Annotated in this window: 49 protein-coding genes and 1 tRNA gene (1 of these 50 running past the window's edge); 25 read left to right on the top strand and 25 right to left on the bottom strand. The window is 70.9% G+C overall.

The genetic code is table 11. From position 1 onward, the window contains the following. From AC08OJ_RS00685 to AC08OJ_RS00660, 6 genes are all read right to left on the bottom strand, one after another. Positions 1-366: the 5' portion of a VOC family protein gene (locus AC08OJ_RS00685; protein WP_476594834.1), read on the bottom strand. 39 nt of this gene lie to the left of the window's left edge; only the first 366 of its 405 coding nucleotides appear in the window; the start codon lies at positions 364-366; its stop codon lies off the left edge, out of view. Positions 367-496: 130 nt separating this feature from the next. Continuing rightward, positions 497-1,432, bottom strand: a complete 936-nt coding sequence (locus AC08OJ_RS00680; protein ID WP_476594833.1) for a family 43 glycosylhydrolase — start codon at positions 1,430-1,432, stop codon at positions 497-499. Between the two features lie 287 nt (positions 1,433-1,719). Continuing rightward, entirely contained in the window at positions 1,720-3,300 is a 1,581-nt protein-coding gene (locus tag AC08OJ_RS00675; RefSeq protein WP_476591946.1) for a SulP family inorganic anion transporter, read from the bottom strand. 110 nt (positions 3,301-3,410) lie between these two features. After that, entirely contained in the window at positions 3,411-4,226 is an 816-nt protein-coding gene (locus AC08OJ_RS00670) for a DUF305 domain-containing protein (RefSeq protein ID WP_476594832.1), read from the bottom strand. Between the two features lie 40 nt (positions 4,227-4,266). Next, positions 4,267-5,766 carry an FHA domain-containing protein gene (locus AC08OJ_RS00665; RefSeq protein ID WP_476591944.1) on the bottom strand — a complete coding sequence of 500 codons (1,500 nt, stop codon included), beginning with the start codon at positions 5,764-5,766 and terminating at the stop codon, positions 4,267-4,269. 193 nt (positions 5,767-5,959) lie between these two features. Next, a complete protein-coding gene (locus tag AC08OJ_RS00660) occupies positions 5,960-7,744 on the bottom strand; it encodes a glycoside hydrolase family 15 protein (RefSeq protein ID WP_476594831.1) in 1,785 nt (594 codons plus the stop codon). Positions 7,745-8,207: 463 nt separating this feature from the next. On the opposite strand from AC08OJ_RS00660, the gene AC08OJ_RS00655 reads away from it, so the two are divergent. Next, positions 8,208-8,756 carry a hypothetical protein gene (locus tag AC08OJ_RS00655; RefSeq protein WP_476594830.1) on the top strand — a complete coding sequence of 183 codons (549 nt, stop codon included), beginning with the start codon at positions 8,208-8,210 and terminating at the stop codon, positions 8,754-8,756. 53 nt (positions 8,757-8,809) lie between these two features. Here AC08OJ_RS00655 and AC08OJ_RS00650 read toward each other — a convergent pair whose 3' ends face one another. Together AC08OJ_RS00650 and AC08OJ_RS00645 are read right to left on the bottom strand one after the other, a co-directional pair. Further along, positions 8,810-9,007: a hypothetical protein gene (locus AC08OJ_RS00650; RefSeq protein WP_006541195.1), complete on the bottom strand. Its 198-nt coding sequence runs from the start codon at positions 9,005-9,007 to the stop codon at positions 8,810-8,812. Between the two features lie 399 nt (positions 9,008-9,406). Then, positions 9,407-11,092: a dolichyl-phosphate-mannose--protein mannosyltransferase gene (locus tag AC08OJ_RS00645; RefSeq protein WP_476591941.1), complete on the bottom strand. Its 1,686-nt coding sequence runs from the start codon at positions 11,090-11,092 to the stop codon at positions 9,407-9,409. 40 nt (positions 11,093-11,132) lie between these two features. On the opposite strand from AC08OJ_RS00645, the gene rsmI reads away from it, so the two are divergent. Then, positions 11,133-12,017, top strand: coding sequence for a 16S rRNA (cytidine(1402)-2'-O)-methyltransferase (gene rsmI, locus AC08OJ_RS00640; RefSeq protein ID WP_476591940.1), 885 nt, complete (start codon positions 11,133-11,135; stop codon positions 12,015-12,017). Positions 12,018-12,030: 13 nt separating this feature from the next. On the opposite strand, the gene AC08OJ_RS00635 is transcribed toward rsmI, so the two are convergent. Together AC08OJ_RS00635 and AC08OJ_RS00630 are read right to left on the bottom strand one after the other, a co-directional pair. After that, positions 12,031-12,582, bottom strand: coding sequence for a YdcF family protein (locus AC08OJ_RS00635; RefSeq protein WP_476591939.1), 552 nt, complete (start codon positions 12,580-12,582; stop codon positions 12,031-12,033). Between the two features lie 149 nt (positions 12,583-12,731). Next, positions 12,732-14,018 carry a type 1 periplasmic-binding domain-containing protein gene (locus tag AC08OJ_RS00630; protein ID WP_476594829.1) on the bottom strand — a complete coding sequence of 429 codons (1,287 nt, stop codon included), beginning with the start codon at positions 14,016-14,018 and terminating at the stop codon, positions 12,732-12,734. 124 nt (positions 14,019-14,142) lie between these two features. On the opposite strand from AC08OJ_RS00630, the gene AC08OJ_RS00625 reads away from it, so the two are divergent. After that, entirely contained in the window at positions 14,143-14,967 is an 825-nt protein-coding gene (locus AC08OJ_RS00625) for a TatD family hydrolase (RefSeq protein ID WP_476594828.1), read from the top strand. 56 nt (positions 14,968-15,023) lie between these two features. Continuing rightward, positions 15,024-15,839, top strand: coding sequence for a 16S rRNA (adenine(1518)-N(6)/adenine(1519)-N(6))-dimethyltransferase RsmA (rsmA, locus tag AC08OJ_RS00620; RefSeq protein ID WP_476594842.1), 816 nt, complete (start codon positions 15,024-15,026; stop codon positions 15,837-15,839). Positions 15,840-15,899: 60 nt separating this feature from the next. Here rsmA and AC08OJ_RS00615 read toward each other — a convergent pair whose 3' ends face one another. The 4 genes from AC08OJ_RS00615 to AC08OJ_RS00600 all read right to left on the bottom strand — a co-directional run bounded on the left by AC08OJ_RS00615 (position 15,900) and on the right by AC08OJ_RS00600 (position 20,233). After that, complete coding sequence (locus AC08OJ_RS00615; protein WP_476594827.1) at positions 15,900-16,925, bottom strand: tryptophan--tRNA ligase; 1,026 nt, start codon at positions 16,923-16,925, stop codon at positions 15,900-15,902. A gap of 113 nt (positions 16,926-17,038) precedes the next feature. Further along, positions 17,039-18,013 (bottom strand): ribose-phosphate diphosphokinase, encoded by a 975-nt coding sequence (locus tag AC08OJ_RS00610; RefSeq protein WP_462186364.1) that lies wholly within the window; start codon positions 18,011-18,013, stop codon positions 17,039-17,041. Between the two features lie 308 nt (positions 18,014-18,321). Further along, on the bottom strand, positions 18,322-19,932 hold the full coding sequence (gene glmU, locus AC08OJ_RS00605) for a bifunctional UDP-N-acetylglucosamine diphosphorylase/glucosamine-1-phosphate N-acetyltransferase GlmU (protein ID WP_476594826.1): 1,611 nt from the start codon (positions 19,930-19,932) through the stop codon (positions 18,322-18,324). Between the two features lie 229 nt (positions 19,933-20,161). Next, a tRNA-Gln gene (locus AC08OJ_RS00600) sits at positions 20,162-20,233 on the bottom strand. Positions 20,234-20,618: 385 nt separating this feature from the next. Here AC08OJ_RS00600 and AC08OJ_RS00595 point away from each other — a divergent pair. Further along, the gene (locus AC08OJ_RS00595) at positions 20,619-21,638 is read left to right on the top strand and encodes an acyl-CoA desaturase (protein WP_476594825.1); all 1,020 of its coding nucleotides are present in this window, start codon (positions 20,619-20,621) and stop codon (positions 21,636-21,638) included. Positions 21,639-21,663: 25 nt separating this feature from the next. Here AC08OJ_RS00595 and AC08OJ_RS00590 read toward each other — a convergent pair whose 3' ends face one another. Together AC08OJ_RS00590 and AC08OJ_RS00585 are read right to left on the bottom strand one after the other, a co-directional pair. After that, the gene (locus AC08OJ_RS00590) at positions 21,664-23,532 is read right to left on the bottom strand and encodes an ABC-F family ATP-binding cassette domain-containing protein (protein ID WP_476594824.1); all 1,869 of its coding nucleotides are present in this window, start codon (positions 23,530-23,532) and stop codon (positions 21,664-21,666) included. Continuing rightward, complete coding sequence (locus tag AC08OJ_RS00585; RefSeq protein WP_476594823.1) at positions 23,529-24,551, bottom strand: 4-(cytidine 5'-diphospho)-2-C-methyl-D-erythritol kinase; 1,023 nt, start codon at positions 24,549-24,551, stop codon at positions 23,529-23,531. Before AC08OJ_RS00585 ends, AC08OJ_RS00590 begins: the two co-directional genes overlap by 4 nt. Positions 24,552-24,974: 423 nt before the next feature. Between AC08OJ_RS00585 and AC08OJ_RS00580 the strand changes: the two genes are divergently transcribed. From AC08OJ_RS00580 to AC08OJ_RS00535, 10 genes are all read left to right on the top strand, one after another. Further along, positions 24,975-25,460, top strand: coding sequence for an Asp23/Gls24 family envelope stress response protein (locus AC08OJ_RS00580; RefSeq protein WP_462186369.1), 486 nt, complete (start codon positions 24,975-24,977; stop codon positions 25,458-25,460). Further along, positions 25,457-25,924, top strand: a complete 468-nt coding sequence (locus AC08OJ_RS00575) for a hypothetical protein (RefSeq protein WP_476593135.1) — start codon at positions 25,457-25,459, stop codon at positions 25,922-25,924. The genes AC08OJ_RS00580 and AC08OJ_RS00575 overlap by 4 nt, the downstream gene beginning before the upstream one ends. Further along, positions 25,921-26,268: a GTP-binding protein gene (locus tag AC08OJ_RS00570; RefSeq protein ID WP_476593134.1), complete on the top strand. Its 348-nt coding sequence runs from the start codon at positions 25,921-25,923 to the stop codon at positions 26,266-26,268. Before AC08OJ_RS00575 ends, AC08OJ_RS00570 begins: the two co-directional genes overlap by 4 nt. Before the next feature lie 153 nt (positions 26,269-26,421). Then, on the top strand, positions 26,422-26,610 hold the full coding sequence (locus tag AC08OJ_RS00565) for a DUF2273 domain-containing protein (RefSeq protein WP_462186371.1): 189 nt from the start codon (positions 26,422-26,424) through the stop codon (positions 26,608-26,610). Positions 26,611-26,675: 65 nt separating this feature from the next. Then, positions 26,676-26,990, top strand: coding sequence for an Asp23/Gls24 family envelope stress response protein (locus AC08OJ_RS00560; protein WP_476593133.1), 315 nt, complete (start codon positions 26,676-26,678; stop codon positions 26,988-26,990). 99 nt (positions 26,991-27,089) lie between these two features. After that, a complete protein-coding gene (locus AC08OJ_RS00555; protein WP_462186373.1) occupies positions 27,090-27,659 on the top strand; it encodes a DUF6286 domain-containing protein in 570 nt (189 codons plus the stop codon). Then, the gene (locus AC08OJ_RS00550) at positions 27,656-28,324 is read left to right on the top strand and encodes an Asp23/Gls24 family envelope stress response protein (RefSeq protein WP_476594822.1); all 669 of its coding nucleotides are present in this window, start codon (positions 27,656-27,658) and stop codon (positions 28,322-28,324) included. Before AC08OJ_RS00555 ends, AC08OJ_RS00550 begins: the two co-directional genes overlap by 4 nt. A 177-nt stretch (positions 28,325-28,501) precedes the next feature. Then, complete coding sequence (locus tag AC08OJ_RS00545; protein WP_476593130.1) at positions 28,502-29,122, top strand: 50S ribosomal protein L25/general stress protein Ctc; 621 nt, start codon at positions 28,502-28,504, stop codon at positions 29,120-29,122. Positions 29,123-29,155: 33 nt separating this feature from the next. Continuing rightward, the gene (gene pth, locus AC08OJ_RS00540) at positions 29,156-29,749 is read left to right on the top strand and encodes an aminoacyl-tRNA hydrolase (protein ID WP_462203374.1); all 594 of its coding nucleotides are present in this window, start codon (positions 29,156-29,158) and stop codon (positions 29,747-29,749) included. Between the two features lie 192 nt (positions 29,750-29,941). Next, a complete protein-coding gene (locus AC08OJ_RS00535) occupies positions 29,942-30,595 on the top strand; it encodes a PIG-L deacetylase family protein (RefSeq protein WP_476593129.1) in 654 nt (217 codons plus the stop codon). A gap of 72 nt (positions 30,596-30,667) precedes the next feature. Here the strand turns inward: AC08OJ_RS00535 and AC08OJ_RS00530 are convergent, their stop codons facing one another. Beyond that, the gene (locus AC08OJ_RS00530) at positions 30,668-31,909 is read right to left on the bottom strand and encodes a glycosyltransferase (protein WP_476594821.1); all 1,242 of its coding nucleotides are present in this window, start codon (positions 31,907-31,909) and stop codon (positions 30,668-30,670) included. A 295-nt stretch (positions 31,910-32,204) separates the two neighbouring features. On the opposite strand from AC08OJ_RS00530, the gene AC08OJ_RS00525 reads away from it, so the two are divergent. Together AC08OJ_RS00525 and AC08OJ_RS00520 are read left to right on the top strand one after the other, a co-directional pair. Beyond that, positions 32,205-33,437, top strand: coding sequence for a glycosyltransferase family 2 protein (locus tag AC08OJ_RS00525; protein ID WP_476593477.1), 1,233 nt, complete (start codon positions 32,205-32,207; stop codon positions 33,435-33,437). 221 nt (positions 33,438-33,658) lie between these two features. Further along, positions 33,659-34,570: a glycosyltransferase family 2 protein gene (locus AC08OJ_RS00520; protein WP_476594820.1), complete on the top strand. Its 912-nt coding sequence runs from the start codon at positions 33,659-33,661 to the stop codon at positions 34,568-34,570. A 99-nt stretch (positions 34,571-34,669) separates the two neighbouring features. Here AC08OJ_RS00520 and tyrS read toward each other — a convergent pair whose 3' ends face one another. Next, positions 34,670-35,956 carry a tyrosine--tRNA ligase gene (gene tyrS / locus AC08OJ_RS00515; RefSeq protein WP_476593479.1) on the bottom strand — a complete coding sequence of 429 codons (1,287 nt, stop codon included), beginning with the start codon at positions 35,954-35,956 and terminating at the stop codon, positions 34,670-34,672. Between the two features lie 47 nt (positions 35,957-36,003). Then, positions 36,004-37,362 (bottom strand): S8 family serine peptidase, encoded by a 1,359-nt coding sequence (locus AC08OJ_RS00510; RefSeq protein ID WP_476594819.1) that lies wholly within the window; start codon positions 37,360-37,362, stop codon positions 36,004-36,006. 427 nt (positions 37,363-37,789) lie between these two features. Here AC08OJ_RS00510 and AC08OJ_RS00505 point away from each other — a divergent pair, with 427 nt between their 5' ends. From AC08OJ_RS00505 to AC08OJ_RS00475, 7 genes are all read left to right on the top strand, one after another. Continuing rightward, positions 37,790-39,913: an HAD-IIIC family phosphatase gene (locus AC08OJ_RS00505; protein WP_476594818.1), complete on the top strand. Its 2,124-nt coding sequence runs from the start codon at positions 37,790-37,792 to the stop codon at positions 39,911-39,913. Next, complete coding sequence (locus AC08OJ_RS00500) at positions 39,913-40,503, top strand: serine acetyltransferase (protein ID WP_476593482.1); 591 nt, start codon at positions 39,913-39,915, stop codon at positions 40,501-40,503. Before AC08OJ_RS00505 ends, AC08OJ_RS00500 begins: the two co-directional genes overlap by 1 nt. A 164-nt stretch (positions 40,504-40,667) precedes the next feature. Further along, positions 40,668-41,696, top strand: coding sequence for an NAD-dependent epimerase/dehydratase family protein (locus AC08OJ_RS00495; protein WP_476593483.1), 1,029 nt, complete (start codon positions 40,668-40,670; stop codon positions 41,694-41,696). Next, a complete protein-coding gene (locus AC08OJ_RS00490; protein ID WP_476593484.1) occupies positions 41,693-42,334 on the top strand; it encodes a dTDP-4-dehydrorhamnose 3,5-epimerase family protein in 642 nt (213 codons plus the stop codon). The genes AC08OJ_RS00495 and AC08OJ_RS00490 overlap by 4 nt, the downstream gene beginning before the upstream one ends. A 595-nt stretch (positions 42,335-42,929) precedes the next feature. After that, positions 42,930-44,249 (top strand): methyltransferase domain-containing protein, encoded by a 1,320-nt coding sequence (locus AC08OJ_RS00485; RefSeq protein WP_476593088.1) that lies wholly within the window; start codon positions 42,930-42,932, stop codon positions 44,247-44,249. Positions 44,250-44,435: 186 nt separating this feature from the next. Beyond that, on the top strand, positions 44,436-46,577 hold the full coding sequence (locus tag AC08OJ_RS00480) for a hypothetical protein (RefSeq protein WP_476594817.1): 2,142 nt from the start codon (positions 44,436-44,438) through the stop codon (positions 46,575-46,577). Between the two features lie 236 nt (positions 46,578-46,813). Then, positions 46,814-48,388 carry a Wzz/FepE/Etk N-terminal domain-containing protein gene (locus AC08OJ_RS00475; protein WP_476593090.1) on the top strand — a complete coding sequence of 525 codons (1,575 nt, stop codon included), beginning with the start codon at positions 46,814-46,816 and terminating at the stop codon, positions 48,386-48,388. 342 nt (positions 48,389-48,730) lie between these two features. Here the strand turns inward: AC08OJ_RS00475 and AC08OJ_RS00470 are convergent, their stop codons facing one another. The 6 genes from AC08OJ_RS00470 to AC08OJ_RS00445 all read right to left on the bottom strand — a co-directional run bounded on the left by AC08OJ_RS00470 (position 48,731) and on the right by AC08OJ_RS00445 (position 55,416). After that, positions 48,731-50,089, bottom strand: a complete 1,359-nt coding sequence (locus tag AC08OJ_RS00470) for a hypothetical protein (protein WP_476594816.1) — start codon at positions 50,087-50,089, stop codon at positions 48,731-48,733. Positions 50,090-50,663: 574 nt separating this feature from the next. Beyond that, complete coding sequence (locus AC08OJ_RS00465) at positions 50,664-51,458, bottom strand: SDR family oxidoreductase (protein WP_462188840.1); 795 nt, start codon at positions 51,456-51,458, stop codon at positions 50,664-50,666. Continuing rightward, positions 51,458-52,381 (bottom strand): hypothetical protein, encoded by a 924-nt coding sequence (locus tag AC08OJ_RS00460; RefSeq protein WP_476593091.1) that lies wholly within the window; start codon positions 52,379-52,381, stop codon positions 51,458-51,460. The genes AC08OJ_RS00465 and AC08OJ_RS00460 overlap by 1 nt, the downstream gene beginning before the upstream one ends. Further along, positions 52,344-53,126, bottom strand: a complete 783-nt coding sequence (locus tag AC08OJ_RS00455; protein ID WP_476593092.1) for an IspD/TarI family cytidylyltransferase — start codon at positions 53,124-53,126, stop codon at positions 52,344-52,346. Before AC08OJ_RS00455 ends, AC08OJ_RS00460 begins: the two co-directional genes overlap by 38 nt. Continuing rightward, positions 53,123-54,541, bottom strand: a complete 1,419-nt coding sequence (locus AC08OJ_RS00450) for a DUF4910 domain-containing protein (protein WP_476594815.1) — start codon at positions 54,539-54,541, stop codon at positions 53,123-53,125. The genes AC08OJ_RS00455 and AC08OJ_RS00450 overlap by 4 nt, the downstream gene beginning before the upstream one ends. 20 nt (positions 54,542-54,561) lie before the next feature. Then, positions 54,562-55,416, bottom strand: a complete 855-nt coding sequence (locus AC08OJ_RS00445) for a glucose-1-phosphate cytidylyltransferase (protein WP_462202737.1) — start codon at positions 55,414-55,416, stop codon at positions 54,562-54,564. A gap of 1,058 nt (positions 55,417-56,474) precedes the next feature. Here AC08OJ_RS00445 and AC08OJ_RS00440 point away from each other — a divergent pair. Then, positions 56,475-57,671, top strand: a 1,197-nt coding sequence (locus AC08OJ_RS00440) for a glycoside hydrolase family 26 protein (protein WP_476594814.1), incomplete at its 3' end; no start/stop codon positions are given.

Raw genomic sequence — 57,671 nt, 5'->3', positions numbered from 1 at the left:
GCGGGTGATGATCTCCATGCCGTGGCCGGCCGGGTCCAGGAAGTACAACCCCCGTCCGCCGTCATGATGATTGATCTCGCCCGGGTGCTTGCGGTGTGGATCCGCGTAGTAGGTGATCCCGGCCCGCTGGATCCGCTCGAACGCCGCGTCGAACTCCTCCTCGGCGATCAGGAACGCATAGTGCTGCGCAGTGATCGACTCAACCGGTGCGGTGGTGAAGTCCAAGGTGACACCGTTTGCGGTGACGACCGGGATGAACGGTCCCCACGCGGCGCCGACCTTGAGACCGAGGATATCCGCTAGAAACTCGGCCGATTCCCGGTTGTTCCGGGCATGCACAATAGTATGATTCAGCTCGACTGGCATATGGACCTTCTCCGTAAGTCGCTTTGTCGGCACTTCCAGGGCCCGTGGTCCTCGGTGGAGATACCGGGAATGCTCGGATTCGGAATGTCGTAGTCCGCGAAGACGGCGGGGAGCCGGCCCCACCACCTAATTATCCCACCCGGTCCTCGCCGTCTACCCGGTCCTCGTGCTGCCGGCGGTGCTCGTGGGATGGGTGCTCGTGGGATGGGTCATGCTCGTCCGGATCAAGCACCCGTCCTCGGACGAGGGAGTCGACGTGCAGCGTCACCGCGTCCCGGGTGACGTCGAGCGGAGCGACGACGAACCGACCGATTGGCAGGTAGGCGCCGTCGGGCCGGGAGTCCCAGCTGTGCAGCCCCACCCACCAGCGGTCCCGCGCGTCGGTGAAGGCATGGGCCCCGCTCGGTCCGAAGCCGACCTTTCCCCCGGTCAGCATCGGTTCGTCCGCCGGCCGGCAGGGCCCGAGCGGCCCCTTGCACGACGCGGTCGCCACCACCTGCCGTCCACCGAGCGGCGACGCGGCCGAATAGAGCAGATGGTGACGCCCGTGGATTGAGATCATCGATGGTGCCGAGATCCGCCCCTGCTGCCAGGACAGGCTCGGGCGGAGCATGACGGCGGGTTCGCTGGCGAGCACGAGTCCGTCGGGTCGCAGCCGCTGCGCCCACAGCGTGGGCGGCGCGCCGTGGTTCCGGTCCGAGCCGCCGCCCGCCCCGGGGCTTGCCCAGGCCAGGTAAGCGCGTCCGGCTTCGTCGACGAAGGGGCTCGGATCCGAACTGCCGCCGTCCGCGGTCTGGCAGATGAAGGGCGCGAGAGAGGTGTCGACGAACGGACCGTCGGCGGAGTCGGCGGTCGCCGCGGAGATACAGCGGACGCCGAGGCCACGCACGGCCGTCGCGTAGTACATGACGAACCCGTGGCCGAAGGCGCCGACGGCCGCCGGGCCGAGGCCGCCCGCGGGGTCGGCCCAGGGCGGCAGGGCGTGCAGCGCGGCCGGCTCGATCGTCCAGCTCCGGCGGTCCCGGCTGGAGAGCACGTCGACGGTGCCGGGGGAGTCCGGGTCCACGCCGAAGGCATAGGTCGTCCGGTTGTGGGTGATCAGGGACGGGGTCGAGAACTCGATCCCGGGGACGAGGACGGCCCGGGAACCCGGGCCCGGACCGGACCGGACCTGGCAACGTACAACCCGCCTAGGACGATGATGATGACGACCACAGCGGGCTGGCGCCGAGTGAAGTCGATCAGACCCTGAGTGAGCCCGGCGCCCCGCTCTCCGGCCATCCCGCCACCATCCTCAGCGTAAGTATCTGAGTGAGCATCTAATGGCGGAGTGTATTCACGATCAGCTCGACTTCACCGGACGCGGGTCGGTGCCGGCTCGGTCGGTGCCGGTTCCACCTGGGCCGGCTCGGCGGACAGCTTGTGCAGCAGGGTGGCACTACGGGCGTTCACCCCCACCAGGCTTACCTGCGTGCCGCGTTCGCGGTACTTCGCGCACACGTCGTCGAGGGTGGTGACCGCCGCCGAGTCGAGAAGGTGGGCTTCCGAGAGGTCGATGACCACCCGTCCGGGATCGCGCGCGTAGTCGAAGGCGTTCACCAGATCACTGGTCGAGGCGAAGAACAGCGTGCCCTGGACGGAGTAGATCCTCTCTCGGCCCTCCGGGTCGAGCACGCTGGTCACCAGCGCCAGATTCGCGGCCCGGCGGGTGAACAGCAGCGCGGCCAGCACGACGCCCACCCCAACGCCGTAGGCGAGGTTGTGGGTGGGCACCACGACGGCGACGGTCGCCACCATGACCGCGGTCTCGCTGCGGGGCATCCGGCGCAGCGTCGAGGGCTGGATGCTGCGCCACTCGAAGGTCATGACCGACATCATGATCATCACTGCGGCCAGCGCCGACATCGGGATGACCCGCACGAGGTTGCGCAGCGGGACGACCAGCATGAGCAGGAAGCCGCCGGCGGCGAAGGTCGACAGCCGGCCCCGCCCGCCCGAGCTGACGTTCACCATCGTCTGGCCGATCATGGCGCAGCCGCCCATCCCGCCGAAGAAGCCGTTGACGATGTTGGTGATCCCTAGGCCCCGGGATTCGCGGTTCGGGTCATGCGTGGTGTCGGTCAACCGGTCCACGATCTGCGCGGTCAGCAGCGTCTCCACCAGGCCGACGGCGGTAAGCGCCACCGCGTACGGGGCGATGATCTGCAGTGTCTCCCAGGTCAGCGGCACGTCGGGCACGCCGGGGACGGGCAGTGAGCTCGGCAGCCGGCCCTCGTTGCCGACGGCGGGGACGGAGATGTCGAAACCGGCGGTGACGAGGGTGAGGACCGCCACCGCCACGAGCGGCGGCGGGACCGCTCTGGTCAGGCGGGGGACGGCCAGCAGGATGGCGAGGCCCGCGGCGACGAGGGCGTAGACCTGCCACGACTTGCCGATCACGTGCGGCATCTGCGCGGTGAAGATGAGGATGGCCAGCGCGTTGACGAAGCCGATCATCGCGGCCCGCGGGACGAACCGCATCAGCCGTGCCACCCCGAGCCTGCCGAGCACGAACATCAGCAGGCCCACCCCGATGGTCGTCGCCAGCAGGTAGTTCAGGCCGTGGTCGCGGACCAGGGGGGCGGCGACGAGGGCCATGGAGCCTGCCGCCGCCGAGATCATCGCCGGGCGCCCGCCGGTGAACGCGATGACCACCGAGATGGTGAACGACGCGAACAGACCGACCTTCGGATCGACCTCCGCCACCACGGAGAAGGAGATCGTCTCCGGGATCAGCGCGAGCGACGTCACCAGGCCGGCGAGCAGTTCCACCCGGACGTAACGAACCCCCGGCCAGTGGCCGGTGAGGCGGCGGGAGTAGCAGGGGCCGCCGGGGGCCGTCCGGCGAACGAAGCCCCCGGCGTCGGCGGCCTCTCGGGCGGTTGCACCAGGCATGGCGGCGGCCTCCCCTGCCCTGCGACGAGGGGGCTACCTTCCCCGAGTCCGGTTAGTCCCACTTGACTATACAAAGACGGTTTCGTCGTGACAGCGGGTGGGTTCGCCGGTCAGGCCCGAGGCGCGCCGAGGCGTACCAGATCGCGCTGCATCTGGTCGATCTCCATCGACTGGGCGAGCACCATCGCCCTGGCCATCGCCCGTACCCGGTCCTCACCGGCGTGCATCGCCGCGTACTGGGCCATGGCCAGCCCCCCACGATGGTGGCGCACCATCAGGGTGAGGAAGAGGACGTCGAGGTCATGGCCCCGGATCGAGGCCAGCCGTTGCAGCTCGGCGGGGGTCGCCATGCCCGGCATGCGCGCGGTGTCCCGCGGGTCGCTGGACGCGTCCTCCGCCGCATCCTCGGCCAGGCCCGGCATGTCCATGCCGGGCCTGGCGGCGCCGTGACCGTCATGACCATCCTGCCCGCCCGAGGCCCCGTTGACGGTGCGGGAGTCCCGCATCCACCGCATCGGTGTCCCGGAGGTGGACTGGGGCCGTCCCCATCCGGACAGCCACGAGGACATGATGCCGATCTCGCGTTGCTGGGTCAGCGCGATGTCCTGGGCCACGCTGCGGGTGTCCTGGTCACCGCCGTGACTGAACTCGATCATGGCCATCTGCACTGCCTGGGCGTGATGCTCGGACATGTCCCGGGCGAAGCCGACGTCGACCGACCCCTCAGCCGGTGGCCGGCTGGCGAGGTTGCCCAGCGCCGCGCCGGCCGCCAGCAGGCCGGCTACCACGGCGAGCATCACCGGCGCCCACCACAGCCGGCTTCGGGCCCAGCGGCGTCGCGGCCGCGCGTCACTCCCGCGCGCCGCATCGCCGTCGCTGGCCGGCAGGTCGTCGCCGGCTGGCCGGTCGTCGTTCGCCGTCGTCATGATCACCTCGATTGGGCGGGTGAGTTGCCCGGGCAGGTGGTCAAACGTGCAGGTGGGAGTTGAACACGAACGTCCGCTTGCCTACCTGGACGCGGGTGCCGGGGATCAGGGGAGCCGGCTGGTGCGGGCTCAGCGGCGTCCACACGGTCGCCTCCGGCGGGGCGATGTAAGTGCCGTTCGCCGAACCCTGATCGGTGATGACCGCGTCCCAGCCGTTGAGGGTGATGATGGCGTGTACCCGGGAGACCGCGCTCTCGCCGTCCTCGACCGGCAGCGCCCGTGCCTTCCCGGCCCGGACCGCATCGTCGCGGTCCGGCTGGCGGCCGATCACCAGGTCCATGTCGACGTTCATGGTCTGGCCGTCGTCGAAGACGAGGACGCCGACGGGCGGCCGGGGGCCCCAGACCGTGCGGGTGTTCTGCTGGGCGAGCGACAGGCCGCACTCGGAGCAGTACGGCGCCTGCGGGTGGTTGAAGTGGCCGTTGGCGCACAGCACGCCCTCGACCTGAGGCTCGCCGCTGCTCGGCAGCATCGTCGGTGCCTCGTCGTCCTCGATGAGGTCGGAGACGGTGAAGCTCTGGCCCGGGAGCTGGGTCAGGGCGTCGTGCTCGTCGTCGGTGAGGTCGTCGCCCAGATCGTCGGAGAGGCCCTCGGGGTGGCCGACGGGCCCGGCGTGGCCGGCGTGGCCGTGCCTGCCACCCAGATCGCTCCCGGCACGCGGGATCGAGTCACGCTGGGCCAGCTCGGTGGGCGGATCCTCGTCGAGCTCGTCGAGCTCGTCAAGGTCGGCCGCCTGCGTCGGTTCGGCGGCGGCGCGGCGCCGGTGGGCCTCCTCCTCCTTGCTGAGCAGGGGGGCGAGCGCCGGCGGGGTGGTCGACATCGGATCGGGGGCGCGAGTTCCCGGCGTGGGGATGGGCGCGGCGCCGGTCATCGGCTCCCGGACCGGATCGAACCCGGCAAGCAGCTGCTCGGCGGAGGCCTTCGGCGCGGGCAGCGACGGCGTGTCGCTGAGCAGCAGACTCACCCCGATCCCGGGCACGGCCCCGATGCGCAGGTCGAGCGGGAAACCGAGATCGCCGAGCCCGCCGGGGAAACCCGTCGGCCCGACCATGCCGGTGGGGCCGACGTCGATCCGGCTGATCTCGGTGGGCAGCAGCCGGTCGACCCACGTGGCCGAGTCGACGCCGGAGAGCGTCACCCCGGAGCTGCCCGTCGCGACGACGTCCATCGCCCCGTGGACCAGCGCGGCGACCCGGTCATTGACCGTGGTCAGCAGGCTGAAGTCGGGCACCCGATCCGGATCGGCGTCGGCCAGCAGCCCTGCGACCCGGCGCACCAGCCGGCGACCCATGGTCGACGCGGTGGCGCCCACCTCGGCGGCGACCTCGGCGCACAGCGCCAGCAGCCTGATGGTCGTCTCGGCCGTCTCCGACCGGCCGGCACGGGCGACGATGAGTGCGCCGGGCAGCCGGACGACCACTCCCGCCCGATCTCCGCGCCCGGATTCCACGACCACCCGGAAACGGTCCAGTCCCGCCATGACCTCGCCCCTCGTATCCCGCACCTCGAAGGATCCCGACCTTGAAGGATCCCGCACTCCGAACATCGGTGCCGATCTTCAGGCTATCGGCTCCGGTGCGTATCCTCGCCGCCTATCCTGCCGTGCCGCGCCGGCACCGGAAACCGCCCGTCACCGCACACCCGTGGTCACCGCACACCCGTCCTCGGGTCGGTCACCCCAGCGCGCGGTCGAGATGGATCGCGGCACTGATCAGGGCGAGGTGGGTGAACGCCTGCGGGAAGTTGCCGAGCGCCTCCCCGGAGGAACCGATCTCCTCGGCGTAGAGCCCCACGTGGTTGGCGTAGGTGAGCATCTTCTCGAAGACCATCCGGGCCTCGGCGACCCGACCGGCCCGGGTCAGTGCCTCCACGTACCAGAACGAGCACAGGTTGAAGGTGCCCTCGTCACCCGTGAGGCCGTCGCTGCCGTCCGCGGCGTACCGGCGCACCAGACTGTCGCTGACCAGGTCCCCGCTGAACCGTTCCAGGGTCGACAGGAACCGGGGGTCGGTGGGGCCGGAGAACTTCACCAGCGGCATGCACAGCAGGGATGCGTCCATCCGTGGTGAGCCGGGGAACTCCATGTAGGCGCCGCGGGTGGGGTTCCACGCCTCGTTCTGGACGAACCGGTAGGCCTGCCCGGCGTAGTCCTTCCATTCGTTCGTCGGCCCGGGCAGGCCACGCTGGCGCGAGATCCGGCAGGCCCGTTCGAAGGCGACCCAGGTCATCACGACTGAGTAGGTGAAGCGCTGGCGCCCACCCCGGGTCTCCCAGATGCCCTCGTCCGGTTCGTCCCAGTGCTTGGCCAGCCAGTCGAGCTGGCGGCCCAGCGCCTCCCAGAGCTGGAAGGAGATCGGGACCTGCTTGTTGTACAGGTACACCGAGTCCATCAGCTCGCCGTAGATGTCGAGCTGGAGCTGTGTGGCGGCGGCGTTGCCGACGCGCACCGGCTTCGAGCCGCGATAGCCGGACAGCTGGTCGAGGACCAGCTCGTCCAGGTCGGCGTTGCCGTCCACGCTGTAGAGCACGTAGAGCCCGGAGTCCTTGGGTGCCTCGTGACATCGCTGTTCGAGCCAGTCCATGAACGCCGCGGTCTCGTCGGTGAAGCCGAGCGCCATCAGCGCGTACACCGTGAAGGCCGCGTCGCGGATCCAGGTGTAGCGGTAGTCCCAGTTGCGCACGCCGCCGAGCTCCTCGGGTAGCGAGGTGGTCGGCGCGGCCACCAGCGCCCCGGTGGGCCGGTAGACGAGCAGTTTGAGGACGAGAGCGCTGCGTACCACCATCTCCCGCCACCGGCCGTGATAGCGCCCGCGCCGGATCCAGGCCTGCCAGTAGTTCAGCGTCCGGGTGAACAACGTCTCCGCCTCACCGATGATCAATGGGCGGATGGTCGAGTTCCACTCGAGCACGATGTCGGCACACTCGCCCATCGCCAGCTCGAACTCGGCGACCACGGACGTGGCCTCGACGCGCAGCGGCAGGGCCGTGCGCAGCACAAGGGTGCCGGCGGTCGACTCGAACACCGCGCCCGAACCGGGTACCAGGGTGACGGTGTGCGGGGCTCGGCCGTAGTCGAACCGGGGGTCGCAGCGCAGCCGGAACGTGGCGGTTCCACGCACCGCTCGCGCCTGGCGGACCACGACGTGCGGCGTCTCGGTGACGTCGCTGTCCACCGGGACCATGAAGTCGATGACCTCACCGACCGCGCGGGGGGCGAGGAAACGGGTCATCAGGATGTTCGAGTCGGGTAGGTAGAGCTGCCTGGCCCGGGAGTCCGGACAGTGGATGCGGAACGATCCGCCACGGTCGGCGTCCAGCAGACTCGCGAAAACCGACGGCGCGTCGAAGCGCTGCGGGCAGTACCAGTCGATCGTGCCGTCCGTGGCGACCAGGGCCACGGTACGCAGGTCGCCGATGACCGCGTGCTCTTCAATGGGCGGATAGTCGGTGTCGGGCATTCGTGGGCTCTGCGAAACGTGACCGGCCGAGGTCGGCCGCGGGGGTTGCGGGACAGGGGGGAGGATGGACCACGTTGTCGCGGCCCGCCGGGAGCCGCCCGCGTCCTCCGACTGCCGCCGGTCGCCACGCGATTCGGTGGCAACCAGGCGAAGGTAACCCGTTGCGGAGCCCACGGGACCATGACCGGGCGTAAGCCACAGTGGCCGCGGCGAGCCGGTGAACGTGCGATGCCGGCGGTGGTTCGCGGCCACATCGGTGACTACCAGGATCGTTGGGACCGGTTCACCGGTGGGGAACGGTAGTTTCCGGTGCGGGTGTGCGGGTGTGCGGGTGTGCGGGTGTGCGGGTGTGCGGGTGTGCGGGTGTGCGGGTGTGCGGGTGTGCGGGTGTGCGGGTGTTGCCGGATGCGCCCTGGTGGGGTCTCGGTGCTCGGGCCCCACGGCGGCCACCTACGATCACGCTATGGCCGCCCACCCATCGACCGCCGAGGACGGTCGTGCCGCGTTGGTGATGTTCGCCCGGGGTGACCGGGTCTTCCCCGTCGACGACCTCGGTGGCGGGGTCTGGTCGCGGCGCGGCACGGTACTCGCCGTCCACCCGGCCGGCCGTCGCGAACCGGCCGGGAACGCCGACCCCGTGCGGGTCGAGTCGGCCCGCGGTGTGATCCCCATCACGGCCCGAGCGACCGTGCTGTGGGACGACAGCACCGCGGAGGTGATGGCGGAGGACCAGCTGTGTCTTGTCTACGACCAGGAGGCACCTGTCGGTATCCGGGTCGTCACGCTGCCGATGGTCGAGTCGGTGGACGTGGTGCAGCACGGTGGCCACGTGGTGCTGGTCCTGCGCGACGGTCTACTGACACCCGCCGACGTGGAGATCCTGCGCGACAAGCTGCGCTCGGTGCGTGCGGCGCTGGCCTCCACACGGCCGGATCCGTCGTCCGTCGCCGAGCTGCGCCGCCGGGATCTCGACCTGCTGCGGGCCCTGATCGCCCAGTTGACCGGGGGATAGCCCGGCACCGCGGGGGTACGCCGGGGGTACAACCCGGCTCGGTGCCGGACGGCTCAGGACGTCGAGTAGGGGCCGGGGCGCACCCCGGGGCCGTAGGCGTTGCCGTTCATGCCGGCCCGCGGCTGCTCGGTCATCGCCTGGCTGACCTTCGACGCGATCGCCTCCGTGAGCCGGATCGCCTGGGTCAGCGACAGGTTCAGCACGATCTCGCTGTCATCGGTCATCGCGAAGCGTACCGACACATCCGCCATGGTGGTTCCTCCCAGTCTCGGCCCGCCCGACACCCGTCTCCGGTGGTTGGAGGTCGGAGGGAGGCCCGTTTGGGCGCTCACTGCCGCACGGCCTCGGGGCATGGTGACCGCCCCACCCTCTCGGATCGATTTCTCGAGCTGTACGCGACCCCCCCGTTCAAGGACTAGGGCGGTGCTGCTAGTGGCGTCCTTGTTCGGCTCTTCGTGACCATCAAACTTCGATAACCCCTGTCGCTGCGGCTGTCGCCGTTCCGGCTTGCCGATTCGTAATGGTTGCATCGCCTACGGTGGTGATGCCACGAATGGGGCGCGAAGTCGTGAGTCGGATCACGTTGAGGCGACGCCGCAGGCCTCGTCGGGGTTCACGGGTCGGCACCGTGGGCCTGGTGTGGTGTCCTGTCAGATCCAGCCCGGGAACCACATCCGGGCGCGCCACGAGGAGTAGGGGATCACCTCGGCGGCCAGGATCGGGTAGAAGTACGCGAAGAGCAGCACGACGATGATCGTGTAGATTCCGACCGACAGCGCCCCGACCAGGCGGCGGGTCTCCGACGCCTCGCGCGGGCCGAGGACGAGCCCGGCCAGCGCCGTGATGGCGAGGACCAGGAACGGCAGCGACGGCAGCGCATAGAAGAAGAACATCGTGCGGTTCGGGAGCAGCAGCCACGGCACGAAGGCCGAGCCGAACCCAACCAGCACCAGGGCCGCCCGCCAGTCCCGCCGGGAGACCCACCAGGCGAGCATCGCGACCAGCGCCGCCGTGCCGACCCACCAGATCGCCGGGTTGCCCAGAGCGAGGACCTCCCGGGAGCAGCCGGCCGGATCGTGGCAGCCCGAGGTCCCGTACGCCGGCGAGGAGTAGTAGTACGCGACCGGCCGCGCCATCACCAGCCAGCTCATCGGATGCGACGCGAAGGCGTGCCCCTCGTGGAGTCCCTCGTGGAACTTCAGCACCGCCATCTGGTACTTCCACCAGCCGTGCCACGCGGCGCCGAAGCCGTTGCCGTAGTAGTGGCGGTAGTAGCCGCCGTCGGTGGCGAACCAGCCGGTCCAGGTGGCGAGGAAGGTCACGATGGGGACGAGTAGGAACCCGGCGAACCAGGCCGGGCTGTCCCGGCGCAGTGCTCCCAACACGGGTCGGCGGGCTCCGCCGGTGCGCCGCGCTCCGATGTCCCATGCGAGGGCGAGCGCCGCGAAGCCGATGATCGTGTAGAGGGCGCTCCACTTCACCCCCATGGACAGTCCCAGGGCCACCCCGCAGGCCAGCCGCCAGGGGCGGAACCCCAGCCGCGGCCCGTACGTGTCGAGGAGGCGGTCGGCCCGGATGGGCGGAGCCGCCGCGGTCGGGCCGCTGTCCGGGCCGGCGGCATTGTCCCCCAGAGGTGCTGATCCGGGACCGGAACCAGCTGGTTCCAGGCGGTCGGCGAGCCGGCGGCGGCCGTCGTCCCGGTCGAGCAGCAGACAGGCCAGCGCCACGACGACGCCAGTCATCAGGAAGATGTCGAGGATCCCGATGCGACTCTGCACGAACTCCAGCCCGTCGAGGGCGAGGAGCAGACCGGCGAAGCAGCCCAGGAGCGTGGAGCGGAACATCCGTCGGGCGGCGCGGGCGAGGACCAAGACAGCGAGCGTCCCGAACAGCGCGGACGAGAACCGCCAGCCGAGCTCCGGACTGCCGTGCGAGACCCCGGCACAGTCGGTATAGCCGAACAGACCCTCGGAGGCGGCCATCAGCCACTTGCCGAACGGCGGATGGACGACGTAGGCCGGACCGGAACAGGTCGTCGAGTTGATCTCATACCCGACCGTCAGCAGGCCCCAGGCGTCCTTGGTGTAGTAGACCTCGTCGAAGTAGATCCCGCGGGGCTCTGTGAGGTGCCAGAAACGCAGCAGCCCGGCGACGATCGCGACGGACAGGGTCGCCAGCCACCCTACGAGCGGCGACCGCGGCATCGGTGGGCACAGCCGCTCACGCACCGAGAGCGGCCGACCGCCGGCCGGGCCGGAGGAACCCGGGCCGGCCACCCGCGCCGCGTCCCCGCGACCGGTCGCCGTCCAGGGCAGGTGGGCCGTCGTCGCCGTCACACCGATCAGGGTAGGTCCTGGCTCCTGACAGACTGGTCGGGTGCCCGGGACCCTGGTGCTGTGCGGTGCCCCCATCGGCGACGTCCGGGACGCCAGCCCTCGGCTCGGCGAGATCCTTGCCACCGCGGATGTGATCGCCGCCGAGGACACCCGCCGGGTCCTACGGCTGGCGCACGCGCTCGACGTGACGGTGTCCGGGCGGATCGTGTCGTGCTACGACGCGGTGGAAGGCACCCGGGCCGCCCAGCTCACCGACTACCTGCGCCAGGGTGCCACCGTCGCGCTCGTCACCGACGCCGGGATGCCCGCCGTCTCCGATCCCGGGTTCCGGGTCGTGGCCGCAGCCGCCGCCGCGGGGATGGCCGTGACCGTCGTTCCCGGTCCGTCCGCTGTCACCGCGGCCCTGGCCGTCAGCGGGCTGCCGACGGACCGCTGGACCTTCGAGGGCTTCCTGCCGCGCAAGGGCGGCGACCGGCGTGGACGCCTTCGCGACCTGGCCGGCGAGCCGCGGACGATGGTGTTCCTGGAGTCCCCGCACCGGCTCGTGGCCGGCCTGCGCGACCTCGTCACGGCCTTCGGCGCCGACCGTCCGGCGGTGCTCTGCCGCGAGCTGACGAAGACCTTCGAGGAGATCGTCCGCGGCGACCTCGCCGATCTGCTCGGCTGGGCCACCGACGGCCGGGTTATCCGGGGGGAGTTCACGCTGGTGGTCGCCGGCGGTACCCGGGGCCGGGCCGGGCCAAGCGTGGCTGGGCCGATCATCGACGGCAGGATCCTGGTCGCCGAGGTAGCCCGACGAACCTCGGCGGGGATGTCCCCGAAGGACGCGCGCAAGGCCGTGGCCGCCGAGTACGGCGTCTCCCGCAACGAGGTCTATGCCGCGGAGCTCGCCGCCCGGGCCGGGGACCGGGCCGACGGGCGCTGAGCACGGTCGGCGGTCAGCAGTGGTGTTGGAGAACGAGGGCCTTGCCCAGGGCCGCCCACTCGTAGGCGATCACGTACGGCCAGGCCCGGCGCGGGGGCGGGACCCCCTGCATCCGCGTCTCGCCGTCATAGCAACGGTCGAGGCGCAGCCGGGCGCGCGTGCTCTGTGAGGTCGAGGCGACGACCATGAGCGAATGCCACCCGCGGCGTGCCGCCGCCGCGGAGGTCCACCGCGACTCGCCCTGGGTCGTCCGCGGATCGGGCGAGAAACAGATCACCTCGACCCCGGGAATGGGCCCGGGGCACGGGTCCTTCTCCGTCGGCGCCGAGACCGCGAGCACGGGTGCGTAGCCGGCCCGCGTGAGTGCGACGGCGCGTTCGAGCCGTCCCGGACTCCCGGCGAACATGACGATCGCGTCCACCGGGGCGGGAGCATCCTGGTGCGGAAAGACGAACAGCCGGGCCGTCGCCACCGCGAAGGCCACCGTCAGGCCACCGAGGATGCCCACTGCGGCCCGGCGGCGCCACGGCCCCGCGGGAGCACGACCGAGTGGACCCGCTGCCATGTTTCCCCCTCCGCGGGCCGCCAAGTGCCGCCGTGAGTTTCTCAGTACCACGGCGGCACCCGAACCAATCACCGTTCACCCGCTCCGGGTGGTCCACCGCTCCGGACGGTTCACCCGCCCCGGATGGCCCGTCGGCGGCGGAGGCCCACTCACGTGGTGGGGAGTGTGCGCGAGGCCGGAGGCGTCCGAGGCTGCGCGGTCCGAGGCTGCGCGGTCCGGGGCTGCGTGGTCGGGGGCTGCGTGGTCCGGGGCTGCGTGGTCCGGGGCTGCGCGGTCGGGGGCGTCGTCCCCGATCCGGCCGTCGGCGTGGGAGGGCTGATCGAAAACGTGCCCGTCCCCGGCGAAGTCCGCGACGCCGTCCCCGGGCGGCTGGTGAACAGCCGGGGATGGGCGAACGGTGCCCGCGCCGACTCACGGGGCCAGACCGTCCGGGAGGCACCGGCCTGCCACTGCACGATCGGGATCTGGTGGCCGACCTGGAGCCCCGTCGCCTCGTCCAGCCGGAAGCGACCGAGCAACGTGGTCGTGTCGATGCCCCGGGCGGCGGCGAGCACGGAGGTGTCCTGCACGCCTCCGCAGTAGCGAATGGCCCGTCCCAGGATCAGCCCGGTGACGTAGGCCCAGGCCGCCGTTTCGGTCGGCGCGACGCCGTGCAGGGCGGTGAAGTCGGCGGTGAACTCCCGCGCGGTCGGACCGGTCGCGGTCGGCTGGGTGTTCTCGGGCATCCAGCTGCCCGGCGCCAGCAGCTGCTCGCGCAGGTCGCCCAGGCTCGCGGTGGCCTGCGCACTGACGGCCGTGGAGAAGGCGGCCGCCCGCCACGGCCGGCGCAGCAGGATGTTCGCCGCCGCCAGCTCGTCGTCCGGGCCGGCGTGGACGATGAGGATGTCGCCCGGGGGCAGCCGGGTCGCGGTGAGGGCGGCCTTGCCCGGGGGGAAGACGTGCGAAGCCACCTCGAACGACTGCGCTACCGCGGCGGCCTTCGTTACCGATGTGATCTCGACGGCGGTGTCCCCGGAGGCGAGCAGGACGACCTTGCGGGCCCGTCGATCGGCCGCCCGCACGGCGGCGAGGACCCCGCGCGGCCAGGTCGAGGTGGCCGCGGCGATGTTCACGACGTTCGGGAAGGCCTGCCGGACGAAGCGCGTGGACGGGGCGCCGGTGTTGAAGACCACCCGGTCCGTCGCAGCACAGGCCGCGAGTGCCGCCCGGTGGCCGTAGGGTCCGAGCAGGGCGTCGGGTCCCGCGGCCACCGCGGCGCGCATGGCGGCGGCCGGATCGGGATACGCGTCGTAGGCGGTGAGACTCACCTCGTCCCAGGGCGGTGGGAGGCGTTCGTCACGCGCCCACAGGGTGACCCCTCGTAGCCCGGCGAGGCCCTGGGCGGCGTCGGGACCGGTCAGCGGGGTGACCAGGGCAACGGTCAACGGTGTCGTCATCGCGTGGGGTCCTTGCGCTTGCTCACCCGATTAGCGTCCCATGCCGGGTTGTCTGGCACACTCGGCGGCGGTCGTAGACTTCAGACTTCAGGAAACGAAGGGCGGGCACGGGAGGGCGGGCGAGGTGGCGCGAAACTCTGGCCGGTCGGGTGATCCGCCGCCACCGCCGGACCCTCTTCCCGTGGCCGTGGTCGACAGCCACTGTCATCTCGACCTGATGGGCACCGAAGTTCCGGCGGCGATCGCGGCGGCCCGGGCAGTTGGTGTCACGCGGGCCGTCACCGTCGGCATCGACCTGCCCACCAGCAGATGGCAGGCCGAGGTCGCCGCGGCGCATCCGGAGATCTACGCCGCCGTCGCGATCCATCCTAACGAGGCGGCCCACGGGGTCACCGAGGAGACGTTCGCCGCCATCGCCGAGCTGGCCCACGCCGATCGCGTGCGCGCGATCGGCGAGACGGGCCTGGACTACTTCCGCACCCCACCCGAGGCGCATGCCGCGCAGCAGGAGAGCTTCCGGCGCCACATCGCGATCGCCAAGGAGACCGGCCGGGCGCTGATGATCCACGACCGGGACGCCCACGACGACACGCTGCGCATCCTCGGCGAGGAGGGCGCCCCGGAGAAGGTCGTCTTCCACGCCTTCTCCGGGGACACGGCGATGGCGAAGATCTGCGCGGACGCCGGGTACGTGATGTCGTTCGCCGGTAACGTCACCTTCTCCAATGCCGCCAATCTGCGGGAGGCGGCGGCCGTCGCTCCGGCGGATCTCATCCTGGTGGAGACCGACGCGCCGTTCCTCACCCCGACCCCTTGGCGGGGCCGGCCCGGCGGCCCGTACCTCATTCCGCTGACGCTGCGGGTGCTGGCCGAGACCCGCGGCGTCGGCGTCGCCGAGCTCGGCACGCACATCGCCGCAAACGCGGAGCGGGTGTTCGGGCCCTGGTAGACACCGACGCGCTGTTCTCGCCGGCTGAGCTTCGGGCCCTCGCGCACGAGCTGGACCTGCGGCCGACGAAACGGCGCGGGCAGAACTTCCTCGTCGACGCGAACACCGTCCGCCGGCTGGTGCGGCTCGCCGGCGTCGGCCCGGACGACACGGTGCTGGAGATCGGGCCAGGACTCGGGTCGATGACCCTGGGGCTCGTCGAGGCGGCGAAGGCCGTCGTCGCTGTCGAGGTGGATCGCCCCCTCGCCGCGGTCCTGCCGGTGACCGTGGCCGCCCGGCTGCCGGCCGACGTCGCCGAGCGGTTGCGCGTGGTGGCCGCCGACGGTCTGCGGGTTACCTCGGCCGACCTGCCCGCCGACGTGGCTGCGCCCGGGGTGCTCGCCGCGAACCTGCCCTACAACATCGCGGTGCCGCTGCTGCTCGGGCTGCTGGAACGGCTGCCCTCGCTGCGCCGCGGGCTGGTGATGGTCCAGGCGGAGGTCGCCGACCGGCTCACCGCGCCGCCGGGCAGCCGGGTGTACGGGGCGCCCAGCGTCAAGCTGGCCTGGTATGCGCACGCCCGGCCGGCCGGCGCGGTGCCCAGACCGGTCTTCTGGCCGCAGCCGAATGTCGATTCAGGGCTGGTGGCCTTCACCCGCAGGCCCCTGCCCGGTCCGGCGCGGCTGCGGGCGGACGTTTTCGCCGCGATCGATGCCGCGTTCGCGCAGCGCCGCAAGACCCTGCGTACGGCCCTGGCGCCCTGGGCCGGATCGCCCGCCGCCGCCGGGGAACTGGCGCGTGCCGCCGAGGTCGATCCCGGTGCCCGGGGCGAGACCCTCGATGTCGCGGCCTTCTGCCGGCTGGCCGCCGCCCGCGCCGCCCGTTCCGACTGACCCGTCCGGTGGAACGGGCGGGGGAGGGCGGAACAGCGGGGGAGACCAGAGCGGGGAAGGTCAGAGCGGGGAAATCCCGATCGCGCGCCGGACCCCGGCGAGCACTGGCCGGGCCCGGTCGCGGGCCCGCTCGGCACCCGCCGCGAGGATGTCGTCCAGCTCGCTGTCCGGGGTGATGAGCTCGGTGTAGCGCTCCCGCAGCGGTGACAGCCAGTCGTTGAGCGTCCCGAACAGGGCGTTCTTCACCTCGCCCCATCCAGTGCCACCCTGCTCCAGACGGCTGCGCATCTCCTTGATTGCCTCGGGAGCCGCGAAGTTCTCGAGCAGGACGAAGGCCGCGGAACTGTCCGGGTCCTTCGGGTCCGCCAGCGGGGTGCTGTCGCTCACGATCCCACGGACGAGTTTCCGTAGCTGCTTCTCCGGCGCGAAGAGGGGAATGGTGTTCCGGTATGACTTGCTCATCTTGCGGCCGTCGATGCCGGGCAGTACCTTCGCCGAGATCCCGGCCGGGAGGACCACCTCCGGGATCTTCAGGCTGAACACGTCACCGAACAGATGGTTGAAGGAGCCGGCGATGTCGGCGGCGTATTCCACGTGCTGCGACTGGTCCTGACCGACGGGGACCACGTCGGCATTCATGATGAGAATGTCGACGGCCATCAGAATCGGATAGTTGAACAGGCCCATGTTGATGCCGGCATCCAGATCGGGGACGCCGGCCTCGGCGTTGCGGTCACGGGCTGCCTTGTAGGCGTGGGCCCGGTTCATCAGACCCTTGCCGGTGACGCAGGACAGCACCCAGGCCAGCTCGAAGATCTCGGGGACGTCGGACTGGCGGTAGAAGATCGTGCTCGTCGGGTCGAGTCCGAGCACGAGCCACGTGGCCGCCACCGAGCGGGTGTAGCTCGCCAACTCCTCGCGACTACGCACGGATGTCAGGGCGTGATAGTCGGCGACGAAATAGATCGACTCGTAGGTCGAGGTGAGCTCCAGCGACGGCCGGATCGCTCCGATGTAGTTGCCGAGGTGCGGCTCGCCCGTCGGCTTGATCCCGGTGAGAGACACCTTCGGCTGTTGCGCTGCCATGGCAGGGCAGTCTACGGACGCGGGGCAGCCGCCGGGACGCCCCAGGTCGTTCTTCGCGGCCGTTCGCCTGCCTGCGCCTGTCTCGGTGGCGGGGTGGGAGATCCGAGCCTCGGTCAGGCGTCTCCGCCGAACAGGCCGGTCACCGACCCGTCCTCGAACACGGCCTTGATGGCCGCGGCCAGCAGCGGGGCGATGGACAGTTCGGTGATCTTGTCGATGCGAGCCTCGCTGGGCAGGGGCAACGTGTTCGTGAGGACGACCTCGCTGATCTCCGAGTTCTTCAGCCGGTCGGCGGCGGGGCCGGACAGCACGCCGTGGGTTGCCGCCGCGATGACGCCCGCCGCGCCGTGCTCCTTGAGTGACTCCGCGGCCTTCGTGATCGTGCCGGCAGTGTCGATCATGTCGTCGACGATGACGCAGGTCCGTCCGTGCACCTCGCCGACCACGTCGAACATCTTCACCTGGTTGGGAACGTCCGGGTCACGCCGCTTGTGGATGATGGCCAGCGGGCAGCCGAGCCGGTCGGTCCACCGCTCAGCCACGCGGACCCGGCCCGAGTCGGGGGCGACGACGGTCACCTCGGACGTGTCCAGCTTGGACTCGATGTAGTTGGTGAGCAGCGGCAACGCGAAGAGATGGTCCACCGGCCCGTCGAAGAAGCCCTGAATCTGGGCAGTGTGCAGGTCGACTGACATGAGCCGGTGCGCGCCGGCGGTCTTGAACAAATCGGCGACGAGGCGGGCCGAGATCGGCTCCCGGCCACGGTGCTTCTTGTCCTGGCGCGCATAGGGGTAGAAGGGCGCGACGACGGTGATCCGTTTGGCGCTGGCCCGCTTCAGCGCGTCCACCATGATCAGCTGTTCCATCAGCCAGGTGTTCACCGGGGCCGAATGGCACTGGAGCACGAAGGCGTCGCAGCCTCGAACCGATTCGGAGAAGCGGACGAAGATCTCGCCGCTGGCAAACTCGTAAGCATTGGTGGGGACGGGCTCGACGTCGAGCGCGGCCGCGACCTCCGCCGCGAGGCCCGGGTGCGAACGTCCCGCGAAGAGCATCAGATTGCGCCGGTTCTCGGTCTGGTAGGCCACCGCGTACTCCTCGGGCGTGACGGCGTGGTCGGGCTGGCGTGGGCAGCCCCCGGGCGGGTGACCCGTTCGGGGGAACGGCCGTGAGGCCGCACGGTTCAACACTCGGGCTTACCCGGTCCCGCCCCTGTTGGCGCAGGCGGGACGGTACCCACGTGCCCGGATCGCCGCCCGCGACTCCGGCGATACCCGCCGGCTGCCGCCCGCGGACCCCGGGCCGCCGACCCGGGCGGGGCAGACCGGGGCGGTGTGCATCCCCTCGCTGGCCAGAAGGTTCGGACGGACGTCTCTTTACATTCTGCTTCCCGGTTTTACGTTCTGCTCCCCGCGCCGGGAATACCGGCGATGCCGGCTTCGCCCTTGCCGGTAGGCGGCAACTCACTCCGGTGCGCCACGTCACCCTGATGAACTGGGATCGGCACGGCGGCCTCGGCCGCGGACGGTTGTGGCATTTCATCGGGACGCTCGGGATCTCCGGCACCGTCGGGGGCCGGGACGCCGGCCGCGGCGGCCGCTCGTGCCGCCGGGCTGCCGGGACGGCGGCGGGAGACCCAGCCTTCGATGATCCGTTGCCGCCCCTCCCGGACCGCCAGCGCGCCCGGCGGAACGTCCTCCCGGATCACGGATCCGGCGCCGGTGTAGGCCCCGTCCCCGACCGTGACCGGAGCAACAAGCATGGTATCACTGCCGATCCGGACGTCCGAGCCGATCATCGTGCGGTGCTTGGCCACCCCGTCGTAGTTCACGAAGACCGTCGTGCATCCGATGTTGCTGCGCTCGCCGACCACCGCGTCGCCGACATACGCCAGGTGCGGGACCTTCGTCTGGTTCCCGAGATCGGCCGACTTCGTCTCGACGAAGGAGCCGATCTTGCCTTCGCAGCCTAGCCGGGTGCCCGACCGGAGATGGCTGTAAGGCCCGACCACGGCCCCGGCGCCGATCTCGGCCTGCTCGGCTGTGGTCCGCAGGACGGTCGCGCCCGCGCCCACTGCCGTGTCCGTCAGGGTGCACTCGGGGCCGATGACGGCGCCGCGAGCGACGTGCGTCCGGCCGTGCAGGAAGGTGTTGGGGGCGAGCGTCGTGTCCGGTTCGAGGATGACGTCGGCGTCGATCCAGGTGGTCTGCGGGTCGACGACGGTGGTGCCGGCGCGCATCGCCACCTCGACAATCCGGTCCCGCAGCACCCGTCCGGCGGCGGCGAGCTGGACGCGGTCGTTCACCCCACCGGCTTCGCCGGGATCGTCCACGACCCGCGCGGCCACCGGCCGCCCGGCGGCGACCAGCAGCCCGACGACGTCGGTGAGGTATTCCTCACCTTGAGCATTGTCCCTGGTCAGCCCTGCGAGTGCGGTCTGGAGTGGGCCCGCGGCGAACGCGTACACGCCGGTGTTGATCTCTCGGATCGTCGCGGTGGCGGCGTCGGCGTCGCGATGCTCGACGATGGCCCGGACCGCGCCGTCGCCGTCGCGCACCACCCGGCCGTAACCGGTGGCGTCGTCGACAACGGCCGACAGGACCGTTGCCGCGGCCGCCCGGGCATGGTGCTGGGCCACCAGGGCAGTGAGCGTCGCGCCGGTCAACAGCGGGGTGTCGCCGGGCAGCACGACCACCGTGCCGCTGGGCGCCAGCTCGCCGAGCGCCGCCAAGGCCACCCGGACGGCATGGCCCGTGCCGTGCTGGCGGTCCTGGACGACCGGGACGACCTCGGGAGCCTGCTCCGCCAGCATCGCCGCGACCTGTTCGCGGCCGTGGCCCACGACGACCGCGGTACGCGCCGCCGCGAGGGCTCCGGCCGCGCTTAGCACGTGGTGGAGAAGGGAGCGCCCGGCGATGTGGTGCAGCACCTTCGGTGTCGTCGAGCGCATGCGCTTGCCCTCGCCCGCTGCCAGGATGATGACGGCCGCCGGACGTGATGATGTCACGCGATCTCCCGAGTCTTCGGACCTGGACAGCGGTGGGGCGACGGCGCCCACACTACCCGTCGATCGGAAGGCGCCGGCAGATGCCACGGCCATCCCGGGAACACGCCGGCCCCGGATTGGGAAATGATGTGTGCCTGTCTGCCGCCGTGGTGATGGTGCGGCGGTGCTTCCGGAATATTCTTTTCGATGGTATTACTGATGGTGCCCGGTAGCTCCGGGCCCGGTAGTGCTCCGCCGCCACGACTCGAACGTGGACTAAGAGAACCAAAATCTCCTGTGCTGCCGATTACACTACGGCGGACCGCGAGAAAACATGCCAACTCTACCATCGTGGGGTGGCTCGGATGGTAAAAGCCGGGCCACCGCCGGCTACCCTGCCGGCCGGCCGGCGCGGGCGGGCGTCCCGGACCGGGTTTGGTTGGCTGCCGTTCATCTCTTCGTCGCCCGACTGCCACTGGCTGTCATCTAATAACATCAAATTTTATTAGATGTCGCTATTCGTCATCGGCTTGTCATCGACCTGCCGGTGACCGTGGTGCGCGGCGGTGCCGATCGATCCGGGTCGGCGACCGATGGTTTGTTTGCGTGGCGGACGTAGAGGCGGGGGGACGTTGTCATGTCGGCGGGCTACCGTGGCGGATGGAGCGCCGGCACAGTGGGCCAGCCGCGACGGACGGAACGAGGCGATGACCGCTACCGACACGGTGACACCGAGCGACAATCGGGTACCGCGGGACGACCGCGAACCCACCACGGGCCCGGTTCCCCGCCGGGCTGATCCCGCGAACAGCCGCGGCAACGCCTCGCGGCCCCGTTCGATGACGAAGGCCCGCGTCGAGCAGGTCGTGATGGTGGTGACGATCGTGGTGCCGCTGGTCGCCCTGGCGGTCGCGATCCCGGCGATGTGGGGGCGGTGGATCTCCTGGCGGGACGTCGTCCTCGCCGTGGTGTTCTACGGCATCACCGGCCATGGCGTGACGATCGGCTTCCACCGTTACTTCACCCACCGCGGCTTCCGGACGTCCAGGCCGGTGCGGATCGCGCTGGCGGTCGCCGGCAACATGGCGATCGAGGGCCCGGTCATCCGGTGGGTGGCCGACCACCGGCGTCATCACGCCTTCAGCGACACCGAGGGCGATCCGCACTCGCCATGGCGTTACGGTCCGGGGACGTGGTCGCTGATCAAGGGTCTCTGGCACGCCCACGTGGGTTGGCTGTTCGACGTCGAGCAGACCGACCAGCGTCGGTTCGCCCCGGACTTGCTCGACGATCCCGACATCATGAAGGTCAGCCGTTCGTTCGCGCTGTGCGCGTTCGCCAGCCTCGCGCTGCCCGCCATGATCGGCGGCCTGTGGGGGGGTTCGTTCGCCGCGGCGCTGGAGGCGTTCTTCTGGGCCGGGCTGGTCCGTATCGCGCTGCTGCACCACGTCACGTGGTCGGTGAACAGCATCTGCCACGTCCTCGGCTCGCGTCCTTACCGGTCGCGGGACCGGTCGACCAACGTGTGGCCGCTGGCCCTGCTGTCGATGGGCGAGTCCTGGCATAACCTGCATCACGCCGAGCCGACCTCGGCCCGGCACGGGGTGCGGCCCTGGCAAATCGACACCAGCTTCTACCTGATCAAGCTGATGGAGACCGTCCACCTGGTGCGGGACGTCCGCTGGCCGGACCCGGCGCGTCTCGCGGCGAAACGCGCTACCGCCTGACCGGGCGGCGGGTGGCGGCGGCTTGTCAGCCACCCTCGATCTCGGCGGCGAGGGTGAGCCAGGCCTCCTCGGTGCTGTCCTTGTCCGCGACGACGGCGCGCAGCTCGGCGTCCAGCGTCAGCAGACGCCCATGATCCGTCGCGGCCTCGGCCAGCTCGTGATGCAGCTCCTGCTCGCGTCGGCTCAGCCGGTCCAGGGCGCGCTCGAGCCGGGTCAGCTCCTTGCGGGCGGCGCGCAGCTCGCTCCCGGACAGGGCGGGCCGCCCACCTGTCCGCCCAGCTTCGGCGATGGTGGTGGCCTGTCCGCCGGTGCCCTGTCCGCCGGTGGCCTGCCCGCCCGCTCCGCCGCCGGAGGCCGACGAACCCCGGGATGACGGTGCCCGGGCCGCGGCCTCCTCCCGGGCGGCCGCGCGCCGGGCGAGGTACTCCTCGATGCCGCCGGGCAGCATGCGCAGGTGCCCGTCGCCGAGCAGCGCCAGCGTCACGTCGCAGGTGCGTTCGAGGAAATAGCGGTCGTGGCTGACCACGATCAGGCTGCCCGGCCACGAGTCGAGGAGGTCCTCGAGCGCGGTGAGGGTGTCGGTGTCGAGGTCGTTGGTCGGCTCGTCGAGGAGCAGCACGTTCGGTCTGGCCATCAGCAGGCGCAGCAGCTGCAGCCGGCGGCGTTCGCCGCCGGAGAGGTCCCCGACCCGCGTCCACTGCCGCGACGACGGGAGGCCGAACTGCTCGAGTAACTGGCCGGCGGTCCGTTCCCGGCCTTTCTCGACCTCCAGGACCCGCCCGACCTGTTCGACGGCCTCCAATGCCCGCAGTGGCGCCGGTAGTTCGGCGATCTCCTGGGACAGCAGAGCCGGTCGCACGCTGGCCCCCACCCGGACCCGGCCGGCGTCCGGCGTCACCGCACCCAGCAGCACGCGCAGCAGGGTGGTCTTGCCGGCTCCGTTGACACCGACCAGCCCGATCCGGTCCCCCGGTCCGACCAGCCAGGTGACGTCGTCGAACAACGTCCGGTCCCCGATCCGGACCGTGACATGCTCGGCGTCGTAGACGTCTTTGCCCAGCCGGGATGCCGCGAAGCTGCGCAGCGCCATGGTATCCCGGGGCGGTGGCTCGTCGGCGATCAGCGCATTGGCCGCGTCGATGCGGAAGCGCGGCTTACTGGTCCGGGCGGGCGGGCCGCGGCGTAGCCAGGCGAGTTCCTTACGCAGCAGGTTCTGGCGCCTGGCCTCGGTGGCGTCGGCCCGCCGGGTGCGTTCGGCCCGTGCGAGCACGTACGCGGAATAGCCGCCCTCGTACGCGTCGACGCGCCCGTCCACGACTTCCCAGACCCGTCCGCACACCTCGTCGAGGAACCAGCGGTCGTGGGTCGCGACGAGCAGTCCACCGCGGAAGCCGGCGAGATGCCGGGCGAGCCAGGTGACCCCCTCGACGTCCAGGTGGTTCGTCGGCTCGTCCAGGATCAGCAGGTCGGTGTCCTGGACGAGGAGCCGGGCCAGCGCCACCCGGCGGCGTTCCCCGCCCGACATCGGCCCGACCGGGTCGTCGAGCCGTTCGAGCAGCCCGAGCCCGGCGAGTATGCCCCGCTGCCGGGGATCCACCGCCCACTCGTGCTCGGCGACGGTGCCCACGACAATCTCGCGCACGGTGCGCTCGGCGGGGAGCACGTCGGCCTGCGCCAGGGTGGCGACCCGGGTGGAACCGGCGGGCACGACCCGGCCGGCGTCCGGGGCCACCTCGCCGGCGATGATCCGCAGCAGGGTGGACTTCCCGGCCCCGTTGCGCCCGACGACCCCGATCCGTTCCCCGGCGCCGATCCCCAGGCTCACCCGGTCGAGCAGCGTCCGGGTGCCGAACGCGGCGTCGACGTTCTCGAGGCTGACCAGGACGGCGCTCACGGCGCTTCGCCTGCCCCCTCCACCATCCTGGCGCCGCTCGCCGGCCCGGAGGCCCGGCGTACCGCGCGGGCGACCCCCATCCCGGCGAGGCTTGCCGCGAGCGCGATGTTCTCCTGCGCTCCGGCCGCGAGGAAGGCGCAGGTCGGACCGGAGCCGCTCACGATCGCCCCGACGGCTCCCAGCTCCCGGCCCGCCTCCAGGACGCGGCGCAGGGACGGCCGAAGCCGCAGCGCCGCCGGCTGCAGGTCGTTGACCAGGGCGGCCCCGAGCTGACCGGGGTCGCCGGTGCGCAGCGCGGCGAGCACGTCGTCGGCGGGGGTCGGGCCGGTCCGCAGTTTGCCCTCGGTCAGCCGGTCGAACTCCTTGTAGACCGCGGGGGTGGACAGGCCGCCGTCGGCGAGCGCGAACACCCAGTAGTACTCGCCCGTCGCCAGGACGTCGGTGAGCTGCTCGCCGTGCCCGGTGCCGAGTGCGGTGCCGCCGGCCAGGGGGAACGGGACGTCGCTGCCGAGCTGGGCGGCGAGCCGGGTCAGGGTCGCCCGGTCCAGTCCGGTCTGCCACAGCGCGTCGCAGGCGACGAGCGCCGCCGCCGCGTCGGCGCTGCCCCCGGCCATCCCCGCGGCGACGGGGATGCCCTTCGCCAGGGTGAGATGAACACGTTCCGAGGTGATGCCCGCGGCCTCGGCAACCAGGTGAGCGGCCCGGACGGCGATGTTGTCCCGGCCAGTGGGGACGATGGAGACCTCCGGCGTGGGCGTCGCCGGACCCAGCGACGCCGGGTCGGCGCCCTCCCCGGACACCTCGACGGTCACGACTACGTCCCCGCCGGACCGGCCGTCCCCGCCGCCGTCGCCGGTGGTCGATAGCCCCGAGCCGTGGAACTGCGGGGGATCGACCGACGTCGCCGAGACGTCGTCGAACAGCGAGACGGCCTGCAGCACTGTGATGATGTCGTGGTAGCCGTCCGGTCGGAGCGGTCCGACGCCGAGATGCAGGTTGACCTTGGCCGGGGCTCGCACGGTGACGGTAGCGGGGCCGGCTCCGGCGTTTCGGCGCGGACCCGGGTGGGATCGAGGCAGCGGATGCTCCTTCGCTCGGACGCACGCGCCCGCTGGGCGGCGTGGCGTTCGGTGGCGGCCGGCACCCAAACCTATCCGCCCGCGCCGGGAGCGGATGAGCGTCCGCCCGCGAAGGATCGCGAGGGGCGCAGCGAATCGGCCCCCGGCGACGCGGCGGGGACGATGCGCGCTTCCGTTCAGTAATCGTAGCTGTGCCGACGGGAACGGGTTGTTGTCCGACCGGAGAATTCGGGTATCCCTGATCGTGAACGACCGCACCGGAGAGCGCCCGGACGGATCGTCCCTCGACGTCCCGCTCCTGGTCGGACCTGACCCCTTCCACCGCTTTGGGCGCTCCGACGATGCCGGCCAGGAAGGAGCACCATGACCACCACAACCAGCGCGGCCGGGCCCGAGGCGAAGACCTCGGACGCAGGTGGTGCGCGTCGCACCACCGTGCCGGAGCGCAAGACGTCCACCGAGCTGGTGACCGGCCGGGGCCGGACGTCGATCGCGGACGCCGTCGTCCGCAAGATCGCCGGTGTCGCGGCACGCGAGGTCTCCGGGGTACACAGCCTGGGCTCGGGTGGGGCCCGCGCGATGGGTTCGTTCCGGGCCCGCATCCCCGGCGCGTCGGCCAGCGTCTCCCAGGGAGTCGCGGTGGAGGTCGGGGAACGGCAGGCCGCGATCGACCTCGACGTCGTCTGCGACTACGGGGTCTCCATCGTGGATCTGTCCCACTCGATCCGGCACAACGTCGTCACCTCCGTGGAGGGAATGACGGGCCTGGAGGTCACCGAGGTGAATATCGCGATCGACGACGTCTACATCGGCGAGGAGGAATCGGAAGAGTCGCGGCGGGTCGAATGAGTACGAACCCGACGGCGGCCGGGCCGGTGAGCGGGTTCGCTTGGGATCCGGATGCCGTGGCCCGGACCGTGCTGTCCTGTCCCGGTGTCGTCCGGCTCATCGGCGCGCCGGTCCGGCACGAGGATCGTCACCGCGTTCCGGACGGCGGGGCGGGTGCCGCGGCCGAGGTCGCGACCTACCTTCCGGGCCGCCGGGTGGAGGGGGTACGGGTACGGCCGGACGGGATCCTGGTGCAGATCGTGTGCCGGTACGGGGAACGGCTCGGTGAGCTCGCCGCCCGGGTGCGCGCCGCGGTGCTGGCGGCCGAACCCGGCTGTCCCCGGGTCGACGTCGTCATCCGTGATCTGGCGATTCCGGATCCGGACCTGTCGTGCCCGGAGGGGCCGGACGCGGCGGTGGTCGGTCCGGAGACGCTCCGTTCGGGGGTGCCGGATGCGGGGGTGGCGGAGATGGGGGCGTCATGACCTCCGATCGGCGGCAGGAGTCATCCCGACGCCAGCTCGACGCCGCCCGACGCAGGGCCGAGATCCGCGCGTTCATCCGCACGCACCACCCGGATCGGGGAGGTGATCCACAGGCGTTCGCCGCCGGCCTGCGGGCCCTGCGATCCGCGCCGGACGGGCCGGCTGGGCCGGACGCGCCGGGTGTTCCGGGCGTCCGCCTCACCACCCATCATCGGCCCACCGCCGCGGGCATCCTGTTCGCCTGGGTTCGCGGTCGCGGGCGCCGGTGTCCCGACTCCGCGCGCCGGTGGTGGTCGTACCGCTGGGTGCGGTTCGGCCCCGGCCGTGGTCCTCGGGTGCGCTGAGGCGACACCGGATCCGCGGGACCGCACCCCGGGCCCGGTTCCATGTGACGATCACGCGGGACGCCCCTCGATCTGCCGGTCCAGAGGGGCGGACCGGGTACCGCGGCCGCAGGATGGGCCGGGCTGGATGGGCTGGGAAAGGGGAAGAGCCACATGCGATCGAGCGCGCTTGGCCTGATCATCGGTCTGATCGCCGGACTCGCCCTCGCCTTCGGGGGCTTCGGCGAGTTTCTGATCGTGCTGGTCTTCGGTGCGATAGGGCTGGTTATCGGCAAGGTGGTGGATGGTGATCTCGATATCACCCGTTACGTGGGCGGTGACCGGCGTCGGGGGCGGCGGTGAACGAGAGGGAGCGTGTGCGACCGGGCCGTCCCGCGGGTAGGCGGTCAGGGGCCGGTTCCCTGCGGGTGGCGGACCGGGTTGTCGAGAAGATCGCGGCCATGGCGGCGGCGGACGTTGTCGGCGTTACCGGACCGCCACGCAGATTCCCGCGCCGTGGCGGCGCGCGGCGTCGTGGGCGTGCCGGGCGGCCACGGGTCTCGGCGAAGATGGAGGGAGCCACCGCCCGGCTGACGATGTCGTTCTCCGTGCGTTACCCGATCCCGGTCACGGAGACGGCCGAGCTGGTCCGTTGTGAGGTGCGGGACCGGGTCGCGGCGCTCACGGGTGTGCGCGTGGCACACCTGGACATCGAGATCCCGTCGCTGTCCTCCGATGGGTAGCGGCCATCTTCTGTCCCGCCGGTTCGCGTTCAGAGCACGGGTAACAAGACCACGGGTAACAGGCAAGGCTGGGCTCGGTGAGAGGAGGGTGCCGTGTGGGTGGGGCGTAGAATCGTTGCCGGACTGCTCGCCGCGCTGACCGCGGCCGCCGGGGTCATCACCGTCATCGAGATCGTGGCTGCGGCCGGCGGTGGCAGGGGCTACGCCGTGGTCGACTGGCCGGCGTGGGCGGACGGCCTGGCGGGCACGGCCTGGTCCTCCGGGGCGGTCCGACTGGCCGCGGGGATCTGCGTTCTGGTCGGCCTGCTGCTGATCTGGCTCGGAGCGCGGCGCGGAACGCCGTCCCGACTCACCGTGCGGCGCAGCTGCGCGCAGACCATTGTCTTCGTCGAGCGGCGAGGGCTTGCGCGGGCGCTGAGCTCCGCCGCCCTGACCGTCGACGGGGTGCGGGCCGCCCGGGTTCGGGTCCGTGACCGGACCGCCGACGTCCGCCTGCGTCTTCGGCCGCGTGCCGCCGGTGGCGCGCGGGAGCGCGCGGGTGCCGTCCTGGCCTCCTTGCTCGCCTCCTTCGAACTGGCTGAGCCGCTCGAGCTGCGCATCCAGGCGACCCCACCGGCCGCGGACCGGACCGTCAACGGGGCGGGACGGACCGGTGGCGGTGCGGCATGACCGAGACACGGGCAGCGGGAGGGCAGACCGCCGAGGGCCGCTCGGCGGGTGGCGGGGTACCCACGGAGCCCGGCGGTGGGCCGGCCGGGCTGTCCGAGCCACCGCCCGACCGCCTCAACCGGGTCGCCCTGGTCGGAGTCGGGTTGCTCTGCCTCGCGGCCGGTGTTCTCGCGTTGCTGGTGGGGGCCGGTGCGTTCGGAGACGACGTCGCCGACGAGGCGGTGCTCGATGCCGACACCCGTTCCTACCCGACCTCCCACACCTGGTTCTGGCTCGCCGTGGGGATCGGTTCCGGGCTGGTCGTCCTGCTCGCCCTCGGGTGGCTTCGGGCGCAGACGGCGCTGGCGGCGCGGCGCCGTGGACTCTACGTGACGGATGATGCGCTCGGCGGTGTCCATCTGTCCGCCGCGGCACTGACCGACGCCGTCGAGGACGACGTGTTCGGGATCGCGGGCGTCGAGGCGGTGCGGGCGGTGCTGCGTGGCCGGCGGGAACCCGTGCTGGAGATCGCGGTCACCGTTGTCCCGGGGTCGGGGGTCGCCGGCGTGCTCGACGACATCCGTGGCCCGGTGCTCCATCGAGCCCGGACCGCGGTCGGTCGTCCGCGGCTACCCGCCAAGGTGGAGGTCCGCCCCGCTGCCACCATCCGGCCGCAGGTGCGCTGAGGTGCGGCCCGGCGTGACCGGGCAGGGTGACCAAGGCCGCGACGCACCAAGGGTCTTGACAGAACGGGGTCGTTTCCCCCTTGCCGTGGCGCGTCCGGTACTGTGAAGGACCGCGCCGCGGTGGTTCCACCGCCCTCCGGCGCCGGATCCCCAGTTTAGGAAAGGATGAGCGCCGCCATGTCCGAGGTCCGCATCACCGCGGAGCCGCGCACCGAGTTCGGTAAGGGCGGGGCTCGTCGCACCCGTCGGGCCGGCAAGGTCCCGGCCGTTCTCTATGGTCACGGTAAGCCGCCGCGTCACATTGCGCTGCCCGCACACGACCTACTCCACGCCTTCAAGACCGACGCCGGCACGAACGTCCTGTTGACGCTCGAGCTGGCCGCGGGGACCGAACTCGCGCTCGCGAAGGACGTCCAGCGCCACCCGATCAAGGGCAGCTTCGAGCACATCGACCTCGTGCTCGTAGCCCGGGGCGAGAAGGTCGTGGCCGATATCCCCGTGCAGGTGATCGGGGAACCATACCCGGACACCCTGGTCGACCAGCAGGTCACCACGATTGCGGTGAAGGCCGACGCCACCCGGCTGCCCGGCCCGATCGAGGTCGACATCACCGGGCTCGAGCCGGGTACGAGCATTTTCGCCCGCCAGCTGGTGCTGCCGGCCGGCTCCGAGCTCGACGCCGACCCCGACCTGGTCGTCGTGCAGTGCCTGGCCAAGCGGACGAACGCTCAGCAGGAGGCCTCGCTCGGCGAGACTCCGGTGGCGGAGGAGGCCGGCGTCGCGAGCGCGTCCGTCTAAGCGGATCCGCTCCATCGCCGATGTTGTCTGCCGATGGTAACCATCCCGGCCGACGATGGGCCCTGGCTCGTCGTTGGCCTCGGCAATCCCGGACCGACCTATGCCGGCAATCGGCACAACGCCGGCTTCATGGTCGTGGACCTGCTCGCCGAGCGGACCGGGTCGCGGCTGAAGTCGCACCGTTCCCGGGCCGATGTCGCCGAGACCCGCCTGGCCGGGGCGCGGGCGGTCCTCGCCCGCCCGCTCTCCTTCATGAATCTCTCCGGCCATCCTGTCGCGGCGGCCCGGAGCTTCTACAAGGCCGAGGTCTCCCGGCTCATCGTGGTGCACGATGAGCTTGACATCCCCTTCGGGGCTGTGCGGCTCAAACGCGGCGGTGGGGACAACGGCCACAACGGTCTGCGGTCCATCTCCTCGGCGCTCGGGACACGGGACTACCTGCGGGTCCGGGTCGGCATCGGCCGTCCGCCCGGCCGGATGGATCCGGCCGACTTCGTGCTGCGGGACTTCACCCCGACCGAACGCCGTGAGCTGCCCCTCCTGCTCGAACACGCGGCCGACTCGGTCGAGATGCTCATCGCCGACGGTCTGGAGCCCGCGCAGAACCGCTATCATGCGTTGCTCTGAACCGCTCGACGGACACCGCGTGTTTCTGCCGGTCCGGTGGGCACTCCGGGTGCTTGGGTACTTCAAGTGTTGGTGTGGATGCGAAAGGTCAACGGCATGGCCGGTTGCCGGGAAACCGGGGGGCGGAGGCTTCGTGCACTGGCATGAGCATGAGGGGGAGAGAAAGGGCGGGCGAGCGCGGAGGAGTGCCGGATGCTGGCGTTGACGGCGGGCCCGCCGGCCGATGGTCGGGCATACAGCGTCGTGGCCCTCGGGGCACACGCGGACGACGTGGAGATCGGCGCCGCTGCCACGATCATGCAGTTGCTGGCCGCCCATCCGGAGGCCGCCGTGCACTGGGTGGTCTTCTCGAGCGAGGGCGAGCGCGGCTCGGAGGCGGAGGAGAGCGCGCGTGAACTGCTCGGCTCCTCGCTCGGTTCGCTGCACCTGCACGAGGTCCGGGACGGTTTCCTCCCGCGGGAGTGGAGCGGGGTCAAGGAGGTCCTGCTGCAGATCGCCCGCCAGGTCACCCCGGACATCGTGTTCGCCCCGGCGCTCGCGGATGCCCACCAGGATCACCGGGTGCTCGGCGAGCTGGCGTGGCAGGCCTTTCGCGGGGCGCTTATCCTCGGCTACGAGATCCCGAAATGGGAGGCCGACCGGCTGTCCCCCAGCCTGTACGTCCCGATCCCCGAGGAGACGGTCGGGGCAAAACTCGACCATCTCAAACGTCATTTCCGCAGCCAGCAGGACCGTGCCTGGTTCGACGACGAGACCTTCCGCGCAACCCTGCGGCTGCGCGGCGTCGAGTGCGGGACGCGCTACGCGGAGGCGTTCGACGCCCGCAAGGTGATGCTCACCTTCTGATATGTCTCCCGCCCACCGGTCTCCCGCCCACCACCCTCCTCCGTCGGCCCGGTGAGGCCCGGCGGGAAGGACTCAGGCTGGCGTCAGATGTTCCTGGATGCGACCGATGAGTGCCGCGTGGTCGAGTTCTTGTAGCACGTAGGCCCGGCCGGCTGTTCCGATCTCGGCCGCCTTCCAGGGCTGTTCCAGCAGGCCGCAGGCGGCGTCGGCGAAGGCCCCCGCGTCCTCGGCGACGAGGAGGTGGGTACCGGGCGTCCAGCCGAGGCCGCGGCTGCCGGTGGGTGTACTCACGACTGGCGTTCCCGTCGCCATTGCCTCGATCGCCTTGATGTTCACGCCGGATCCCGAACGCATCGGGTTCACCGACAGGGTGGCCGTGGCGAGGTAACCGGCAACGCTCGGCACGTCGGTGTGCAGCTCCACGCCCTCGAAGCCACCGAGCCATGCCGCTAGGCCCTCCTCCGGACGCCGCCCCACCACCTGGAAGGTCGCGTCGGGATGGCGGACCCGGATCGTCGGCCAGCAGCCGCCGAGGAACCAGCGCAGGGCTTCGATGTTGGTCGGGGTGTCCAGCGAGCCAACAAAGATCAGCTTCTTGCCGGCGCCGTCCCGAGGTGCCGGCTTCCGGCCCGGCGGGGCCGACCCGGCCGGGCCGGTGCCGGTCGGCTCGGTGCCCGTCGATGCGGTGAGGGCACCGACAGGCAGGAACGGCGGCAGGTGGAACGTCGGGATGCTCGCCCGCGTACGCCGCCAGTTGTGGTCTTCCAGCGAGATGTCCGCGATGCAGGTGATGAGCGGAGAGTGGTGCATCGAAAGCTCCGCCAGTCGCAGTTTGTGATACTCCAGCTCGTAGGCGACGGTGCGCGGCCCCGAGCTGTTGCGGGCCAGCACCCGGAAGAACTCCGAGTCGACGTTGTGCGCGCGCACCAGATGTGGCAGCTTCCAGATCCGGGCGACCTCCTCGCCGAGATGCGACGTCCGGCAGCTGTAACTGATCACGGCGTCGGCTCGTGGCGGCGTCGACTCCAGCGCGCGGCGCAACGGGCCGACCGGCCGGGAGGCGTGCATGAATGGCCGGGCCGTCAGGTGTGCCCGTGGGCTGTCGTCACGAGGCAGCCGGATGACGGCCGAACCCGGCACGGCCTCCTCGTACGCGGCGATATCCAGGTTCTCCCGGGAAGGCACCAGGACCTGCATCCGAACGCCGGCCGCGGAGGCCGCGGTGAGGAAGCTGAAGGTCTCCACCCGTCCGCCCGCGTCCGCTGGGAGAAACGGTTCCTCGACAACGACGATCCAGCGCGTGGAGTCGCTCACCGGACAACTGTAATGACCGTGGGGTTGGGTAACGACTGCGGGCTCGGTACTCGTGCGGGGTGTCGCGGACAGTTGCAGGTAGATGACAAGAGTGTCGTGAGGTGAAGGTGGGGTCGAGGTGCGCGCATGTCCGCCGGGGGGTCCATCCGATTCCGCGGGACGACTTTGGCGCGGTGCGGGTGCCACGGCTGCGCGGCGTCATGGCGTCATGGCGTGTCATGGAGTCAATGGCGCCGTACCGCAAAGGACGGAGCCGTTGGTTGTGGCTGACCGGCGGAACGCTACGGTAACCGCTATGACAGGTGTCCGGACCATCGGTCGAGGTGCCGCCGTCGCGGCGCTGGGAGCCACAACCGTTTACGGTCACGTTTTGTATCCGATCTATATCGGATTGCGCAGTCATGGCCTGGAGTCGACGGCACCGCCGGACCCTGAGATCTGGCCGGGATTGAGCGTGGTCGTCTCCGCCTATCGCGAGTCGGCGGTGATCGGGGCGAAACTGGATGAACTCACCGGCACGGACTATCCCGGGCCGATGGAGATCATCGTCGTGGCCGACGATCCGGAGACGGCCGAGGCCTCGCGCCGGCCCGGCGTGCGGGTGCTGTCGTCCGGGGAACGCCTCGGCAAGGCGCGGGCGGTCAACCAGGGAGTCGCCGCCGCCACCCACGAGCTCGTGGTGCTCACCGATGCGAACGCCGTGCTCGCGCCCGGTGCCCTGCGGGCAGCCGCCCGCCATTTCACCGACGAGACGGTCGGCGCGGTGGCAGGGGAGAAGCAGGTCGACGATCCCGACGGCGCTCAGGGCTTCTACTGGAAGTTCGAGTCCTGGCTGAAGCGCCGCGAGTCGGCGACCGGCGCGACCATCGGCGTGGTCGGCGAGATGCTGGCCTTCCGCCGCCAGGCGTTTCGGCCCCTGCCCGCGGACGTGGCCGTCGACGATGCCTGGCTGGCTCTCGACATCCTCGAAGGGGGGCTGCGGGTCGTCTACGAACCCGAGGCGTACTCGATCGAGTCGTTGAGCCCGGACTACTCGGCGGAGTGGGAGCGGCGGACCCGCATCGTTGCTGGCAACCTCGACATGCTCTGGCGGCGCCGGGCGGCGCTGGTGCCCGGCGCGCTGCCGGTCACCCCGCAACTGTGGGGCCACCGGCTGGTCCGCTCGTCGTTCGGCCCGTTGGCGCAGGTCGTCCTGGTGGGGCTCGCCCTCCCGGCCGCCCGCCGGAGCTGGATCGCCCGGCTGTTCCTGGCGGGCAACGCCGTCGGCGCTGTGAGCACCGCGGCGCTGCTGACCGGGCGCACGCCGCCCGGTCCGACCCGCCTGGTCGCGCAGGTCTTCTTCCTCCAGGCCGTCGCGCTCGGCGGGGTGCGGCGCTTCGTGGCCCGGGGCCGGCCCGCCGTCTGGCCCAAGCCGGAGCGGCCGGCCGTGGCCTCCGCGACGTCACCGGCGCCCACGGGGCCGGTCCCGCCACCGGGGCAGACGACGCCGCCCGGCCCGCCGACCGAGCTGGCCCCGGCCGGCAACTGACCCAGTCCGGCAACTGACGCCGCTGACGCCGGCCGGAACCGGCTTTGGCTGGCAGAACCCACCTCGGCCCGTCACCGGCTACGCCTATCGAAATACCATCCCGCCCTGGGGCGGGAATACCGTGTGGTACAGGACCGCAGGACCGCAGGACCGCAACACCGCACGAGGCGTGGACATCCACCTGAGTGCGCGTCAGCACACGCAGTGAGGAGCGTGCCGCCATGTCCGTCGAGAAGCCCAACTGGTCCAGGTGGCAGTACGAGCTGGTACTGGTCAGTTTTCACAGCCGTGGCCAGCTCGAGCAGCTCTTCGCGACCCTTCCGTTGGACATGCCGATTGTGATCATCGATAACGCCGAGGGCGTCGACCGCGTTGACGAGCTGATCGCGGGCCGGCCCAACAGCCGTTACCTTGACTCCGGCGGCGGCAAGGGATTCGCGAAGGCCGCCAACATGGGCATCCGTTCGTCGCGCTACGAGTACGTGGTGCTCGGCAACCCGGACAGCCGGCCCACCGTGGAGGTCATCGACACGCTGGTCGACGACCTCATCGCCGATCCCGAACTGGTGACCAGCGCGGCCACCATGAAGGGGCACGACGACAAGCCCGAGCTCGGTAACGGCGGCTGGGAGCCGACGCCCCGCCGGGTGCTGCTGCACGTGCTGGGAGCGCACAAGGTGGCGCCGAGCTCGGCGCTGTTCGCCCGGCCGACACCGGGCCGCCCGATGAACCCCGAGTGGCTGACCGGCGCCTGCATGGCGGTCCGCCGGTCCACCTTCCTCGAACTAGGTGCCTTCGATGAGACGTTCTACGTCTACAACGAGGACATGGCGCTCGGCCGGGCGATCCGTGAGGCGGGGCTGCGGCAGAAGCTGCGCACCGATCTGCTGGTACCCCACGGGGCGGGAGGTTCCGGGGCCGGTAAGACGTGGATGCTGCAGATGCGCGGTGCGTCCATGGTGCGTTATCTACGTAAGCACAATGCGCCGGCCCGGGTGAACGTGATGCGCTCGATGCTCGTCGCCGGCTACGCCGGACGTACGGTGCTCTCTCGAGCCCGGGGCAGGAAGGCAGTGGCTGACGAGCACGCCGCATATATCAAGGGCCTGCTGGTCGGGCCGCCGGCCAAGTAGCCGCGCCCGTTCCCTCGTTCGTTCCCTGCCTGTTCAGCGGGCTGGCTGTCCGATTCGTCCCTCTGGACAGGTAGGGAAGTGAACTCGGTGGTCCCGGGCTCAGGTGAAGCGGGCTACCCGCCATTCCCGGCGACCGCGGCGGACCAGGATGACCGAGCCGTGCAGCAGATCCTTGGTCCCGACGGTGGCTTCCACGCCGACCCGTTCCCCGTTCACCAGGACCGCACGGTTGCCCAGGTGCTCGCGCGCATCCCGCTTGCTGCTGGCGAGGCCGGTGGTGATCAGCAGATCGACGACCGGCCAGCCGTCCTCCTCGAGCCGGGCGGCTGGCTCCTCGACCGTGGGCACGTCGGCGAAGACGCCGGAGAGCAGATCCGCGCCGATCGCCTTCACGTCCCCGCTGAACAACGCTGCCGACGCCGCCTCGGCCGCGTCGACCGCGGCTTGGCCGTGCACCAGTGCGGTGATCTCCCGCGCCAGGTGACGCTGCAACGCTCGCCTGCCCGGAGCCTCGGCGTGCTCGGCGAACAGCCGCTCCAGCGGCTCACGGTCGATGAGCGAGAAGAACAGGGCGAACCGGCGTGCCTCGTCGTCAGACAGATTGATCACGAACTGGTACAGGGTGTAGGGCGAGGTGCGGTCGGCCGAGAGCCAGACCGCTCCCTTCTCCGACTTGCCGAACTTCGTGCCGTCCGAACGCAGCAGCAGCGGGCAGGTCAGCCCGTGTACCTGGGTGCGCAGCACCCGCCGTACGTAGTCGATCCCGGCGACGATGTTGCCCCACTGGTCGGAGGCGCCCATCTGGAGGGTGACCCCGTGGTCCTCGCACAGGCGGCGGAAGTCGTACGCCTGGAGCAGGGAGTAGCTGAACTCGGTGTAGGTCAGGCCGAGATCGGGATCGTCCAGCCGCCGGCGCACCGAGTCACGGCGGACCATCTCGGTGACGGGGAAGTGCTTGCCGACGTCCCGCAAAAATTCGATCATCCCGAGTCCGCCGAGCCAGTCGGCGTTGTCGACGAACTGCGGGAGCTGGCCGGAGTCCAAGGCCCGGGCGAAGACGGATTCCATGATCTCCTGTTGTCCGAGCATGTTTGTCCGTACCTCCTGGGCGGTGAGCAGGCTGCGTTCCACCGACTTGCCCGACGGGTCGCCGATCAGACCCGTGCCACCGCCGAACAGGGTGACCGCGCCGATCCCCGCCCGTGCGGCCCGGATCAGCAGGGTCATCGGCAGCAGGTTGCCGATCGTCAGCGAGGGGGCCGTCGGGTCGAAGCCGATGTAGCAGCGCCGCCGTCCGCTGTCGAGGTGCTCCCGCAGTTCGGCGGGATCGGTGCTGTCGTGGAGGAGTCCACGCCAGGACAGCTCGTCCAGGAGCGCGTGTGTCATGGGCCCATGGTAAAAGTGGCGCGCCGGTCCACCGTGTCACGGCGAGATCACCCGGTAGGGGAGTGCGGGCGGACGCGGCTGCCCGTGCGGCCCGGCCCCGCCCGCGCCGCGCGCTGCCAGGCGTACAGCAGATGTGTCACGATCCCGAGCAGGACGCCCAGCGAGGCCGCGATGCCGAGCCCGGCGGCCCAGGCCAGTGGCGAGAGTTCCGACGAGCCCGGGCCGGCTGCGCCGATCTGACCGGTGCTCGTCGGACCGGTGCTCGTGAGCGTGGCGTCGTCCCCGTGGGTCGTCGCGTCGTCGGCGGATCCCCGGGCCTGCCCGCCGGGCATGATGCGGCCGGCGGCCGGCGCGGGTCCGCCCACCCCCCAGCGCGTCGGTTCCGACAGCAGCGGATTGGTCCTGACCACCGGCACGGCCCGGGTCAGCGCCGCGACGGGGTCGACGATGCCGAAGCCGAACTCATCGTCGCGGCCAGGAGGGCCCGCATCCCGCGCGGTGTAGACGAGCCGCTCGATGACGTTGGGTGCGTCCAGGTCCGGCTGGGCGGCCCGGATGAGGGCGACAACGCCCGCGACGATCGCCGCGGAGTTCGAGGTACCGCCCCCGGTGTCCAGGCCGTCCGGGGAGACCCTGGTCGGGACGGGGGCCCGGATACCGGGGGCCGGCGCGGCGATGACGGCCCGCGGCCCGCGGGCCGATTCCCGCCAGAAACCATCAGCGGCCGTCGATCCGGTCACCGCGACCATTCCCGGGATGCTGGCGGGGGAGTTGATCGCGGTGTCGCCGGACTCGACGTTCCCCGCCGAGGCGACCACCACCACGTCGTGCGCGAGGGCGTAGCCGACCGCCTTCTCCTCGTCCGGGGTCGCCGCCCCCGCCGAGCCCAGGGAAAGGTTGATGACGTCGGCGCCCAGATCGACCGCCCGGCGGATGCCGATCGCGACCTTCTCCGAGTTCGCCTCGGCGCCGGTCGAGACGGGCAGGATCTTGGCGGCCGGGGCGATGCCGCGGACCTCGGGCCGGCCGTTGTCGTTGCGACCGGCGATGATGCCCGCCATGGCGGTGCCGTGCCCGTTCGGATCATTGTCGCGCCAACCGTCCCGCGCCGCCCCGGGACCGATACCGGTACCGGGAAGCAGCTGACCCCACAACTTGGGCTGGCTGGCGTCGACCCTGCCGTCGATGACGGCCACCACCGTGCCCGCGCCCTGGCTGATCCGGTGTGCCTGGGCGAGTCCCAGGACAGCGTGGTACCACTGCGAGCCTCGGGCGGGCGCGATCGGAGCCGGGTCGGGCCCGGCCGCGTGCGGCGGGACGACGGCGCCGGCCGGAGCGGTCGTCATCACGAGGCCGACCAGCAGCGCGAGGCCGACCAGCAGGCCGAGCATGGCGCGGTGGTGCATGAGGGGGTCCTGCCTCCGGGGCTACCGCTCGGCGGGCGTGGCTGATCGTGTCCGGTTACGCGCCCTGTTTGAGGAAGTTTTCCACATTGCATGGTCTAGGCAGACCACTGTTACCAAGCAGGTAGCTCGTCCGGATGGCCCGGCGTGGTTTTCTCGGCTTCAGCTGTGGTTTTCCCGGCTTCAGCGCCTTCGACGGCGCAGGAGACGGCCGATGCCCGGTGGGGCGTGCCGCTGCCGGGTGACCGCCTCCCCGGTCCCGGTCCCGATCGACGCGCAACCTCCACGGACCGCGGCACGCTCCTCGCGTCCCCGGCTGCCGCCTTGGCCTGATGGCCGCTCCGTCGCGTATCAACACTTACGTGACGGTAGAGTGCCGAGAAAGTGCGTATGGGCGCCGCGAAGAGTCGCACCGGGAGGGGCCGCAGCAATGACCGATAGAAGGGACGTCGGCACAGGCGTCGGCGAGGGCGTCGCGTCACCGCCGGGACACCCGCGGATCGCCGAGCTGACCGCGCGCGCCGCCACGAGCGAGATCCCGGCCGCGGCGCTGTGCCGTGATCTCGCCGTCGCGCACGAGCGGGTCGGCGACGACGCCGGAGCCGTGCGGTGGGCCCTGGCGCTCACCGACGCCGGCAGCGATCTCGGTGCCTGGTCGGCCGTTGCCGGCGTGCTGCGCCGCGTCCTGCCGCGGGTCGCGCCGCTGCCGAGGTCCGCGCGGGTGGCCGTGCTCGGCAGTTACACGACATCGCAGTTCGCCGCGCTGTTGCCGCTGGCCGCGGCGCGAGCCGGGGTCGCCGTCGAGGTCTACGAATGCGGCTACGGGCAGTACCGCCAGGAGATCCTGGACCCCGCGAGTGAGCTCTACCGGTTCCGGCCCGACGTCGTCGTGCTCGCGGTGCACGCTGGGGAGACCGCCCTGCCGGCGGTCGCCGACGACCCAGCCGCCGCGGTGGCCACCGAGGTCGAGCGTTGGACGTCGCTGTGGGACATGATCATAAATCGGTGCGGGGCCCGGATCGTCCAGCACACCTTCGCCATCCCCGGCGAGGTCGCGCTCGGCCATCTGGCGCTGCGGGTTCCCGGCTCCCGGCCGACGATGCTCGCGCGGGTCAACGCCGAACTCGGCCGGGTGTCCGGCCAGCGGGGCGACGGGGTCGCCTTCGTCGACTGCGAGCGGCTCGCCGCCGACGTGGGCAAGCGTGCCTGGTTTGACGCGCGGTACTGGCACCGGTCCAAGCAGGCGGTGTCGCTCGCGCAGGTGCCGCTGTTGGCCCGGCACACCGCCGCGGTGATCGGGGCCCAGCTGGGAACGAGCCGGAAGTGCCTGGTCCTCGACCTCGACAACACCCTGTGGGGCGGCGTGCTCGGGGAGGACGGCCTGGCCGGCATCGCGCTCGGCGACGGCGCCGTCGGGGAGGCGTTCGCCGCGTTCCAGACGTACGTCGCCGAGTTGAAGGCCCGCGGGGTCGTGCTCGCCGTCTGTTCCAAGAACAACGACGCCGACGCCCGGGAGGCGTTCGAGCGTCATCCGGGGATGCGGCTCGGCCTTGATGACATCGCGGTGTTCAGTGCCTGCTGGGACGACAAGCCGACGCAGATCCGCCGGATCGCCGCCGCGCTCGGCCTCGGCCTCGACGCGCTGGTCTTCGTCGACGACAACCCGGCCGAACGCGAGGTCGTCCGCCAGCTCGTTCCCGAGGTGGACGTCGTGGCGCTGCCCGCCGATCCGCACGGCTACGTCCGGGCGCTGGCGGACTACCCCTTCTTCGAGGCCACCGCCCTCACGGCCGAGGACGCCGCGCGCACCGCCGCGTACCGGGCCCGGGCCGAGACGGCCGCCGCCGCGGCGGCGGCGACCTCGCTGGAGGACTTCCACCGCGGGCTGGACATGACCACCACCGTAGTCCCGCTCGACGACATGACCCTGCCGCGGGTCGCCCAGTTGGTCGGCAAGACCAACCAGTTTAACCTGACCGGTCGCCGCCGGGGCGCCGCTGAGATCGAGCGGCTGGCCGCCGACCCCGGCACGGCGGTGTTCTGTGTCCGGCTCGCCGACCGGTTCGCCGACCACGGTCTGGTCGCCGTGGTCATCGCGGTGGAGTCGGCGGGCGCGCTGGACATCGACACCTGGCTGATGAGCTGCCGGGTGATCGGCCGGACCCTCGAGGACGAGGTTGCCGCGCTTGTTCTCGCCGAGGCCCGCCGCCGCGGCCTCGCCCGCGTGACCGGGCACTACCGGCCGTCGGCGAAGAACGTTCTGGTGGCCGGCCTCTACGAACGGCTCGGTTTCGAGCGGGTAGGGCGGGTCGACCCGGCGCCGGTGACGCTGCCGGCCGGGAGATCAGCCGGGGTGGTGCCCGCACCTCCGGACGGGATCACCTCGGCTGCGGAGACGACGTACTGGAGCCGTGATGCGCGGTCACCGTACCTGCCGCCTGGGCTCATCCGGGTCGTCGTGGCCGAGCCGTCCGGCGCCGTGGCCGGGCTGTCCCCCCAGGTGCTCCCCCAGCCGTGGCTGCGGGACCGCAAGACGGAAGAGGTGCCCCGCTGATGGTGCAGGAGCGACTGCGGCAGATCTTCGATGGCACGGCCGGCGATCAGGACACCCGGGATGCCTCCGACCTCGGGCTGTGGGAGATCCTGCAGGAGGACTGGCGCCGGCACTACAAATCGTTCGCCCACCCGGGCCTGCACGTGCTCGCCGTCTATCGCATCGGGCAGTGGCGGCGCACCCGGAGCCGGCCCGTCCGCGGGATCGTGACCGTCTTCTACAAGGTGGTCAACAAAATGATCATCCGTAACCTGTATGGGGCCGAGCTCGACGAGCAGGCGCGGCTCGGCCGCCGGGTCCACATCGGCCATCACCAGGCGATCCTCATCCCGCCGCATTGCGTGATCGGGGACGACTGCACCCTGCGGCACAACCTGACCATCGGCTACGCGAGCGGTACGGCGGACCCGCGGGACGTGCCGAAGGTCGGCAAGCGGGTCGAACTCGCCCCCGGGATCCATCTCATCGGGGCGATCAGCATCGGCGACGACGCCAAGATCGGCCCGGGCTCGATCGTGATGACGGACGTGCCGGCGGGCTCGACCGTCTTCGCCGCTCCCGCGCGGGTGATGCGCCCGCCGGTGCGTTGAGACCGTCCGGGTGACGCGTCCGCCGGCACGCTGAGACCGCCGACGCGCCACTGCGGGATGTCGGCGACCGGCTCGTGGGATCGACTCGGTACGGTTTGAGGCCGGAACGCCGGTGTCCGATTGGACCCGACCTGTGCCGTTGCCGAGATGGGGAGGACTCGCGGATGAAGGTGCTCGTGACGGGCACGGAGGGGTACCTGGGATGCCTGCTCGCGCCCGAGCTGCTGCGCGATGGCCACGAGGTCATCGGGGTGGACACCGGCTACTACAAGTACAGCTGGCTGTACCGCGGCGTCGACCGGACCCCGTTGACCCTTGACAAGGACCTCCGCCATCTCACGGTCGAGGACTTCGCGGGGGTCGACGCCGTCGTGCACATGGCGGAGCTGTCCAACGACCCGCTCGGCGCGCTCGCCCCGGACGTGACGTACAAGGTGAACCACGTCGGCTCGGTCCGGCTGGCGAAGCTGGCCAAGCAGGCCGGCGTCGAACGGTTCGTCTACATGTCCTCCTGCAGCGTCTACGGCGTCGCGACCGGTGCGGACGTCACCGAGGCCTCGCCGGTGAACCCGCAGACCCCCTACGCCGAGTGCAAGGTCTACGTGGAGCGTGACGTCGCCCCGCTGGCGGACGACACCTTCTCGCCGACCTTCCTGCGCAACGCCACCGCCTACGGTGCCTCCCCGCGGCAGCGCTTCGACATCGTGCTCAACAACCTGGCCGGGGTGGCCTGGACCACCGGCGAGATCGCGATGACCTCGGACGGCACCCCGTGGCGCCCGCTGGTCCACGGGCTCGACATCGCGAAGGCGATCCGCCTGGTGCTGACCGCACCGCGCGGCATCGTGCACAACCAGATCTTCAACGTCGGCGACAGCGAGCAGAACTACCAGGTGAAGGAGATCGCGGACGCGGTTGCCACGGTGTTCACCGGCTGCACGCTGAGTTTCGGTGACAACGGCAGCGACAACCGCAGCTACCGGGTGTCGTTCGACAAGATCGCCTCCACCCTGCCCGGCTTCTCCTGCGACTGGAACGCGCTCAGGGGCGCCCAGCAGCTGCACGACGTCTTCACCCGCATCCAGCTCGACAACGAGACGTTTACCGGCCGCGGGCACACCCGGCTCAAGCAGCTTCAGTACCTGATCCGCACCGGCCAGCTCGACACCGACCTGTTCTGGGCCCACCCATGATCATTACGTCGACGCCGATCGCCGGGGTGATGATCGTCGATGTCGAGCCGTTCTCCGATGCCCGCGGCATGTTCGCGCGTACGTTCTGTGCCGGCGAGTTCGCCGCCGCGGGGCTCACGGTCGACGTCGCCCAGTGCAGCGTGGCCTACAACGCCTCCGCGGGCACCGTCCGCGGGATGCACTGGGCGGGGGAGCCGGTGCGGGAGACCAAGCTGGTGCGCTGCACCCGCGGCGCCCTGCTCGACGTCGTCATCGATCCCCGCCCGGACTCGCCGACCTATCTGCGGCACGTGGCGGTGGAGCTCTCGGCCGACAACCATCGGGCGCTGTTCATCGACGCGGGCCTGGCGCACGGGTACCAGACGCTCGTCGACTCCACCGAGGCGACTTATCAGATGAACGTCCCGTTCACGCCGGGACACGACCGTGGGCTGCGCTTCGACGACCCGCGGCTGGGCATCGTCTGGCCGCTGCCCGTCTCGGTGATCTCCGACAAGGACCGTGCCTGGCCGCTGCTGGCCGGCGATGGTCCGGCCGGGGGCCAGGCCGGACCGTCCGGCGACGCCGTGCCACCCGGGTCTTCCGGCATTCAGCGTGATGTAGCTCACACATTTGGCGAGGTCGGCGCGACAGCCTGAATCCGTCGCCCCCGGTTCGGCCAACCGTCGGGCGAGGGCCCCGCTCCACCAGTGAAAATCAATGCTGGCAGGGAAAAGTGGGCGGGGCGTGGGGTGTTGCCCGCGAACGGGGGCAGGCGCGGGGAGGCATCCCGTGGTCGGAGGGTGGTGCCACGGCTTCCTCTCGGCGACTGTGGGTCATGTGGGGGGTGGTGTCCACCGGCTAGCATGACCCGGCGTGCGCAGCACCCGTGACCGCCGATCTTCGCCGGAAAATCATCGGGCTGCCGTCGGCGGTGCCGGCGGTGGCATCTCGCCGACGGAAACGAGCGCTCGTCCGGCGGTCGCCGCTGCGGCGGTGGGTGGCGGGTGTCCGGCCGATGACCGGTGCCCGCACGCCCGGGGTTCGCGCTCTCCTCCGTGCCTTCGCCGGCGATCGCCCGGCGGCGTGGCGGCCCGTCCCGGCTTCACGAAGATCATGTCGTTCGCGGGACCGTCGCGTCCTTCTGGTCGGATGGGCGGTCATCATGTCGTTCGGCCTCGCGGCCGGCTGGCACAGCCATTCCCGTCCACCAGATCGTGAAGATCGATGTCGACATCTCACCTAGGGGAACGCATGTCATCCGCAACCCCGGCCCAGCGCGGTAGTGGCACCGCCGAGGCCGACGCGACCCAGAAGCAGGATGTTCCCGGCGGCCTCGCCACGGCGGTAACCGCCTGCCGGTCCTGCGGCGGACCGGCCCCGCGCCTGTTCCTCTCCCTGGGGTCCACCCCCATCGCCAACCGCCTGGTGCGCGCCGACGCCCTCGACGCGACCGATCCGTCGTTCCCGCTTGAGGTCGGCTTCTGCGAGGCCTGCGCACTCGTGCAGCTCACCCACGAGCTGCCGGTGTCCGAGATCTTCGACGAGGACTATCCCTACTTCTCCTCGTTCTCCGACATGCTCGTCCGCCACGCGGAGAAGCACGTGATCGACCTGATCGCGAGCCGCAACCTCGGGCCGGACAGCCTGGTGGTCGAGGTCGCCAGCAACGACGGCTACCTGCTGAAGGCGTTCGTCGAGCGGGGCATCCCGGTCCTCGGGATCGAGCCGACCCCCGGCCCGGCCGCGGCCGCCCGGGAGGCGGGCGTGCCGACCCGCGAGGAGTTCTTCGGCGCGGAGCTCGCCCGCCAGCTCGTCGCGGAGGGCCGCAAGGCCGATGTGATCATCGCGAACAACGTGATGGCCCACGTCCCGGACCTCAACAGCTTCGTCGAGGGCTTCTCGATCCTGCTCGCCGACGGCGGCCTCGTCGACGTCGAGAACCCCGGGGTCGGCGCGTTGCTGGCCCACACCGAGTTCGACACGGTCTACCACGAGCACTTCTGCTACTTCTCCACGATCGCGGTCGACGTCCTGATGCGCCGGCACGGCCTCGCGCTCGTCGGCGTTCAGGAGTTCCCCGAGCTGCACGGCGGCACCCTGCGGTGGAGCATGCAGCACACCGCCGCCGCGGAGCCGGCCGAGTCGGTGGCGGCGGTGCTCGACGCCGAGCGGGCCGCCGGGCTCGACACGTTCGACCGGTACGCCAGCTTCGGCGACGACGTCCGCACCGTGCAGGACGAGCTGGTGGCGTTGCTGCGCTCGCTGCGCGCCGACGGTAGGACCATCGCCGCCTACGGCGCGGCGGCCAAGGGAGCGACCCTGCTGAACTCCAGCGGCATCGGCACCGACCTGCTCGATTTCGTCGTCGATCGCAACATCCACAAGCAGGGCCGGTACCTGCCCGGCGCCCGGTTGCCGATCCTCGATCCCGCCGTCCTGCTGGAGCGGCAGCCTGACTACCTGCTGCTGCTCGCGTGGAACGTGAAGAAGGAGATCATCGCCCAGCAGGCCGAGTACGCCGCGCGCGGCGGCTCCTTCATCGTGCCGGTTCCCCGGCCCGTAGTGCTGTAGGCAACCCATCGTGGTCTCAGGCCGTCGTTATTTCCGTCCGCGGTTGTGCGGACCCTGCTCGCTGGGCTGGCCGAGCCGGTCGGGCTGGTCGGGAGAGCGGGTATGACGGACAGCGACGGGGACCTGAGAGCCCCGGGTGGGGAGGACGACTCTCCATCCGAGGGTTCCCCTGACGAGACCCGGTACGTGCCACGATCGCAGCGCCCCGCGCGGGCGACCGGGCAGCGTCCCGGCGAGCGGACCGAACGTCCCGGCGAAGGGTCCGAACGCCGTGGCGACCGCCGACCCGGCGAGGGTTTCGAGGTGGTCACGGGGCCGGTCCGCCCGCAGCCCGCTCCGGCGCCGCGGCCGGGGCCCGGGCCGTCCGGGCCCGCGATCCAGCCGCCCGTCGGCGACCCGCACCTGTCCCAGCCGCCATCCCGCCCGGTGACGCCCCCTGTCCGTCCGGGGGCCGGCGAGCCACCGCCCGGCGTCGTCACCGCCACGATGGACCTGAGCGCGCTGCAACGCCGGTTGCGGGCGGAGAAGACCGAGCTCCTCCATCGGGTCGAGGGGCAGGCTCCCCGGCATCGCCGCTCGGACCGGCGGGCGCGCCGAACCGACGAGACCGACCCGGAGAGCACGCAGATCTTTCCGCGGCAGCCCCCCGCCGGGCGTGACGGCCGATCTCCCGGGGCGGGCGCCGCGCGGTCCCGCGATCGACGAAGGCTCGCCGCGGCGGGCGGCGGCGAGCGTGCCGCGGCCGCGTCCTTCGGGCCGGGGCCCGCTAACGGGGCCGAGGGCCTGGCGGACGATCTGACCGGCGGCGAGGGTCCGGGCGGCGAGGGTTCCGGCGGCTGTGGCGGAGCCAGGTCGAAGGCGATCTGGACGCTGATGGACCAGGCCGTCTCCAGTGCGACGAACGCCGCGATCTCGTTCCTGATTGCCCATCAGGTCAGCGACGTCGAGTACGGCGCGTTCGGTATTGCGTACACGTTGTTCTCCATCGTCATCGGCCTGGTCCGTGCCGGGAGCTGCATGCCGCTGAGCATGTTCTACTCGAGTGTCACCCGGAGTGACTTCCGGGCGGCGGCCACCGCCACCACCGGCTCGTCGTTCGTCTTCGGCGTGGCCGTGGGAATCACGTTCGTCGGCCTGGGCCTGCTGCTCGGCGGCCCGGTCGGGTCGTCGTTGTCGGCGATGGGCCTCGTGCTGCCCGGCCTGCTGCTGCAGGATGCGTGGCGCTATGTCTTCTTCGCGATGGGGAAGCCCTTCGGCGCCTTCGTCAACGACACCGTCTGGGCGGTCGTCCAGATCCTCGGGATCTTCCTGCTCATCCACCGCGGTGTGACCGCATCCCCGCCGCTGCTGCTCGCCTGGGGGGCCTCGGCTCTCGTCGCGGCCCTGCTGGGGATAGCCCAGGCCGGCTTCTGGCCGTCGCCCGGCGAGACCCTTCGATGGCTTCGCAGGAACAAGTCGAACTCCGCCTACCTGGCGGCGGAGTTCATCACTGTCCAGGGCGCGATGCAGACCTCGCTGCTGGTGATCGGAGCGGTGGGTTCGCTGGCGACGGTGGGCGCCCTGCAAGGCGCGCGCACGCTGCTCGCCCCGACCACGGTGGTCGGGGTGGGGGTCGTGAGCTTCGCGTTGCCGGAGTTCTCCAAGCGGACCTCCATGACCCGCCACGCCCGGGAGCGCGCCGCCTACGCTCTCTCGGCCCTCGTCCTCGCCATTGGCACGGCGTGGAGCCTGATCTTCTACCTCCTTCCGGAACGTTACGGTCAGGTGTTGTTGGGCGACTCGTGGGATGGCGTCAAGAACATCCTGGGGCTGTCAATCCTGCACTATCTGGCCGCATCGGTCGCGGTCGGACCGGCATGTATGGTCTACGCACTCGGAAAAACTAAGATCACATTCCGGGTCAATGCAGCCTTTGCGCCAATGTTGTTTGGTTTTCCCATCATTGGGTTGCTTGTCGGGGGCGCGCGGGGCGCGGTCGTCGGCTATAACATCGCTTTCTGGTCCATTGCACCGGTGTGGTTTGTACTGCTCCGCCGGCTCGGTCGGGAGCACGACGTGGAGCAGGCCGCGCTACGGGACGCGGAGCGGGCGGCGCGGAGCGGCTCCGGGCCTGCTCCCGCCCCGGCGGAGCCGGGAGGACGAGAGTTGCCGCGCCCGCGCCGGGCCGGGATGAGCGACGCACGCCGGTCGAGACGGTCGAACGCCGGCGAATCTGACCATCGAATGGATCCCGTGGATGATGTCGAGGATGTGGATGTCGCTCCGGAGCACGGCCCTCGCCGGCCTGGTCGCGGAACCGGATCGCGGCGTGGTGGGCGGGGCACCTGAGCGTCCGTGCGGCGTCAGTCATAGCTATAGACCGTTTACTATCCGCTATCGGCTATGCTCACAAGTCGGCTCCGTCAGATCTAGACCGTGGTCCGGCAATCGGGCCGGATGCTCCTGTGGGGGGCCACATTGAGTTCGCTTCATGTCCCGCTGGAGGAGTCGTTGCGTCGTCTCACCGGCACTCCGATCCGGATGCGGGCCCGGTCCGCTCGTTCTGAGTCCGTGGCGGGTGCGTCATGAGTCGCAACGTGCAGGCGGGCAACGAGACCAGCCGGGCTCCCTCCGCCCCGTCCCTGCTTCGTATCCTCCAGCCACGGCTGCTGGTCGTCGCCATCGTCGTGGTCATCTTCGCGGCTCTGGCGGCCGCCTACTCCAAGACGCAGACGGCGACCTACCGGTCGAGTGCCCGGGTCTTCCTCTCGACGGATTCGGGCACGCTCGGTGCCAACTCGGTCGACGCGACCCGCTTCGTGCAGACCCAGGCGCAGTTCGCCCAGTCCTCGGCGGCCGTCGCGGAGATCGCGAAGGAACTCAAGCTGCCCGAGGTGGACGTCGCCGCCCGGCTCAGCACCTCGCCGTCCGACGAGGGCTACTTCTTCGTCATCGAGGGGAAGGGCTCGAGCCAGCAGGGGGCGGACGCGCTGGTCAAGTCGGCCGAGGATGCCTACAGCAAGCTCTTGACGACTTACGGCCCCAACAGCCAGGCGAATATCAGCGCCATGATCAAGCTACGTGACGGGCTGGTGGCGGAGCAGGCCGCCGCGGGTCAGGGAGCCGGTATTGCCGGGAGCGTCGACAACACCGTCCGCAACACGCAGATCGCGAACCTCAACACGCAGATCGCCACCGCCCGCACCGCCTCCGCGCTGGCGAGCACGTCGATCAAACTGGCCGAGCCGCCCGTCGCCGGGGGCCAGAGCGGGCCGAACCTGTTCCGTAACACGCTGGTCGCTGCGATCGTCGGGCTGCTCGGTTCGATCGCGGCGATCTGGATCATGTATCAGCGCCGGCCCACGATCCTCGACCCGCACAACCCGTCCGACACCCTGGGCGTGCCGCTGATCGCAGTCCTGGAGCCGGGACGGACCACCGCCAGCGCGGCCGAGACCCTGGTCTCGGCGATGTCCGCGGTGATGTCCCCGACGAGCAAGGTGGTCGCGTTCACCCCGGCGTCGCGGGGGGACCTGACCGCCGACCTCGTCGCCTCCGTGGCCGCGGCCTGGTCCGATGATCAGGGCGTCGTCCTGATCCTGGACACCTCGCCGTCGTCCGAGGTGCGGGGAGTTCTCGAGGGACTGCCCCGGGCGACCTCCGGGGAGCTGCCTCGCTGGGCGCACGAGCCGACCTGCCTGGCACGCTCGTCCGGCACCGGGCGGGGGCACATCCTCTACAACCGAGTGTCGCCGGCCCGGGCCGCCCGGCCCGGTGGCCTCGCCCCGATCCTCGCCGACCGGGCGCCGGTCGTCGACCTCGTCATCCTCGTCACCTCGGCGTTGGCCGAGCTGCCGATGACCGCGGCCTCCGCCATCCAGGCCGACGCCGTCGTGGTCATCACCTCCACCGAAACCAGTCTCAAGGAGCTCGAGCAGGTGCCGCGGGACTGGCCGGCGCTCGCCGAGCGAGTTGTGGGCGTCGTGCACGACGGCCGGACCGGCATCCGCCGGGCCGTCGCGGCGGCCCCGGAGCGTCGTTCGTCGGTCGACACCATCACCTCCAACTCCCCGGTGGGGGACTCGGCTCCGGTGAGCAAGCGGGGCGGCGGCGTGGACTCGGAGGCCACCGACCGCTACGCCCGCCCCGGCAAGCGTTAGGACAGCCCGTAGCCGCGAGGGTCCGGGGGCCCCGAGGTTCCCTGATTCATTCTAGACGGCTCTGGATTCTAGGAGGCGCAACGCCGGTATGACGAGCCGGGCGGTCAGCGTAATCTGACCGTCCGGCTTTTTGTCGTACCGGCTCCTCGTGGTATGCCCGGTCCCGGTCCCAGCGCCGGCCATCGCGATGGTGAGGCGAGCGGAACCGTTAGTCCATCCTTCGGTGGCTCGACACGGGGACCCGCGGCGACCGTCGGCGGGCGCGGCGAGCACGGGTGGGGCGGCGGTCTGTGTGGACGGCGCCATCCGCGCGATGTGGTGCGGTCGCGCGCGTGCCGTGGGTCAGATCGCGGCGAAGGACCGGCCCGGCACGGGAGCCGGTGGGAGCGGCGGTGACGACGCTCCCGGATCCCCTTGGAGCCTGACGGCCTCCTCTGGGGTCACCGTGAACCAGGTGACGAGCAGGAGGCCGAGTCCGGTGACGACCGGGGCCAGCAGGCCTCCGGACAGCACGCTATAGAAGATCAACACAGATCCGGAGAGCACGAACGACTGCGAGCCGCGTACGAACATCGCTACCACCAGACCGATGAACGCGGTGGTCCCGACGACGCCGTACTCGAGGATCAGCTTGGGTAGGAGGGCGTAGTTCAGCGGCAGTCCGGTGCGGTGGTAGAAGGCGGCGGCGTCCCGGTCGGCGAACCCGGGCCCCCAGCCGAACGCCACCGTCATCGGATCGCTGCCGAGCGCGTCCCAGGTCCGCTGGTACGGCTGGACGAAGCGCAGGCTGCCGCTAGACGTCGATGAGGACGTCTCCGTGGCACGCGCGGCGAAGATATCCGACGCCGGGGTGAAGCTGATGATCAGCGCCACGAGGCTCACCCCGAGCAGGGCGGTGAGCGCGAATCGGGCGCCCTTGTGAACGGCCAGTAGGACGCCCGCGCAGGCCAGCAGGAGCAGACCGGTGCCAGAAACGGTGCTCAGGATGGCCAGCACAAACATGATCATGCGCCACCAGCCGCCGTTACGCAGTGTGCAGACCACGATACCGAAGCCGAGGAACTGCGAGCAGAACGACGCCTCGAGGCAGATGAAGGCGTTCGACTTGTACAGTGACGAGCCATACTGCACGGGGTAGGACGTGTTGAACCCCTGCATCAGGAACTGCGGCGGCACGACGTTCTTGACGACGTCGGTGTATGGAACGCCGACGAGCTGAATGGCGAACTGGAACAGGGCGAGACCGGCGAGCACCGTGATCATGATCAGAAAACGGTCCAGCAACCGGGGCAGGAGAGCGCGGGCGTCCGCGCCGCGCAGGCCGAAGAGGAACGGCACGTATGTCGCCAGCAGCAGCAACAACGAGGTGAAGGACGTGTCGTCGTTCTGCTGGAGGAAGGAGACGAGTGCCGAGGCCGAACATGCCGTCATCGCGACGAGGTAGGTGGTCACCCGGCCGGAGTTGTACGTCAGACCTCCGCGCCGCAGCATCAAGGCTGCGCAGACATAGGTGATCGGCAGGATTACCTGAACCTGTGAACTGCCCACCGGGAAAGCGATCCGTTGCAGGAAGATCTCGCAGAAGAGCAGAATCGTCAGCATCCGGAGGGTGGCGTCGTTGACCGACTTCTCGCTGCCGGCCTCCTGGGTCGGGATCACCCACGACCGTGGAATCTTGGTCGTGAGCGTGGTGGTGACCACTGGTTCCCGTCCCCCGTTCCTGGTCAGTGGGCTCCCGGGCGCCGCGCCCGGCGGCGGGGCCCGGCGATGGAAGCCCATCGGCACGTCGGCACGTCGGATAGCTGGCGCGACGGGCGGACGGCGCGGGCGGTTCAGTGTATCCGGGGCCCTCGTGCCGTCTCGCAAGGCGGTCTCCGTGCCGTTTCCGGAGCGCACGGTTGCGTCTTCGTCACGTCTCGCAGCCAGCTGGTGGGGGCTCTTCGAACCCGGCGCGGGCGGTGGATAATAGCGGTCGTCTAACCCGACAGCCATCGGTTTGCATCCGTGTAGATCGGTGCCGCCATGAGGGACCCAGCTCGGGAACCCGCCTGGCGGTGACGCGCGTTTGTCGTACCAGGACGGCGTCATCGCCGCGGTGATATTCGATTTTGGTCTGCCTCGGGTTCGGACCGGTCATCATCGCCGTTGTGGCGGTTGTGCAGGATCTGGTCCTGGTCCCGAGGCCGGGATCGTGCCGTCGGCGGACTTCTAGGCCTCGGGGCCCGTGGGCTCTGGCGCGCCCACGGGCCCCGAGTCGTTGCGCAGCGGGAGCGCGTCAGTAGCTTTTCTTCGCCGGCCGCAGGTGTAGCTCGGTGATCTCCGCGGTGGGTGGGAGTCGGATCAGGTAATCGACGAGATCGGCCACGTCGGCCGCTTGGACGAGTAGCTCGGGCGCGTACTCACGGCCTTCCCGGGCGTAGATCGCCTCCTGCCGCGGGGTCGCCGTACGGCCGAGATGGATGGTAGTCACCCGGATGCCGTCGGCGTTGATCTCCTGGCGCAGGCTGTCGGCGAACCCCCGCATGGCGTGCTGGGTGGCGGCGAACACGCTGGTGCCCGCGCCGGCCCGGATGCCCTGGGTGGAGTTGACGATGACGATGTCGGCGCCGCGGTCGGCCCCGGCGACCCGCAGCGCCGGCAGCAGTCGCTGGGTGAGCGCGTACGGTGCCCGGACGTTCGCGAGGTACTGGGCGTCGAGATCGGCCAACGACACGGCGTCCACCCGGGCGCTTCCGTAGGCGCCGGCGCTGTGCACCAGATGATCGACGCGGCCGTAGCGGCCCGTGACCTCGGCGGTGAACGCGACGACGGCCGCGTCGTCGGTCAGGTCGAGGCACACCGGCGTCAGGGTGCCTGGCCCGGTTGCCTCCTTGCCGAGGGCGTCGAGCCGGGTCTGGTCGCGCCCAAGCGCGAGGACGGTGGCTCCGTCCGAGGCCAGCAGCAGCGCGGTGGCCCGGCCGATGCCGCTCGATGCACCGGTCACCACAGCGACCTGCCCGGCGAGCGGAACCTCGTCCGCCGCCGGGCCGTCCGCGCCTGCGCCCGCGCCCGATCCGTTCGGGGCCGCCATCAGACGTTCTGGTGGGAGAACACCAGTACCGCGTCCTCCCGCGGCGGCGCGGTGTCGTAGGTCAGGCAGATGTCCTCGGGGATCCGGCTCAGGTCGGTGCCACGCAGGTAGTCCCGCATGGTCGTGCCGGTGCACTCCGCGTCGACGTTTGGCGCTCCGACGTGGTTGACCACGTCGTCGAAGTGGACGGTGCGGAAGTCCATGCTGAACAGGGTGCGGCCGGAGTTGTTCGGCACCGAGGAGTGCAGCTGGGCCGCCAAGAAGATCATTATTCCGCCGGAGGGGGCGACCACCCGGGTCTGCGGAAAGATTTCCACCTCCTCCTCGGGCTTGGGCTGCTTGCGAGTGTCGGACTTGATGTGCTTCGCGGCGTCGGCCCGGTTCTTCGCGTTCCACTCGTAGTAGTCGTAGTCGCGGGAACCGTTCTTCACGCCCTGGGAGAAGTAGCGCGGGTGGAAGGCCATGGCGTTCTCCGGCACGATGTCGAAGATCGGCATCCACCAGTTGAGCTGGCAGAACGGTGCCGAGTACCAGGTGTCGCGGTGTGGGTGGAAGGCGTAGGCGATGCCCGAGGTGAGGTAGTCGTCCGACGTCGAGGTCCGCAGCCGGGGCACGTCGAAGTAGGTCTTCGACAGGTCGCAGCCGTGCTCGGCGAGAATCGCCGGCAGCAGCTCCTTGCAGGTGGGGTGGTGGATGAACCGTGGCTTCAGCTCGGCGAGCAGGGCCGCGTAGTCCTCGACCGGCATGTGGTACTGCGCCGTCTCGGGGTCGAGATCGCCGAAGGCCTCGCGGATCAGGGCGCGGCTGAACTCGACGAACTCCCGCGTCGCGGGCCTGGGCGCGTAGACGAACAGCTCGCCGGCGTAGAGCCTCGCCCGCCGCTCGTCATCGGACAGCGTGGACTCGACCAGTACCGAACTCATCAGGTTCCCCCTCGGAACGAACATGGGTGAGAAGCAGCCGGGCCATGGCGAGTTCGTCCGGCGTGGTGACATGGATGTTCGCCGGCTCGCCGGGGATGACCACGACTAGGCCGCCGGCCGCGGCGACCATCGCCGAGTCCTCGACGGCCTCGCGGGCCCCCGCGTGCACGGAGCGCAGCAGGTCCGCCCGGAAGGCGTGCGGGGTCTGCACGAGCCGGTGCGTCTCCCGCGGCAGCGAGGCCCCAGTGACCAACCGGGGGGTGTCGTCGGGGAGGCCGTCGATCACCGTCGAGTGGATCTCCTTGACGACCTCGGTGAGCGGGAGCCCGGGTACGGCCGCGTCGGCGCCGGCGCGGACCTCGTCGACGACCCGCTGGTACAGGGCGGGAGTCGCGAGCGGATGGGCGGCGTCGGTGATCACGATGATTCCGGCGTCCGCGGGCACGGCCGCCAGCCCCGCCCGGACGGACTCGGCCCGGGTGGCGCCGCCGGCGACGACCCGCACTCCGTCCGGCGGTGACCAGTGGCCGATCAGGGCGGCGGGGACGACCACGGCGATGCCGTCACTGGCGGGCCGCGCTGCCGCGACCGGGTGGGCGAGCAGGGGCTCACCCCCGAGGTCGAAGAACTGTTTCGGCCCGCCGAAACGCGTGCCGCCGCCGCCGGCCAGCACGATCGTCCAGACCGGGCCGCTGTTCCCGGTGCTCCCCGCGCCGTTGGTGACGGCGACAGCGGTGTCGGTCACCGCTGGGCTCCCGCGGGCGCGGCGCTGGTGACGTCGCTGAGCAGATCGACGCCCGCCAGGGCGTCGGCCGCCGCCGCGACGGTGTCGAACGGCAGGTCCGCGCGGTCGGCGATGTCGAGCAGGCTGCGCGTGCCGTCGGCCAGGTTCAGCACCCACAGCAGGCCCATCTCGATCGCCTGGCGGTTCATGGTGGCCCCGATGGCGCGGTACAGGCCTCGCCGGCCGAGCTGCGGCTCCCCGTAGGGGGCGGTGTTGCGCCAGATGCGGTCGCGCTCGCAGATGGCGATCGTCCGCAGCAGGATCGCGAACGAGTCGGCCAGTGACTCCGGGGTCACGAAGTCGAGGTCGTCCGCGGACGTGTGGTATTGCGGATAGTCGCCGTGCTGGCCGCGCCCGAACCGGCCGACGGGCAGGTCGAAGCCGGGGGAGCAGAACTGCCGTTCGTCGTAGCCGTAGGGGGAGAAGTCGATGGCCCGGTGCGGCCGCCCGGTCTCGGCGAGCGCCGCGGCCGCGGCCCGGTCGACGACGGCGTCACCCCGCCGGCTGCGCTTGTAGGTCGGGTCGGAACGGTCACCCAGGCCGGTCAGCACCAGCCCGTGCCGAATGCGCCCGACGGTGTCGCGGTTGCGCGCGAGCCAGGTGATCGATCCGATCGTGCCGGGGATGAACAGCAGCCGGAAGGTGTGCCGGCGGGGCAGCCTGGCCAGGGTGCGGGCCAGCAGGGTGGCCGTGGCGATGCCCGAGCAGTTGTCGTTCGCCATCGCCGGGTGGCAGGTGTGGGTCGTGATGAGGAACTCGTCGTCCGTGGTCCCGGGCAGCATGATCTCGCCGTAGGTCAGCGACCCCGCGGTGAGGGTGGTGTCGATCTCCACGCCGTACTCGCCGTCGGGCAGCGCGGCAAGCTGCCGGTCGGTCAGGCAGAAGCCCCAGTTCTCGGTGTAGTAGGAGGTCCGGTAGGGCACCCAGTCCGGGCGGTCCGGCATCGAGAACAGGTGCGGGCGCAGCTCGTCGAGGGACAGCCGGGCGTGGACCGGTGTGCTGTACCCCAGCAGGTGCAGCGGGTTGTCAGCGGCGTCGACGATGGTCTTGCCGTCCGGGCCGGTCAACCGGGCCGAGGTGACGTTCCATTCCCGGGGCACGGTCCAGCCCAGGACCGGTGTCCCGCTGGGGACCTCGTGCACCGTGAGCGCGGGCTCCGGGCCGAGCGCCCGCGCGACGGTGGCGAGCGTCGTGCGGACACCGTCCCCGGTGATACTGCGCGCGGGGGGCAGCAGGGTGGCGATCAGGTCGTGCAGCCACGTACCCGGGTCGGCGCCTGCCGTCGCCGCGTACTCGCTTGCGCCGCCGGGGTCGGAACCGCTCAGGGGGGAACCATTCGGCTCGGGACTGCCGGAGCCGCGGGAGGAATCGCTCATCGCTGGACCCGTCCGGAACCTCAGCCGGCCCAGACACGCCAAGGCGCGGCACCGGAATCCCAGAGCTGGTTCAGCTCGGTCCAGTCGCGGAACGTGTCCATACCCATCCAGAATCCGTCGTGGGTGTGCAGGGTCAGCTGACCGTCCCGGGCCAGCTGCTGCAGCGGATGACGCTCCAGCAGCAGTGCCGGGTCGTCGTCGAGGTACTTGTCGATGAACTCGCGCTCGAAGACGAAATATCCCCCGCTCACCCAGCCGGTCTGCGGCGGCTTCTCGGCGAAGAGGGTGACGGCGTTGCCGTCCGTGGTCAGCTCGCCGTAGCGACTCGACGGCCGGACGCCGGTGACCGTCCCGATCCGCCCCGACGCCAGGTGGTCGGCGAGCACCGCGCCGATATCGACGGCACCGACTCCGTCGCCGTAGGTCAGCATGAACCGCGGGCCGGTCAGGTACTGGGCGACCCGGCGCAGCCGGGCTCCGGTTCCGGTGAGTAGGCCCGTCTCGGCGAAGGTCACCTCCCACGCCTCGTCGCCCACGGTGTTGTGGAACTGGGGGGTGTGGTCGTCGGAGAGCGTGAGGGTGAAGTCGGCGACCTGCGCACGGTAGGCGAGGAAGTAGTTCTTGATCAGATCGCTCTTGTAGCCGAGGCAGAGCACGAACTTACGGAAGCCGTAGTGCTCGTAGGTCTTCATGATGTGCCACAGCACCGGCTTGCCGCCGATGTCCACCAGCGGCTTGGGTAGTTTCTCGCTGGCTTCCCGCAGCCGGGTTCCCATCCCGCCGCACAGGATCACGACGGGGATGTCCGCCACGTCGGGAATCTCGCTGGTCTGGGCGATCTCGATGCTCAAGGCTGTTGCGTCTCCCGTGCTCATGCCCCGGTCCGGACGCGCTCGGGGCAGATGGGCGTCGATGGCCTGGTCGTCGCGGGACCGCGATGCGCTCCGGGCGACCCGGGACAGCCGTCCCGCGGGCCGGCTGGTCGTGACCGGTGGGGGCAGCCACCGGGCGGTCCGGCTGCGCGGGCGGCGCGTTCTCACGCGGGTGAGGACGTCGCTGCTCGCCCGCGAACGTGCGTGCGGGCGTGATCCCGTGGCAACGGTACCGTATGGGCCTTTGCCGGCTGGTGGTGTCCCTACGAACCCGCGCGTGCGGCATAGACCCCACAACCCCGCGGGCCTCCCATGCGTCTGATTCCGGTAACTCCCGTGACTCCCCTGACTCCGGTGACTCTGGGACCGGATGACGGTTTCGGTGGGTCGGGTGCGCCTGTCGAACGATTCTCTCGGAGCGGGAGGGTTGGCCTACGGATGGTCGATCGTTGCACTGCGTGATAAGCCGAGGCCGCCGAAGGCACACTTCGTCAGTGGTTGTTACTGTTTGGCGATCACTCTCGGATTACTGAACGAGTCTCGGCTCAGGTGTCGACGGTGATGGCGGATCTCGTTGCGAGTCACCGGATCGGGGAGAGTGCCGCCCTTGACCGTACTTTTGCGTTACATGAGTAAAAATGACTTTATAGGTAGAAACGTACGACTGGGGTGATGCGGGTGCGCGGGCGCTCCTGGTCGGATGACCCTCCGGCCGGCCGCTGGCCGGTGGACGGATCGCCATCCTCGGACCAGGACGGCACGGTGCGCCACTCCGAGGCGGATCCGCCCCGTTCGGCCGATCGGCGGCTCGCCGGTGGAAGCGCCGGCATGCCGACCCCGTCCCGGGGCGAGTGGCTGGACGCCCGGCTGCTCCCGCTGCGCCGTCGCCGAAGTGACACGACGACGCGGATGCTCTGTTCCCCCAGCGAGGGTTCCCCACCGAGCTGGTCCACATCCGCCGCAACGGTGCTTCTTGCGACGCGCGTGGCGGCCCGGTCACAGGCCCCGCCGGGGACCGGGCGGACCCAGCGCGGGCACGTTCGGACGGTGTCACCACGACCGTGTTCCATTGGCACGGGCGGCAGGCCCCGGCCGGTAAGGGGCTGGACACGCCGGACACGAACGTCCTGGCCTGGGGCGTGCCGGCTCGAGGCGTGCCGGCCTGGGACGGGTCGATCTGGGACGTGCCGGCCCGGGACGTCCCAGCCTGGGACGGGCAGGTACCGGACGCGCGTGTTCGGGCGGACGACGGCGGTGGGCCTGGCCCGGGTCGTCCATCTCGCGTCGCCGGTTGGATCACCGCGCGCCCCGGGGGCCGAGCCGGCCGAATCCCGCGTCTCCCGCTCGTCGCGGTCTCGATCGCGGTCGTGCTCGCCCTGACCGCCCTGACCGCCTGGGTTCTGGCGCCCTCCGGAGGACACCCCACGGACACAGCGGCCGGCGGCCCGACGTCCGCCCCGCCGACGCCGCCCCCGCCGCAGTCGCCGCCCGCGCGGTCGCCGGGCTCCGGCCTCTCGCCCGCACCGGGGGTCCAGCCGCCGGTCACCGCGCCCCGGGTACAGCGGGCCGCCACGACCGGTGAGTTTCCCACGGGGGTCGCCGCGCACACGTTGGCGCAGGCGAACCGCTGGGCGGAATTCCGTGGCCGGCCCAACGACGTCGTCGTCATGTACACCGAGCGGTCCAGCTGGCGGGCGATCGTCGAGCCCTGGATCGGGCGCGACGCCTCGACCTTCGCCGGCTTCTCTGGCATATGGGTCATCAGCCAGCCGCTCTTTCCAGACCAAGGGCCGGAGAAGGGCAACCTCGCCGACTGTGCGGCCGGCCGCTACGACGCCGAGTGGCGGCAGTTCGGCCGCTGGCTGGTGAGCATGGGGCGGGGCGACTCGTTCGTCCGGCTGGGCTGGGAGTTCAACGGGCTGTGGTTCGCGTGGGCGGCCACGGACCCGCAGCAGTGGGTGCAGTGCTTCCGCAACGCCTCGTCGGCGATCAAGGCCACCAGCCCGCGGGTCCGCATCGACTGGAACCTCAACGCCCACGGCTCGACCACGTCGGTTGGCGCCTTCGATCTCTACCCGGGTGACCAGTACGTCGACGTCATCGGGGTCGACACCTACGACCAGTACCCGCCGAGCCCGACCTACGCCGACTTCGACAACCAGTGCAACGGGGACGGCGGTCTCTGCCAGGTGATCCTCTTTGCGCGGACCCATCACAAGCTGTTCTCGGTGCCGGAGTGGGGTGTGGTCAGCCAGCCC

It is taken from the genome of Frankia sp. CgKIO3 (genome assembly GCF_977946435.1).
Note: the sequence above shows the minus strand (reverse complement) of the source record. Positions and strands in the feature narration are given on the sequence as shown.

Bases quoted from the DNA above. Each gene is read 5' to 3' on its own strand.
- AC08OJ_RS00615 (WP_476594827.1), bottom strand. From the start codon at position 16,925: ATGGCAGCGCAACAGCCGAAGGTGTCTCTCACCGGGATCAAGCCGACG.
- AC08OJ_RS00510 (WP_476594819.1), bottom strand. From the start codon at position 37,362: ATGCACCACCGCGCCATGCTCGGCCTGCTGGTCGGCCTCGCGCTGCTG.
- AC08OJ_RS00665 (WP_476591944.1), bottom strand. From the start codon at position 5,766: ATGGCGGGACTGGACCGTTTCCGGGTGGTCGTGGAATCCGGGCGCGGA.
- AC08OJ_RS00505 (WP_476594818.1), top strand. From the start codon at position 37,790: ATGACCGATAGAAGGGACGTCGGCACAGGCGTCGGCGAGGGCGTCGCG.
- AC08OJ_RS00565 (WP_462186371.1), top strand. From the start codon at position 26,422: ATGCGATCGAGCGCGCTTGGCCTGATCATCGGTCTGATCGCCGGACTC.
- AC08OJ_RS00475 (WP_476593090.1), top strand. From the start codon at position 46,814: ATGAGTCGCAACGTGCAGGCGGGCAACGAGACCAGCCGGGCTCCCTCC.
- AC08OJ_RS00535 (WP_476593129.1), top strand. From the start codon at position 29,942: ATGCTGGCGTTGACGGCGGGCCCGCCGGCCGATGGTCGGGCATACAGC.
- AC08OJ_RS00660 (WP_476594831.1), bottom strand. From the start codon at position 7,744: ATGCCCGACACCGACTATCCGCCCATTGAAGAGCACGCGGTCATCGGC.
- AC08OJ_RS00465 (WP_462188840.1), bottom strand. From the start codon at position 51,458: ATGGCGGCCCCGAACGGATCGGGCGCGGGCGCAGGCGCGGACGGCCCG.
- AC08OJ_RS00575 (WP_476593135.1), top strand. From the start codon at position 25,457: ATGAGTACGAACCCGACGGCGGCCGGGCCGGTGAGCGGGTTCGCTTGG.
- tyrS (WP_476593479.1), bottom strand. From the start codon at position 35,956: ATGACACACGCGCTCCTGGACGAGCTGTCCTGGCGTGGACTCCTCCAC.
- AC08OJ_RS00675 (WP_476591946.1), bottom strand. From the start codon at position 3,300: ATGCCTGGTGCAACCGCCCGAGAGGCCGCCGACGCCGGGGGCTTCGTT.
- AC08OJ_RS00495 (WP_476593483.1), top strand. From the start codon at position 40,668: ATGAAGGTGCTCGTGACGGGCACGGAGGGGTACCTGGGATGCCTGCTC.
- AC08OJ_RS00595 (WP_476594825.1), top strand. From the start codon at position 20,619: ATGACCGCTACCGACACGGTGACACCGAGCGACAATCGGGTACCGCGG.
- AC08OJ_RS00630 (WP_476594829.1), bottom strand. From the start codon at position 14,018: ATGACGACACCGTTGACCGTTGCCCTGGTCACCCCGCTGACCGGTCCC.
- AC08OJ_RS00580 (WP_462186369.1), top strand. From the start codon at position 24,975: ATGACCACCACAACCAGCGCGGCCGGGCCCGAGGCGAAGACCTCGGAC.
- AC08OJ_RS00485 (WP_476593088.1), top strand. From the start codon at position 42,930: ATGTCATCCGCAACCCCGGCCCAGCGCGGTAGTGGCACCGCCGAGGCC.
- AC08OJ_RS00445 (WP_462202737.1), bottom strand. From the start codon at position 55,416: ATGAGCACGGGAGACGCAACAGCCTTGAGCATCGAGATCGCCCAGACC.
- AC08OJ_RS00525 (WP_476593477.1), top strand. From the start codon at position 32,205: ATGACAGGTGTCCGGACCATCGGTCGAGGTGCCGCCGTCGCGGCGCTG.
- AC08OJ_RS00500 (WP_476593482.1), top strand. From the start codon at position 39,913: ATGGTGCAGGAGCGACTGCGGCAGATCTTCGATGGCACGGCCGGCGAT.
- AC08OJ_RS00545 (WP_476593130.1), top strand. From the start codon at position 28,502: ATGTCCGAGGTCCGCATCACCGCGGAGCCGCGCACCGAGTTCGGTAAG.
- AC08OJ_RS00450 (WP_476594815.1), bottom strand. From the start codon at position 54,541: ATGAGCGATTCCTCCCGCGGCTCCGGCAGTCCCGAGCCGAATGGTTCC.
- AC08OJ_RS00650 (WP_006541195.1), bottom strand. From the start codon at position 9,007: ATGGCGGATGTGTCGGTACGCTTCGCGATGACCGATGACAGCGAGATC.
- pth (WP_462203374.1), top strand. From the start codon at position 29,156: ATGGTAACCATCCCGGCCGACGATGGGCCCTGGCTCGTCGTTGGCCTC.
- AC08OJ_RS00460 (WP_476593091.1), bottom strand. From the start codon at position 52,381: ATGAGTTCGGTACTGGTCGAGTCCACGCTGTCCGATGACGAGCGGCGG.
- AC08OJ_RS00550 (WP_476594822.1), top strand. From the start codon at position 27,656: ATGACCGAGACACGGGCAGCGGGAGGGCAGACCGCCGAGGGCCGCTCG.
- AC08OJ_RS00635 (WP_476591939.1), bottom strand. From the start codon at position 12,582: ATGGCAGCGGGTCCACTCGGTCGTGCTCCCGCGGGGCCGTGGCGCCGC.
- AC08OJ_RS00490 (WP_476593484.1), top strand. From the start codon at position 41,693: ATGATCATTACGTCGACGCCGATCGCCGGGGTGATGATCGTCGATGTC.
- AC08OJ_RS00655 (WP_476594830.1), top strand. From the start codon at position 8,208: ATGGCCGCCCACCCATCGACCGCCGAGGACGGTCGTGCCGCGTTGGTG.
- AC08OJ_RS00570 (WP_476593134.1), top strand. From the start codon at position 25,921: ATGACCTCCGATCGGCGGCAGGAGTCATCCCGACGCCAGCTCGACGCC.
- AC08OJ_RS00520 (WP_476594820.1), top strand. From the start codon at position 33,659: ATGTCCGTCGAGAAGCCCAACTGGTCCAGGTGGCAGTACGAGCTGGTA.
- AC08OJ_RS00670 (WP_476594832.1), bottom strand. From the start codon at position 4,226: ATGACGACGGCGAACGACGACCGGCCAGCCGGCGACGACCTGCCGGCC.